Consider the following 55714-nt stretch of genomic DNA (forward strand, 5'->3'; position numbering starts at 1 on the left):
CTGATCCCGACCGCCTCGTCGAGCAGCCCGCCGGGGTTCGACCGCAGGTCGAGAATCCAGCCGCGCGGCTTTTTGCCCAGCGACTTTTCGACTGCGAGCATCGCCGCCTTGAGGTCGGTCGTCGCGTCGGCGGAGAAGCTGGCGACGGTCAATACGCCGACGTCGCCCTTCACCTCCCATTTGACGGGTTTCAGGTCGATGATCTCGCGCGTCAGCGAGAGTTCCATCGGCTTGTCCCGGCCTTCGCGCACGACGGTGATGTCGATCTTGGTGCCCGGGCGTCCCTTCATCTGTTCGACCGCTTCGTCGAGCGTCATGCCGAAAATCAGCTGGCCGCCGATATGGGTGATATAATCGCCGGCCTTGATCCCGGCGCGGTCCGCCGGGGTGTCGGCCATCGGCGCGATCACCTTGACCACGCCGTCCTCCATCGTCACCGACAGGCCCAGCCCGCCATATTCGCCCTCGGTCTGGGTGCGCAGCGAGGAATAGCCGCGCGCGTCGAGATAGCCCGAATGCGGATCGAGGCTGGCGAGCATGCCGTTGATCGCGCCTTCGATCAGCTTGTCGTCGCTGACCGGTTCGACATAATTGGCCTTCACTTCGAGATAGACGTCCATGAAGCGCGCGATTTCCGCCTGCGTCGACGCATCGACGCTGGCCATCGCGCCCGTCGCGAGGGGGACCAGCGCGAGCGTGCTGAGCGCGGCAGCGCCCTGCCACAGCGCGAAGCGGCGCCTGGGACTGGCAGAAATCTTGGTCGTTTCGGTCATGATCGTCTTTCGGACAAGCGGAATGCCCCGCCTTATAAACCCCGGAGCGCCATCCTCCAATGCATTTACGCGAGGGTCAAGCGCCGCATCCCGATACGGAGCAATTGCCGAACGGCGGCTTAATCGCGCGCTTCATCCCAGCATCGCGACGATGTCGACCGGCCGCCCGCCACGGCGCAGTTCGACGGTGATCCGGCTGTCGTCGGATCCCGCCCGGCCGATCGGCGCGCCGGCATCGACCGAATCGCCGACCGCCACCGACAGGCCGATCATCCCGGTCAGCAGCGTCGTCCAGCCGCCGCCATGGTCGATGATGACGATCTTGCCATAACCGCGATAGTCGCCGGCGTAGCTGACATGGCCGGGGGCGGGCGCCACCACTTGTCCGCCGGGCTGCGCCGCGACGGTGACTCCGCGCGATCGCACGCCACTTTCATTGACCTCGCCAAGGCCCTCGACGATGCGGCCAACGACGGGCAGGCGATAGGCGCCGCGCGTCAGTTCGGCTTCGGTGGCGACCGGCGGGGCGGCACTCGGTGCGGCGCTGGCAGGGTCGCGCGGGCGCGGGACCGGACCTGCCAGTTCGGCCAGCTCGGCGCGCACCGCGCCATCCTCTTCGAGCGCGTCCATCAGTTCGACGATATCGCGCGCCTTTTCGCCGAGCCCCAGCGCGCGGTCGGCTTCGAGCCGGGCGCTGCTCATCAGCTCGCGCGAGCGGAGCCGGCCTTCATTTTCGAGCCGGGTCAGCGCGTCGCGCCGCCCGGCCAGCTCAGCCTTGCTCGCGGAAAGCGCCGCGAGTGCCACCGCCTGCTGCTGGCGGACGGTGCGCAGCGCGGCGAGTTCGCGGCGTACCCCGGCGGTACGGCGGTCAATCACCGGCATGACCGCGTCGAGCACGGCGCGGGCGTGAACCATGTCGGTGAGCGATCCTGGCTGGGCGAGCACGCTCACCGGCGGCTGGCGGCTGAGTTGCTGGAGCGAGGCGGTGAGTTCGAGCAGGGGTTGCTGCTGCTCGGCCAGCCGCGTTTCCTGCGCCGCGAGGCGGCGACGGACGAGCGACACGCGCGCTTCGCCGGCGCTGATATCGGCCTCGGCCGACTGGATGCGCGCGGCCAGCGCAGCGCTGCGCTTCTTCAGCCGGTCGGCCTGGTTCGACGCGGCCGCGGCCTGGGTTTCCAGCGTCGCGCTGCGCGCCATCGCTTCGATCGATTGCTGTTTGGCGGCGAGCAACTGCTCGCGCTCGCGCGCCGCGATGACGCCGGGATCGAATACATCGCTCTGCGCCACCGCCAATGCGCCGCCGGCGAGGAGTGCGCCGAGCGCCAGTGTCGCAAAGCTGCGCCTCATTGCCGGCCCTCGCGGTGATAGGGGTGCCCCGCGACGATGCTCGTCGCGCGCCACAATTGCTCGGCCAGCATCGCCCGCGCCATCAGGTGCGGCCAGGTCGCGCGGCCGAAGGCGATGACCTTGTCGGCGCCTTCGCGCTCCTCGGGCGTAAAGCCGTCGGCGGCGCCGAGGCAGAAACGCGCCTCGCGCACCCCGCCGTCGCGCCATTTTTCAAGGAGTTTGGCGAATTCGAGCGACGACATCTGATCGCCGCCTTCGTCGAGCAGGATGGTGCGGCTGTTATCGGCGGCGGCAGGCAGGCGCCCGCCCGTGTCGGGAAGCTCCGAAATCTTCTGCGCCCAGGTTACGCGCTTCATATAGCGCTCGACCAGTTCAGCCTCGGGCCCGCGCCCGATGCGCCCCCGCGCGATGATGTGCAATAACATGAACGTCCGCCTAGCTGGTAGGCGGGGCGGACGTCAATTTGCGGCGACGACCGGCGGCGCGTCGCCGAACGACCACATGCGTTCGAGGTTGTAGAAGCTACGCACCTCGGGACGGAACAGGTGGACGATGACGTCGCCGGCGTCGATCAACACCCAATCGGCGTTGGGCAAGCCTTCGACGCGGACGCTGCGGCCTGCTTCCTGCTTGATCCGCTGCGCCAGCTTGTCGGCGATCGCCGAGACATGGCGCGTCGACCGGCCGCTCGCGATCACCATATGATCGGCGATGCTGCTTTTGCCGGCAAGCGGGATGGAGATGGTTTCCTGGGCCTGGTCCTCATCCAGCTGGTGGAGAATCAGGGCGTGGAGCAATTCCACGCTGGCGTCCGAAGACTTGGGGGCGGGTGCGGCGCCGGGCGCGGCACCCTTGTCGGCGGAGATCAAATGCGTCCTTTCCTGGTCGGTCCCACCAGCCACGAACGCGTCAGCGGGTCGCGCATCGCGCGGCCTTCATAGCGTTCGAACCAGCGGGGGTTGGCCTGCCGTATCGCAGTTGCGGATCGCACATCGGGCGAAAATCGCAGGAACACGAGGGCAGGCGGTCTCCAGTTCGTCCAATGGGTTTTCTGGTCTGCGGGCCGGACAAATCGCCGCAGCCATCCCATCGCACGTCTTGCATGGGCGCGATCATTATAGCCCGGACGCGCGACAACCGCAATCGGCATCAATCGGGCAATCTCCCGCCAGTCGCGCCATTGGGGCAGCTGGACCAGATTGTCGGCGCCCATGATCCAGATGAAGCGGCGATCGGGGTAGCGGCGGACGAGCTTTTTGAGCGTATCGACCGTGTAGCGCGTCCCGAGCTCGGCCTCGATCGCGGTGGCGCGGATCGGCGCGCGCCGCGCCATGCGCTGGGCCGAACCGAGGCGGGCGGGGAGCGGGGCCATGCCGGATTTCGGCTTCAAGGGATTGCCGGGAGAGACGAGCCACCACAGTTCGTCGAGCCCGAGCGCGTCGATCGCACCCAGGCTGATCGCACGATGCCCGCCATGCGCGGGATTGAAGCTGCCGCCGAGGAGGCCGGTGGGGATCATGGCAGGGTTTGCCAGTCGCTCTGGAGATGGACAGTGCGAAGAATGAGAACGCGCTTCGCATCGACATTATAAAGCAACGCGAAAGGCAATTTTCCCAGACGCCATTTGCGGCGACCCGGTGCGAACGGTGTTCCCGCCCGAGGAGATGTTGCGAGGAAGATCGTCGCGCGCGCGGCTTCTTCAAGAAGAGCCTCCGCGATTTCGAAATCGGTCTCTATTTGTCGGTTCACAAAGGCGTTCAGATCTTCGCGCGAAAGCTGCGTCCAGCGAACGGGAGTCACGCAGCGTCTTTATTGCGCTTGGCTCGAATCTCTTCGCGTTTGGCAGCGATCCAGTCCAGCATTTCATCCGCAGAGATGAGCGGTTCTTCGCGCGCAGACCGTTCGCCTTCCTCGATGAACGCGAGCATTTCCGCTTCGCGCTCCGCATATTCGCGTACCGCCTGGGCCACGAGCCAGGCTCTGCTGCGCCCCTGTGCCGCCGCAATATTATCGACAAGCGCCATCGTGTCGGCATCGACGCGCGCGGAAATGACGGAATGCTTGGTCATGAATGCAATGTATCATTTGTATACAAATGATTCAAGGCCGCGTCTGGCCGCTCCCGCGCACCAGCCATTTATAGGTGGTGAGCCCTTCGAGCGCGACCGGGCCGCGCGCGTGCAGCCGCCCCGTTGCGATGCCGATTTCGGCGCCGAGGCCGAATTCTCCGCCATCCGCAAATTGCGTCGAGGCATTATGCATGACGATCGCGCTGTCGACTTCGGCGAGGAAGCGGTCGGCCGCGGCGCTGTCTTCGGTAACGATCGCGTCGGTGTGGCGGCTCGAGTGGGCGTCGATATGCGCGAGCGCGCCATCGATGCCGTCGACGATGGCGATCGAGACGATCGCATCGAGATATTCGCAGTCCCAGTCGCCCGCCGACGCGGGATCGACGTGCGGGCTCAGCGCTGCGACCGCCTTGTCGCCGCGCACTTCGCATCCCGCGACGACCAGCGCGTCGACGATCGCCAGCGGCGCGGCGTAAGCACGGTCGATCAATATCGTCTCGGTCGCGCCGCAGATGCCGGTGCGGCGCATCTTGGCGTTGACCGCCAATGCGACCGCCTTGGCCGGATCGGCGGCGGCGTCGATATAGAGATGATTGATCCCGTCGAGATGCGCGAGCACCGGCACGCGCGCTTCGTCCTGGACGCGCGCGACCAGGCCCTTGCCGCCGCGCGGGATGATGATGTCGATCAGCCCTTGCGCGCGCAGCAGCGCGCCGACCGCGGCGCGATCCTGCGTGGGCACCAGTTGTATGGCGTCGAAGGGCAGGCCCGTTTCCTCCAGCCCCGCCGCGAGCGCGGCATGGATCGCGCGGTTCGAATGGACCGCCTCACTGCCGCCGCGCAGGATCACGGCATTGCCCGACATCAGTCCGAGCGCCGCGGCGTCGGCGGTGACGTTCGGGCGGCTTTCATAGATGATGCCGACGACGCCGAGCGGAACGCGGACGCGCACCAGTTCGATGCCGTTCGGGCGCGTGCTGCGGTCGATTTCGGCGCCGACGGGGTCGGGCAATTGACCGACCGCTTCGACCGCGTCGGCGATGTCGGCCAGCCGGCCTTCGTCGAGCCGCAGCCGGTCGAGCATCGCGGCGGTGAGGCCGGCCGCCTTTCCGGCCGCCATGTCGCGGGCATTGGCGTCCAATATGGCCGCGGCGCCGGCACGCAAATGCCGGGCCGCGGCCGCCAGGGCGGCCGCCTTTCCGTTCGTCGGCGCTACGGCAAGCTTCTTCGCTGCGGCGCGCGCGCGCGCGCCCATTTCGGCGATCAGCGTGTCGGCATCGGCAAGCGGGCTCAAGATCAGGGCTTCGGCGTTCATGGCGCCGCCCTATCACGCTTTGGCGCGGCGGTGAAAGTCCCGTTGCGCCTTCGGCATCGGCTGCTACCTAGGGGCGATGAGCGGGGATATTGAAGCGATCGGGGCGGCAGTGACGGCGGGCCTCGCGGGGCATGCGGTCGAGCCGCGGCATGGTGGCGGAGGTGCGCATGCCGGCGCGCGCTGCCTCAATTGCGGCACCGGTCTCGCCGGCCCGCATTGCCATCATTGCGGGCAGAAGGCCGATGTGCACCGCAGCTTCGGCGCGATCGGCCACGACCTTGTCCATGCGATCTTCCATTTCGAGGGCAAGATCTGGAACACGCTGCCGTTGCTTGCCTGGCGGCCGGGCGATCTGACGCGGCGCTATATTCATGGCGAGCGGGCGCGCTTCATCTCGCCGCTCGCGCTGTTCCTGTTCGCGGTCTTCCTGACCTATGCGGTGCTAGCGATGGTCGGCAGCGGCGGCGGGGTCGGCGAGGGGATCGCCAAGGTCGCCGCAGAACAGACGCGCGCCAATGCGCTGAAGGAGAGTTTCGAGCAGGAGGTCGATCGCGTCGATGCCGCACTGTTGCGGAAGGATTTGCCGCGCGAAGAGCATCAGCGGCTGCAGGACGAACGCGCGGCGCTCCAGAAGAGCGCCGACTATCTGGGCGTCGCGCGCGAACTGAGCCAGGCCGAGCGCGACCGTGGGCCGCCGGTGCTCGATGACCCCCGCGATCAGGTGATGACCAGCGTCGAATTCCTGTCGCGGACCAGAATCGATACCGGGGTCGCATTCATCGATCATGGCATGGAAAAGGCGATCGCGAACCCGGCGCTCGTCCTCTATAAATTACAGGCCAATGCGTATAAATTCGCCTGGGCGCTGATCCCGCTGTCGCTGCCCTTCATGTGGCTGCTGTTTCCGTTCAGCCGCCGTTTCCATACCTATGATCATTTCGTCTTCGTCACCTATTCGATCAGCTTCATGCTGCTGCTCTTCGTTGTCGTGCGCTTGCTCAACCTGACAATCCTCGGTGACCTCGCGATCTTCGCGGCGATATTTTACGTGCCCTTCCATATGTATCGCCAATTGCGCGACGCCTATCGCTCGTCGCGCCTGGGCGCATTGGTGCGCACGGCCTTGCTGCTGTTCTTCAGCCTCTATGCGGTCATCACCTTCATGCTGCTGCTGCTCGCGCTGGGGGTGATGGGGTAACGAAAAGGCGTAACAAAAACCGGGCAAGCAACCGGCGGCCGCGACAAAGGAGGATTGCGATGCACGAGTTGTGGGGCGAAATCGACCGGCGTCTGCTGATCAAGCTTGGCACCGCGGGTCTCGCGGCGCTGGGCTTGCCGGGCGCGGCGTCGGCGACGGCGGCGCAGGGCTTCACCCATGGCGTCGCGAGCGGCGAGCCGGGGGCCAATTCGGTGCTGCTGTGGACGCGCTATGCCGCGGCGAACGATAGCGTGCTGACGGCGGAACTGTCCGAAAGCCCCGATTTCGCCCGGATCGCAGGCGGCGGCAGCGTCACGGCGCTGGGAGAGCATGATCACACGGCGAAGCTGATGGTCGACGGGCTCGAACCCGGGCGCTGGTATTTCTATCGCTTCGTCGCGCCCGACGGCACCAAAACGGTCACCGGGCGCACGCGGACGCTGCCTGCGGGGCCGACGAGCGCCTTTACCATCGCGCTCTTTTCCTGCGCGAACCTGCCGTTCGGCTGGTTCAACGCCTATGGACATGCCGCGGCGCGCGGCGACATCGACCTCGCCCTGCACGTCGGCGATTATCTCTATGAATATCCGGCCGGCGATTATCCGTCGCTGAAGGAGGCGGTGCCGGGGCGCGAGGTGCAGCCGGCGCACGAACTGATCGCGCTGGCCGACTATCGCCTTCGCTATGCCGCCTATCGTGCCGATCCCGACCTGCAGCGGCTGCACCAGCTGTTGCCGATGATCGCGCAGTGGGACGATCATGAATTCGCCAACGATAGCTGGAAGGGCGGCGCCGAAAACCATAATGACGGCGAGGGCGAATGGCGCGCGCGCGAAGCCGCCGCCGAGCGCGCCTACCGCGAATGGATGCCCGTCGCCGACACGCGCTGGCGCCATTATCAGGTCGGCGACCTGGCGACGATCTTCCTTCCCGAAACGCGGATCACCGCGCGCGACCGACAGTTCGAGGTCGAAGAGATCATCGCGGGCGGCGGCGATGCGGCGGCGAAGCTCAAGCGCTTTGCCGAAACCGCATACCGCGATCCCGCGCGCCAGCTGCTCGGCGGCGATCAGGAGAAATGGCTGTTCGACGGTTTCGCGGCGTCGACCAAGGCGGGGACGCGCTGGCAGGTCTGCGCGCAGCAGATCGTGATGGGCAGCCTGTTCACGCCGCCCGAATCGGCGGGATGGTTCGGCGCCAATCCGTCCGCGGCCGTCCGCCGCCGCGTCGGGGCGGCGCAACTCGCGGCGAAGGCGGGGCTGCCGCTCAACATGGATGCGTGGGACGGCTATCCGGCGGCGCGCGACCGGTTGCTCGCTGCGGCGCAGGCGGCCGATGCCGATCTGGTGACGCTGGCGGGCGACAGCCATAATGCCTGGGCGTTCGACCTGGCGTACGACGGCCGGCCGGCGGGGATCGAGGTCGGCGGCCACAGCGTCACCTCGCCGGGGTTCGAGGCCTATACGCCCGGCATAGCGGACGATGTCCGCGTCAAGGCGCTGCGCGCATCGTCGCCGCAGCTCCAGTGGGCGAACACCAAGGACCGCGGTTATGTCAGCGTCGCACTGACGCGCGATCGGGTGACCGCGAACTGGCACAATGTCGAAGGCGTGCGCACGCGCGCCCCGGCGCTCTCGGGGACGCACAGCATGACGGCGGCGCACGGCAGGCGGAAATACGACCCCGCTTGACACATCCATAACTCAATGGTTATGAGAATTCATAGCCAGTGAGTTATATATTATGCCTGCTTCTCCCGACCTTCTTTTCAGGGCGCTTGCCGATCCGACCCGGCGTACGCTGTTCGAGCGGCTTTGCCTCGATGGCGAGCAGACGGTAGGGGGGCTGACTTCGGGCGCCGGCATTTCGCAGCCTGCGGTGTCGAAGCATCTCGCGGTGCTCAAGCAAGCGGGACTGGTGCTCGACCGGCATGAGGGGCGGCAGACGCATTATCGCGCGCAGCAGCGCGCGCTCGCCCCGCTCGTCGACTGGACCGGCCGCATGGCGCCCTTCTGGGAGGCGCGCTTCGACGACCTCGAAGATTTGCTCAAAAGGATGGATCAATGACCGATACCGGCGTGCGTAGCGTGACCGTCGAGCGCGAAATGCCGTACCCGCCCGCAAAGCTGTGGCGCGCGCTGACGCAGCCGCACCTGATCGAGGAATGGCTGATGAAGAACGACTTTGGCCTCGATCCCGGCCACCGCTTCCAGTTGCGTGGCGACTGGGGCCATGTCGATTGCGAGATCCTCGACGTCGATCCGGGGCGGACGCTTTCCTACAGCTGGAACCATGCGCATGACGATCCTGCCTATCGCCTGGAGAGTGTCGTCACCTTCACGCTGGTTCCGACTGGCGCGGGGACGCTGCTCCGCATGGAACAAGTCGGTTTCCGCCCCGATCAGAAGCAGGCGTTCGGCGGCGCCAAGAGCGGTTGGCGCATCCATCTCGAAAATCTCGAGAAGGCCGTCGCGCGGCTCGATTGAACGGACAAGAAGGAATTTTCGATGAACTGGAATCTGTGGATCCGGCAGTTTCACCGCTGGATATCGATCCTCTTCACCGCGATCGTCGTCGCTATCTTTGCGACGCTCGGCACGGGAAATGAGCCGGTGCAGTGGGTCTATTACCTGCCGCTCGCGCCGCTTTTCCTGCTGACGGTCACCGGGCTTTACCTGTTTGCGCTGCCCTATATCGTCCGGCGCCGCAAAGGCGTGCAGGAGTAGATTCATGACGCAGAAGGCACCGAAGCTGCTGTCGGGCGGCAATCCGCAAATCGCGAAGGGTTATGGCGATGCGCCGGTGCAGGCCTATATCGCGGCGATGCCGGGATGGAAGCGCGCGACCGGCGAGCGGATCGATGCGTTGATCGCGGCGGCGGTTCCGGGCGTCCGGAAAGCGGTCAAGTGGAACACGCCCTTTTATGGCCTGGACAAGGACATCTGGTTCGCGGCGTTTCATTGCTTCGACAAATATATCAAGGTGACCTTCTTTCGCGGTCAGTCGCTGGATCCGGTCCCGCCGGTCGCGTCGAAGGTCGCCGACACGCGCTATTATCATATTCACGAGAAGGAATTCGACGAAGCGCTTTTCACCGACTGGGTGAAGCAGGCGAGCCGGCTGCCGGGAGAGAAAATGTGAGCGACGATGAAAATCCTTCCGACCTGATCGACGCGCGGATTGCCAGGCTGGACGACTGGCGCGGTGCGGCGCTGGCGCGGATGCGCGCGCTGATCGGGGAGGCCGAGCCCGAGGTGGTCGAAGCGGTGAAGTGGCGCAAGCCGTCGAACCCGATGGGCGTGCCGGTATGGGAATATCGCGGCATCCTGTGCACCGGCGAGACGTATAAGGACAAGGTCAAGCTGACCTTTGCGAACGGCGCCGCGCTGGACGATCCCGCCCGGCTGTTCAACTCGAGCCTTGACGGGAACATGCGGCGCGCGATCGATATCGGCGAGGGTGACGCGGTCGATGAAAAGGCGTTCAAGGCGTTGGTGAAGGAGGCGGTGGCGCTTAATGCATCGAAGAAGCCGGCGAAATAGGGAGCTTTCGGCGGTTTGCGGCCGGGAGTTGCCGTCCCGTCCATCGTCACCCCGGACTTGATCCGGGGTCCCGCTTGACCTCGAAAACCGCTGGCGCCCTAAAAAAGCGGGATCCCGGGTCAAGCCCGGGATGACGAGGAGCGGAGGAACGGCAGGAATCGGCCGGTTTTCGCCATTCCAGTGATTGCCAGAGCGTACTGTTATCGGACGGTCATTGGATCGCGGCACCGACTTGCCTTGGTTTTTTCCGGATGCGCCCGAGGCGGTCTAAAACTTGGAGACGCTTCAATGGAACGCCTCGATACTCGGTTGTAGAGCTACGACCGCTCTGGTCGGTTACCAAAAGTAACACTCGCTGCCCAAGTGGGGTTGTATCAAAGGTCGCAGACAAGACCTTGAAGTCTGCCGCCTGTGCCCCGTTACTCTCACAAAATTCGGGCAGAGCCTCCGCGAAGAGAGCGACAGCAACTTCGAGGCTGCCTGACGGTTTTCCACGCACAACGCGACCGTTGAGAAAATCGACTTCTATCAATGCTTCTGGAGATGACGCCGCTTCGCCAAATACATCCATGGGGTAGTGGCCAATCACGAACCCCAAGCCACTGGCCATCGAATCTGCGAGGTTATGCCCTATGGCGCAAAGGCGATCATGCTTCATACACAGACTTTGCCAGCATTTGCGTCCGGTTTCTACATATGCTCGCACCGAAGCAGACAGTCACCTTCCTACCCCAAAGCCGACACTCGCCTGACAGCTAGCAGACCCGTCAATGTCCCTGTGGTGTAATCACCCGTAAGGCGGCGCGTCCTCGAATTCGCCGAACGACGGATAGTCGTTCGCGACGCTCGCGGTGAAATTCGGCGGGCGCTTTTCGAGGAAGCTTGTGACCCCCTCCGCAGCGTCGGGGCTGCGGCCGCGCGAGAAGATCACCCGGCTGTCCCAGCGATGGGCGCTCATCGGGTGCGGCGCGCCGAGCATCCGCCACATCATGTGGCGCGTCAAAGCGACCGACACGGGGGCGCTGTCGGACGTGAATTCGCGTGCCTTGGCAATTGCGGCGTCGATGAGATCGCCCGGCGCGTGGACCGACTGGACAAGGCCTTTTTCCCGCGCTTCCTGCGCACCGATCAACCGCCCCGAATAGCACCAGTCGACGGCATTCTGGATGCCGACCAGCCGCGGCAGGAACCAGCTCGACGCCGCTTCGGGCACGATCCCGCGCCGCGCGAAGACGAAGCCGTAGCGCGCGGTGTCGCTGGCGAGGCGGACATCCATCGGCAGCGTCATCGTCGCGCCGATGCCGACCGCGGCGCCATTGATCGCGCCGAGCACGGGTTTTTTGCTTTCGAAGATGCGCATCGACACGCGTCCGCCGGCATCGCGGATCAGCGGGTGCGACCAGTCGATCGTGCCGTCTTCGGCAACCGGGCTCGCCGGGGTCCCGTCCGGGAGCAGTGCCTGCCGGTCGTTGCGCTTGTCATAATCGAAGGTTGCTCCGCCGGCGCCGAGGTCCGCTCCGGCGCAATAGGCCCTGTCGCCCGATCCGGTGAAAATCACGGCGCGCACGCCATCGTCGGCGTCGCAATCGTCGAGCGCGGCGATGATCTCCAGCATCATCTCGCCGGTGAACGCGTTCATCCGGTCGGGCCGGTACAGCGTCAACAGCGCGATGCCCTCGTGCTTGTCGAGGCGAATCTGGTCGTAGCTCATCTCTCTCTCCTTGCTTTGCGGGCAAGGTCGCAAGGGATGGCAGCGAGCGCAAGCTCTAGTTGACGTAAACGTAAGTTGGTCGGCACGATGCCGGGGATGACGCGCGCGACCTTTGTCGCTATAGGCCCCCGAACTGCCCCGGCACCGCGCCTCGCTGAGTCGCTTTCGCCGGGGTCATTCATTTGGTTCCGACAGAAAGTTTGCGCCCATGTCCCGTCGCCGCCAGATTTACGAAGGCAAGGCCAAGATCCTGTACGAAGGCCCCGAACCGGGCACGCTGATCCAGTATTTCAAGGACGACGCGACTGCGTTCAACGCGCAGAAAAAGGGCACGATCAGTGGCAAGGGGGTGCTGAACAACCGGATTTCGGAGCATGTGTTCACACTGCTCGGCAATATCGGCGTGCCGCATCACTTCATCCGGCGCCTCAACATGCGCGAGCAGTTGATCCGGCAGGTCGAGATCGTGCCGATCGAGGTGATCGTGCGCAACGTCGCGGCGGGTACGCTGTCGAAGCGGCTTGGCATCGAGGAAGGCACGCAGCTTCCCCGCACGCTGATCGAATATTGCTACAAGGACGATGCGCTTGGCGATCCGCTGGTCGCCGAGGAGCATATCGCCTGCTTCAACTGGTGCAGTCAGGAAGAGCTTCATGACATCCAGGATATGGCAATCCGCATCAACGACTTCATGTCGGGCATGTTCGCCGCGGTCGGCATTCGCCTCGTCGACTTCAAGCTGGAGTTCGGACGCCTTTACGAAGGCGATTTCAGCCGCATTATCCTGGCCGACGAAATCAGCCCCGACGGCTGCCGTCTGTGGGACATGACGACGAACGAAAAGCTCGACAAGGACCGCTTTCGCCGCGACCTCGGCGGCGAGGTCGAAGCCTATCAGGAAGTCGCGCGCCGGCTGGGCCTGTTGCCCGAGGGCAGCGAGAATGCGGTGCTCGACCTGGAAAGCCACCGGAAGAAAAAGGGCAGCTAACCGGTTTGCGGCCCCCACGGGGCGACGGGCCGTTTCACATTCCCCGCTGCGATCCGTGTCTCGGCATCGGCTGTCTGGACATGGTTAATATGCCGCAAGCAGCGCGCCGCGGGAACACTGCCAAATGAAGGAAAAGCCGCCGCTTCCTTCCTTAACCGATGTTTTACTCCTGACACGCTATCCCCCCGTCATGACGGGGGTCTATCAGAGGGTGCAGCGGCGGTTCTTCCCGCCGATTCCGGAGGCGATCCGGGATGATGTCGCGTTGCTGCGTGCCTATCGCGTCGAAACGCTGACCCCGATGCTGTTCCTGATGCTCGCGGCGACGACGCCGACCGCCATCTATGCCGGCGTCGCGACCGTCCATCCGTTCATCCGGATCGGTTTCCCGGTTATCCTGGCGGTCGTCTGCCTGCTCGGCTTCGGCGTATTGATGCACAATCGCGGGCGCAAGATGAGCCCGCGCCGCGCGCGCCGGGTGGTCAAGGAATCGACCTGGCTGTCGGGATCGATGGGAGCGATGTGCAGCATCTGGACGGTGATCAACTGGCTCGCCGCGCCGCCTGAAGCACATGCCTATTATGCGATGATCATGGCGATGGGATCGCTCGCGACCGCCTATTGCCTGTCGTCGATCCGTCTTGCGACCTTCGTCAACCTGTCGATCGGGCTGGTGCCGATCTCGCTGCTCATGCTGTTTTCCGGGCACCCGCCCGAGATTGCCGCGGGCACCAGTCTGGTCGTCGCGACATTGTTCCTGCTGCGCATGATGATCCAGCAGCACGGCCAGCTGATCGACCTGCTCCAGCTCCAGCGCCAGATGCGCGAGCTGGCGCATACCGACCCGCTGACCGGCCTGTCGAACCGCCGCGAATTCGACATGCGGCTGGACGAGGAAATCGCCGCGGCCGACGGCGACGGCCTGTTTGCCATCGCCTTGCTCGATCTCGACGGGTTCAAGCCGGTGAACGACCGGCACGGCCACGCCGTTGGCGACCTCCTGCTCTGCGAAGTCGCCGAGCGCCTGTGCCGCGCGTGCGGCGGCCATGCGACGGTGGCGCGGCAGGGCGGAGACGAATTCGCGATCCTTGTTCCGGCGGGATCGCTGCTCTTGAATACCTCGATCGCCGACCATATCCTGTCGGCCCTCGCCGCGCCCTATCATATCGAGGGGCAGGTGATCCGCGTCGGGGCCAGCATCGGCGTCGCGATCTGGCCCGACGGCGGCACGACCGCGAAGAAATTGTTCGAGCTTGCCGACCGCGCGCTCTACGCCGCAAAGGCGAGCCAGCGCGATCCCATGTCGTCTGTCGAAAGCGTTCAGCACATCGCCTGACGGCGGCTTGACCGTCCGCTGCCGGATGGCCACCATCGGTGCATGACATCATCCCTTGTCCGGCGCGCCTCGACCGCCCTGTCGCCCCTGATCCTCCTCGCCGTTTGCACACCCGCCGCGCTGGCGTGGCAGGCGTCGCCGCCCGCGTCGGCAAATGTTGCGGTCAATCCGCAGACCGATGCCGCCAAGGCGTGGAATTTCGCCGCGAGCGACGTGCCGGTCGATCCGAACATCGTCTTTGGCGTGCTGCCGAACGGGATGAAATATGCGCTGCTGAAGAACAGCACGCCCAAGGACAGTGTCGTGCTGCGCATGCGCTTCGACGTCGGCAGCTTCGCCGAGGCTGATGACCAGCGCGGGCTGGCCCATTTCCTCGAGCATATGGTGTTCAACGGATCGACCAATGTTCCCGAGGGCGAGATGGTCAAGCTGCTCGAGCGCAAGGGGCTGGCCTTTGGTGCCGACACCAATGCCGTCACCGGGTTCGACGACACCGTGTACAAGCTCGACCTGCCCAATGCATCGGACGACCTGATCGACACCGGGCTGATGTTGATGCGCGAAACCGCGAGCGAGGTGACGATCGACCCGGCGGCGGTCGACCGCGAGCGCGGGATCATCCTGTCCGAACGGCGCGCGCGCGATACCTATCAATTGCGCAGCCTGATCGACCAGCTCGGTTTCCAGATGGACGGCATGCGCGTCGCGAGCCGCATCCCGGTCGGCACCGAAGAGGTAATCAGGACCGCCCCCGCGGCACGTATCCGCGATATCTATGATCGCTATTATCGCCCCGAACGCGCGACGCTGGTCATGGTCGGCGATTTCGACCCGGCGGCGGTCGAGGCGAAGATCAAGGCGCGCTTTGCTGACTGGAAAGGACGCGGGCCCGCGGGCCCCGACCCCGATATCGGGACGATCGATTACAAGCGGCCGTCGGCCGCCGACGATTTCGTCGATCCTGCGATTCAGGACGCGGTGACCGTCACCGCGTTCAAGCCTTGGGTCGAGGAGGCCGACACCAAGGCAAAGCGCGCGAAGAACCTTGCCGAAGAGGTTGGCGAGGCGATCGTCAGCCGCCGTCTCGCAAAGATCGCGCTGCGCGAGGATTCGCCGATCCTGGCCGGCTATTTCAGCGAAGCGGCGGGGTGGAAGGTCTTCGACCAGGTCACCGTCGGCGCGGTCGCCAAGGAAGGGGCGTGGAAGGAAGCGATCGCGCTCGTCGAACAGGAACTGCGCCGCGCAGAAGAGTATGGCTTTACCCAGGCAGAGGTAGACGAGCAGATCGCCAATCGCCGCACGTCGCTCAAAAATGCCGTCGCCGGGGTGACGACGCGGCGCAGCGAGACGATGGCCGATGTGCTGATCTCTGCCGCCGAGGGCGATTTTGTCGTCGTCCGTCCCGAAACGACGCAGGCGTTGTTCGATGCGACCGCGCCGACGCTGAACGCCGAAACGGTCAGCGCGGCGTTCCGCAACCGCGTCGCGGGGTTGAGCGCGCCGCTGGCGCATGTGACGTCGAAAACGCCCGTCGAGGGCGGCACCGCGGCGATCCTCGCCGAACTTCGCGCGGCGCAGCAGGTCGCCGTCGCCGCGCCTGCCGAGGCCGCGAGCAGCGCCTTCGCCTATGATGATTTCGGCACCCCCGGAAAGGTGGTCGCCGACGACCGGATCGACGACCTTGGCATCCGCCGCGTCCGGTTCGCGAACAATGTGATGCTCAACATCAAGAAGACCGATTTCCAGAAGGACAAAATCTATCTGTCGATGCGCGTCGACGGCGGCGAACTGCTCGCGACGCGCGACGATCCGACGAAGGTCGCGCTTGCCGGGTCGATCAGCCTCGGCGGGCTAGAGGCGCACAGCCTCGACGAACTGCGCACCATTCTTGCGGGCAAGACGGTGAGTCCGTCCTTCGGCAGCGACACCGATGCCTTCGGCGGCAGCGCGCTGACCTCGCCCGACGATTTCGCGCTGCAGGCGAAGCTGATGGCCGCCTATCTGGTCCACCCCGGCTATCGCGCCGACGGGCTGGCGCTGATCCGCCGCTATCTGCCGCAGCAATATGCCGCGAATGACGCGACGCCGTCGGCGGTGATCGCGCGCGATGCGGGCGGAATCCTGGCCAACGACGATCCGCGCGAAATGACCCCGCCGCTCGCCAAGGTGATGGCGCTCGACTGGGCCGGGCTGAAGGCGGCGGTCGGCGACAGCTTCGCGCATGGCGCGATCGAGATCGGCGTCGTCGGCGATATCGACGAACAGGCGGCGATCGATGCGATCGCCGCGACCTTCGGCGCGCTTCCCGAACGCCGCGCCGCCTTCGACCCGCGCACCGACGCGCGGGTGCGTCAATATCCCGCCGATCTGAAAGAGCGCACGCTGATCCACAAGGGGCCGGCCGAGCAGGCTGAACTGCGCGTCTATTGGCCGGCGCGCGACGATAGCGACCTCGCCGAGGCGATGCAGCTCAACCTGCTGTCGCGCGTCATGCAGCTGATGCTGACCGAGGAGTTGCGCGAGAAGCTCGGCGAAAGCTACAGCCCCGGCGCAGCGGCGAGCCTGTCGAGCGACTATCCGGGCTATGGCTTCCTCTTCGCGGCGAGCAATATCGATTACAAGGATCTGGCGACGACGCGCGCGGCGATCTTCGGCATCGCGAAGGAACTGCGCGACACGCCGATCGACGCCGACCTGCTCGGCCGCGCGTGCCAGCCGCTGGTCGAGGCGATGACCAAGGCGCGGCGCGAGAATGGCTATTGGCTGCCCTATGTCACCGAAGCGGCGACCCACGCCGCCCGGCTCGACCGCAGCCGTAACGGTATTTCCGAGGTCGAGAAGACGACGCCGGCGCAGCTGCAAGCGCTCGCGCGGCGCTATCTGGTCGACGACAAGGCGCTGGTGATCAAGGCGGTGAGCGACAAGGCGGGGAAGTAGTGGAGGGCTGCTTACGGCCGGAAGCGGCCGTTCCCGGGGTACGCAGGGAAGGACCGAACGTCCGCTCCTCATCCCTAAGCGGTCATCGATTCCGCGAACCTGAATTCCCGCCTACAGCCCGCCGACGCGGCCCGGTGCCCGGGCGCGGATGAAGTTTTCGAGGGCGACGAAGAGCATTTCGCGTGCGTCGCCGCCCAGCATTTCGGCGGTCAGCCAATCGAAGTGGACGCGGTCGCCGCGCGAGGCAGCGCCGACCATCGCAGCGAGCAGCGCCTCGTCGAAGCTGACGCGCGGGCAGCAGGGCGGGGCGACGGCAAAGGGTTCGGGCCAGATATGGCCGATCGCCTCGACCACCAGCCGGTAACGCCGCGCCGCGAGGATATTGCCCCAGCGCCGTTCGAGTTCGGGCATCGGATCGCGTTCGCTGCGCCGGCAGAGAATGCAGTAACGCAGCGCGAGCACCGCCTGCGCCGCTTCGACCGTGAGATCGCGGACCAGGGGCTGCTGGGTCAACTGGCGGACGAGTTCGCTGCTTTCCATGATGCCTCCCGCGGCCGCCCGGTCTTGTTGATGCAGTCCGGTCCGGGGCGGAAAAAGATGCCGGCCGCTGCGCGAAGCAGCGGCCGGCAGGAGGGGACTGCCCGACTGTGCTATTGAGAATTATTCGCAAATACAAGCAAAAAAAGAGGCGCTCGAAAACGCCCCTGAAAACCGCGGTTTTTCCGGCTCCGTCATCCCGCCTTCGCCGGGATGACGGCGTCCGAATCAGTCGTCGCTCACCGGCTTCGACTGCAACTGGATATAATTTTCGATTCCCATGCGTTCGATCATCTCGAACTGCTTTTCGAGTTCGTCGACATGATGCTCCTCGCTTTCGAGGATGTCGGCGAACAGGTCGCGGCTGACATAGTCGCGCACGCTTTCGCAATGCGCTATGGCGTCCTTGAGCAGCGGGATCGCTTCTTCCTCGACCGCAAGATCGGCGCGCAGGATTTCTTCCACCGTTTCGCCGACGCGGAGGCGGCCGAGCAGCTGGAAGTTGGGGAGGCCGCCGAGGAAGAGGACGCGATCTGCCAGCTTGTCGGCATGCTTCATTTCGTCGATCGACTCTTCGCGTTCGAACGCGGCGAGGCGGGCAACGCCCCAATTGTCGAGCATGCGATAATGCAGCCAATATTGGTTGATCGCGGTCAGCTCGTTCTTGAGCGCCTCGTTCAGAAAATCGATGACCTTTTCGTCGCCCTTCATGGTGTCAGTCCTGTCATTTTGTCTCGGGAATGGGGTGAGCGCATTATAGGCGCCCCGGCCCCATCAGGCCAAGGTCAAAAATGGCGGAAAACCAAGAAAAATCAGGCGGTCGCGGCGACGTCGCTGATGATATTGCGAGCGAATGACAGGCATTGTCCGCACTTGGGTTTGCGACCCAATTGCGCATAAGCCTCCTTGGCGCACCGCAACTGGCCACTCCGCGCGACGTCGCGCAGCTGGCTTTCCCTTATTGCGTTGCAGACACAGACGACCATATGCGAATCCCTCTCAACAAAGCCGATGTAGGGATAGTGCGACGGATTCGCAACAAGAAAGATGCGACTGGTTCGCAATCCGAAAAGGCGCATTTTCGAAGGAGCGGGGCCCGTTCCCGTCCTCCGTTCCTGCCCTTGCCCTTTGGGTGATTCGCGGGCATAGGCGCGCCCATCTTCTCCGCCCCCGACGATAAAGGTGCGATCCCATGAAAGTTCAGGTTTATGTGACGCTCAAGCCCGGGGTGCTCGACCCGCAGGGCAAGGCGATCCATCATGCGCTCGAAGGTCTCGGCTTCGGCGGCGTCAGCGACGTGCGGGCCGGCCGCTTTATCGAACTCGAGGTGGCCGACGACGTCAGCGATGCCGATCTCGATGCGATGTGCGCGAAGCTGCTCGCCAACACGGTGATCGAAAACTACCGCATCGAACGCGCCTGACCCCCGGCCCGAGGAGCAAGTCCATGAAGACCGCCGTCATCGTTTTTCCCGGATCCAACTGCGATCGCGATATGGCGGTCGCGCTCGAAAAAGTGACCGGCCGCGCCCCGGCGATGGTCTGGCACCGCGAGACGGAATTGCCCGACGGCATCGACTTCATCGCGCTGCCCGGAGGTTTTTCCTATGGCGACTATCTCCGTTCGGGCGCGATGGCGGCGCGGTCGCCGATCCTGCGCAGCGTCGCCGACGCGGCGGGCCGCGGCGTCCCCGTGCTTGGCGTATGCAATGGCTTTCAGGTGCTGGCCGAGGCGCAGTTGCTGCCGGGGGCATTGATGCGCAACGCGGGGCTCAACTTCGTCTGCCGCACCGTGGCGCTGAAGGTCGAGAACAGCCAGTCGCTGTTCACCGCCACCTATGACGCCGGCGAGACGCTCAACATCCCCGTCGCGCACCATGACGGCAATTATTTCGCCGACGCCGCAACGCTCGACCGGGTCGAGGGCGAGGGGCGCGTTGCGTTCCGCTATACCGATGCGGTCAACGGCTCGGCGCGCGACATCGCCGGCGTGCTCAATGATGCGGGCAATGTGCTGGGCATGATGCCGCATCCCGAACGCGCGATCGACCGCGCGCACGGCGGCACCGACGGGCTACGGCTGTTCGAGGCGGCGCTCGGCGTTCTCGCCTGAGCTTGTCGCCGGCATAGCGTCCGTCGCGGCGGGCGAAGGCGGCGGGGCTTTGGGCGCGGGCTGCAGCCAGCGCCCGACCAGCATCAGCAATGTCGGCCAGAAGGCGGTATTCCAGATGTCGTGCCAATGCGCGGCGTCGGGCTGGATCGCCGCCCGGTTCGCCTCCGCCGCGATGTCGAGATATTCGCCGCCGCAGGCCATGGCGACGACCGCGAGCCATGCGATCACCCATCCGCCGCGCCAGCGCCACAGCAGGCGGACCAGGATGAACAGGGTCATCCCGAAATAGATGTGCAGCGCATCCTTGCTGAGCCCGCTGTCGGTGACAAGCCACCGCTTTTGTTCCTCGAACAGCGAGGCGAGCTGGATCAACGCCATCGACATCAAACCTTGGCGGCGAACGGATTGAAGTCGGTGCCTTCGTCGAACACATCGACTCCTTCGCGCCGCTTCAGCGTTCCCACCACCGCATAGGTGAACGGGGTCAGTGCGGCTTCCCACGCCGTCTTGATGAGCCATTGCGACAGCACGACCTGCATCAGCTGTTCGGGGGGCCAGCCGGCAAGGCCATAAAAGGCGAGCGGGTAGAAGATCAGGCTGTCCAGTCCCTGGCCGACGACCGTCGACCCGATCGTGCGCGCCCACAGCATGCGCCCGCCGGTCCACAGCTTCATCCGCGCGAGGACGTAGCTGTTGGCGAATTCGCCGACGCAGAAGGCGGTCATCGACGCGATGACGATGCGCCAGCTGTTGCCGAACACGAATTCATAGCTTGCCTGCCCTGGCCAGCCTTCGGCCGGCGGCAGCGCGACGACGACCCACGCCATGAAGGCCATGAAGGCCAGCGCGGCAAAGCCGGTCCAGATCACGCGCCGGGCGCGGGCATAACCATAGACCTCGGTCAGCACGTCGCCGATGATATAGCTGATCGGGAAGAACAGGACCCCGGCGCCGAACGCCCACTGGCTGCCATCGGGGAGCGAAACATAGCTTGGTTTCGATGCGCCGATGATGTTCGACAGCAGCAGGATGGACACGAAGGCCGCCATGATCAGATCATAATAGCGGAAATGCCGCACATTCGCGGCGCTGACGGCGACGGGCTGCGCCGGCGGAAGTTCGGACTCGGTCATCGAAGCGCTGCTTAACCTGCTTTGCAGCCCGCGCAAACCGCGCTATTCGCGCGAGCCACGCGAACCAGCGTTGCGCGCCCGTAGCTCAGCTGGATAGAGCACCCGCCTTCTAAGCGGGTGGTCGCAGGTTCGAATCCTGCCGGGCGCGCCATTTCCGAAGAAAATGGTCGCCCTGTAAATATCACCGGGCCGATCGTCGCCGGCGACAATGATCGCCGGCGACGGGGAAGGCATCGACCGATGGGCCGGGCGCGCCGGGTCAGGGCAAGGCGGCAATCACGATTACCTCGACCTTGTAATCGGGCGTGGCGAGACGAACTTCGCCGGTGGCGCGGGTCGGGGCGTTCGTGCCGCCGATCCAGTCTTCCCACACCGCGTTCATCGCCGCGAAGTCGGCCATGTCGGCAAGCCATATCGTCGCCTGGAGCAGCCGCGAGCGATCGGTGCCCGCTTCGGCGAGCAACGCGTCGATCGAGGCCAGAACGGCGCGTGTCTGGGCCGCGGCATCATCCCCCGGGGCGCCGACCTGGCCGGCGAGATAGACCAGCCCGTTGTGAATCACGGCCTGGCTCATGCGCGGGCCCGAATGGAGGCGTTCGATCGTCATTTCTATCTCCTGTCTAGGGTTTGGAGGCTTGGCTCCGGACGGCGCCTCATAGCGGCTCGACGGCAAGTTTCACGCCGAATTGATAGCGAAGCCGCTGTAAAATTCGGGTGCTGTCCCTTTCGAGAGAGCGCCGGGATATCGGCGCTCGCCCGACCCTTCGCGCTCGCGCATCGCTTCCCCCTTTGGGGGGATATGATTTCGGGCGATTCGGTTTCAGATAGTCGCGTGGCAAATCGAGGGACGAGACATGCGCTATGTAAGAATGCCGATCGAGGTCGAATCGCCCGAGGAATATGGATATGGCAATATCCGCTACAATCTGTCCGAAAGCTCGATCGTCGACCAATCGATCGGCAGCCTTGGGCTGACGATCCCCGACCTGACGCTGCTTTATGGCGAGCATCGCGGCAGCGACCGGCTGCGCTCGTTCGTGCTCGAAGGCACGCCGGGGCTTGAAATCGACGATGTGCTGATCACCGGCGGGGCGGCGGGCGCGCTGTTCATCATCGCCACCGCGCTGCTCGGCGCCGACGATCATCTGGTCGTCGTGAAGCCCAATTACGCCACCAACCTCGAAACGCCGCGCGCGATCGGGTGCGCGATCAGCCTGATCGACCTGGAGTTCGACAACGGCTTCACGCTCGATTTCGACCGGCTCGCCGCCGCGGTGACGCCGCAGACCAGGCTGATCAGCGTTACCTGTCCGCACAATCCGACCGGCACGATGATGCGCGAGGAGGAGCTTTTGCGGCTCGTCGCCTTTGCGAAGGAGAAGGGTTGTTTGCTGCTGGTCGATGAAACCTATCGCGATTTGGCGCTGACCACCAAATTGCCGCTCGCCGCTTCGCTCGGCGACCATGTCATCGGGGTCGCCTCGCTTTCGAAGGCTTTCGGCGTGCCGGGCATCCGGGTCGGCTGGATCATCAACCGCTCGCCCGCGCTGATGGAGCAGTTCCTCGCCGCGAAGGAGCAGATCAGCATTTGCGGCAGCGTCATCAACGAATGGGTGGCCGAGGAAATCCTCGCCAAGCGCGACGCCTTCCTCGAACCGACGCTCGCCGAATGGCGGCGGCGGCTTGATCGGATCGCCGAATGGATCGAGGGCGAGCCGATGCTCGAATGGGTTCGGCCGACCGGCGGCGTCGTCTGCTTCCCGCGCATGGTCGCCGATCCGCCGGGCGGTACCGACGCCTTTTACCGCCGCCTGCTCGAAGACCATGGCACCTATGTCGGCCCCGGCCACTGGTTCGAAATGCCCGACCGCTATTTCCGCCTCGGCTATGCGTGGCCGAGCGCCGAGGAGCTCGAGCATGGGCTCGCCGGTATTTCCGCGGCGCTGAGGGGCTAGATATTGAGCGCGCGGCTTCGGTTATATGCGCGCGGGTTCCTGGCCCGGTATTTCCCGCTTCTGACATGAAGCTGACGCGCGGCGCACGCCGGGCGTCAGCTAGCCTCCGCTAAGGATTTTCGGGCCGGCGCCGATCGCCCCGAACCCAGGAGGATGAATTGAATTATCGAGCTTCGCGTGCGCTGTGCTGCATGCTGTCGCTGTCCGCACTGCTCGCCGCCGCGCCGCTGTCGGCGCAGACCGCGGGCAACGCCGGGGTCACCAGCTATGCCGCCGACTTCTTCGCACGCTCACAGCCGACGACGGCCTATGACATGGTCGTCCTGCTGCCGGGTTTCCGTCTTCAGGAAGGCAATAGCGAGGTGCGCGGCTATTCGGGATCGGGCGGCAACGTGCTGATCGACGGACAGCGGCCGGCGAGCAAGGAAGAGACGCTCGAAGCGATCCTCAAGCGCATCCCGGCGCGCTCGGTCGATCATATCGAACTGGTTCGCAGCAGCGCTGCGGGCTTCGACATGCAGGGCTATCCGGTGCTCGCCAATATCGTCCGGGCGAAGGGCGGGCGCCTGTCGGGACGCCTGGAAGGCGAATATGCGAATTTTGCGCATGGCTATTCGGCGCCGCGTGTCGCCGGGACGCTGAATTTCCAGGCGGGCGACAAGGTGATCGAATTGCAGGCGGCGCGCTATCGCGTGATCGACGACGAACATGGCTTTGGCATTCGCAACCGTTACGCCCCCGACGGCACGCCGCTGCGGCTCACCGATTATGCGCAGCCCGAAGGCACCAGCTACACCGAATTTTCGGGGAGCTACCGGCAGCCGCTGTTCGGGGGCACGCTGCGTGCCAACGGGCTGTTCAAGAGCAGCCAGATGTTCGCAGACGTACGGCACGACATCTATTATCCCGCCGATGCGCTGATCTTGGCGACCGAGCGCAACAATGAGCGCGCGACCGAAGGGCAGCTGCAATATAGCCGCGGTCTCGGGGTGCGCGGCACCGTCGAATTGCTCGCGATCCGCCGCGACCATCGTCTGCACGGCGTCGATACCTCGACCGAGGAGGATTTGCGCGAAGTCAATGCGACCGACACGACCGGCAGCGAGACGATCCTGCGCGGCGTCATTCGCCGCCAGGGCAAGTTGCTGTCGCTCGATGTCGGCGCCGAAGGCGCGCAGAACATCCTCGACAGCCATGTCGCGCTCAGCGAAAACGGCGTCGAGGTGCCCCTCCCAGCCGACGACGTGCGGATCGAGGAAAAGCGCGCCGAATTCTTCGTCACCGGCACCTGGCGGCCGGCAACCGACCTGTCGGTCGAAACGGGACTGCGCTACGAAATATCGCGCCTGACGCAGACCGGCGACAGCCAGCTCACCAAATCGCTTTCCTATTGGAAGCCGCGCCTGCTCGTCTCCTACACGCCGACGCCGAAGGACCGGTTCCGGCTGCAGATCGAGCGCGAAGTCGGACAGCTCGACTTCGAGGATTTCGTCAGTTCGCCCTCGCTGACCAGCGGCACGATCAGCGCCGGCAACAAGAATCTCGAGCCCGACAGCCTCGTCCGCTACGAAGCCGCGTGGGAGCGGCGGATCGGCGACGGATCGGTCGTGATCGCGGCGCGGCACGAGGCGGTCAGCAACCTCGTCGACCGCATTCCGATCTTCCTCGAAGACGGCAGCGCGTTCGATTCCGCGGGCAATATCGGCAGCGCGACGCGCGACGAGGTCGAACTCAACCTCAACCTGCCGCTCGACCGGATCGGGCTCACCGGGCTGACGGTGAAGGGCAATGGCCTGCTCCGCCGCAGCCGGGTGCGCGATCCGCTGACCGGCGACAAACGCCGGATTTCGGGCGATCGTCCCGTCGAAGCCGATGTTTCGCTGACCTATGACCTGCCGCAATATGGGTTGCGGACGGGGGTCAACTATATCGTCCGCAAGACCGAGACGAGCTTCAAGGTCGACGAGATCGAGGAAGATATCGACTCCGGTCGCATCGACGCCTTTGTCGAATATAAGCCGGGCTCGCGCTGGACGCTCCGCTGCTTCGCCAAGAATCTGACGAACAGCCCGACGGTGCGCCGCCGCGAGGTCTATTCGGCGCTGCGGGGAACGAGCACTATCGACTATCGTGAGGTTCGCTCGCTGCGCAGCGGCCGCTATTTCGGCGTTAACCTGCAATGGAATTTCGGGCGTTGACCGCGACGTCGAACGGCGCCTGGGAACCGTCGTTCCGCCCGACACGGCCGGAACGTGATTTAGCCAAGCTTGGCCGGATCGTCTTCGGCCAGCGACCAGCGAAGCTCGGCGGCCAGGCCGCCGAGCGGCGAGCGGCCGAGGTGGAAACGCGCTTCGGTCGCTTCGGCAAGATCGCGGACGATGGCGAGCCCCAGGCCGTGACCGCCGCCGGCTTCGTCGATGCGTACGCCGCGCTGCATCGCGCGTTCGATCGCGCTCTGGTCCATTCCGGCGCCATCGTCGGCGACGTGCAGCACCAGATCCCGCTCCTCGCGGCCGCCGCCGATCTCGACGAGGCGGCGGGCGTGGCGCGCGCCATTTTCAATCAGCGCCCCCAGCATTTCCGCTAGATCGGTGGCGTCGACCGGAATCCGTAAGGCCGGGTCGACATCGACCGCGAAGACGACCGCTTCGCCGCGGTCGGTGCGCTCGATCACCGCGACGAGTCCCTCGACCACTGCCAGCGCCGGCGCATCGCCGCCCGCGCCGCGCGCCGCGGCGGCGCGCGACCGGGCGAGTTCGGCTTCGAGCGCCGCGCCCACCGCCTCGACGGCGCGGTCGATCCCGTCGGCGGCATCGGCGGCACCGGCCTCGCGGGCCCGGCGACTCTGTGCCGACACCACCGCGAGCGGGGTCTTGAGGCTGTGGGCAAGATCGGCGGCGCGGCGCCGGGCCCGTGCCAGATCGCTCTCGCGCGCCGAGGCCATCGCATTGATCGCCTCGGTGAGCGGCAATATCTCGCCCGGATGCTCATCGGACAGGCGCGCGGTCGGGCTGCGGCGCAGGGGGTCGAGATCGCGGCGCAGCCGGTCGAGCGGCCGCAGGCCAAGGCTGACCTGCACATAGGTCGCGATCGAAAGCACGAGCCACAGCAGCGCCAGCGACAGCGCCAGTTCGCGGTCGAACTCGCGCAATGCAGTGCGCATCTCCGCATCGTCCGAGGCGACCCGCACGACCACCCGGACCGGCCGCGTGTCGGGCTGGATCAGGCGGCTGACCATCGTCAATTGCTTGCCGAAGGGACCGTTCACCGTCGATCGGGTCCATGCATCGACCGACGCCGGTGCCGCGGGGAGGCTTTGATCCCACAAGGATTGCGACTGTGCCGACGCGCCGGCGACACTAGCCTGCCAATAATTTCCACTGGCAATGGCATGAAACCGGGGGTCGGCGGGCGGCGGTTCGACGACCGGGCGTCCGTCCGCGCCCAGCGTCAGGCCCGCGGCGACCTGTTCGGCGAGTTTGGTCAGCTCGGCCGCCTCGCGCCGCTCGACATGCTGGTGGAACAGCCATGAAATTCCGCCCCACGCAAGCGCCATCGCCAGGAAAATCGCGACGGCCGCCCCGATCAGCAGCCGCAATCGCAGCGAGCTCTGCCTCATCCCGTCAGTCCGGTGAGCCGATAACCCAACCCGCGGCGCGTCTCGATCACCGCGCCGCCGAACTTGCGGCGAATCCGGGTGACGATCGCCTCGATCGCATTGGTGTCGCTGCCGTCGCTTGCCCCATAAAGATGTTCGGCAATCTCGCCCGCCGGGACGATGTGATCCTGCCGGTGCGCCAGATAATTGAGCAGGCGAAATTCGAGCTGTGACAGCGGCGTCTGCCGGCCGTCGACCGTCGCCGCCATCCGCGCAGTGTCGATCGCCATCCGGCCGACGGTCAGCACCGTGCTGGCATGGCCCGACGCGCGGCGGACCAGCGCCCGGACGCGCGCGACGAGTTCGCCGACGGCAAAGGGTTTCGCCATATAATCGTCAGCGCCGGCATCGATGCCTTCGACCTTTTCGGTCCAGTCGCCGCGCGCGGTCAGGATCAGCACCGGCATCGTGCGCGACGCGCTCCGCCACCGGCGCAGCACGCTGAGCCCGTCGAGCCGCGGCAGGCCGAGGTCGAGGATGGCAACGGCATAATCCTCGACATCGCCCTGAAACCAGGCATCCTCGCCGTCGCCGCAGCGATCGACGACAAAGCCCGCCGCACCGAGCGCGCGCGCGACATCGTCCGCCAGGTCGGGATCATCCTCGACCAGCAGCGCCCGCATCAATCATCCTCGATCTTGATGAGGCTGCCGGTGCGGGCGTTGATCTCGACCTCGCGCACCCGGCCCGATGCGGTCAGGATCTTCACCTCATATTTGATATAGGTCGGTTCATAGTCGAGTTCGACCTTGACCACGTCGCCGGGCACCTTGGCCTGGGCGATGGCCAGAACGCGCGGCAGCGGCAGCAGTTCGCCGCGCTGGACGGCGCTGCGGATCGCATCCTGTTCGGCGCGCTTGCGTTCTTCCTTGGACTGGCTTTTTTCAAACCCGTGCGCAGCGGGCAGGCTGGCCGCATAGCCGAGGGGCGCCGCGACGGCCGCGAGCAGAGCGAAGGGGGCAGTGATACGCATCGTGATGGTCCTTATCCAATTGATGCCCCACTTTACGAGTCCCATGCTGATGCCAGTCTGACAAAATCGGCGCCGATGTGGCGCGGCTGTTCGCCAACGGCCCCGCGGCGTCGAGTAAGTCGAATTCCGATTGAGATCGCGAAGTCCCGCGCGGGCTCAGGAAGGCGCCGTGGCGGTCCCGCTTCCTCCGAGCGCCTGATACAGCGCGACATAGGCTGTCAGCCGGTCGCTGTGCAGCTGGATCAACGCGAGGTCGACCGCGAGCAGCGCGCGCTGGGCGTCGATCTGTTCGAGATAGGGCGAATAGCCGGCGCGGTAGCGGTTGGTCGCATGGCGCAGCGCGTCGGCGACCGCGGCGCGCTGCGCGAGCAGCGCCTGTTCCTGCGCGCCGAGCCGGTCGATCACCGCCAGCTGGTCTTCGACCTCGCGAAACGCGGTCAGCACGGCGCGCCGATAGGCGAAAGCCGCCTGATCGCGCTGTGCGGTCGCGGCGTCGAACTGACCCTGCAATCGCCCGCCCTGGAACAGCGGCGCCAAAATGCTGCCGCCGATCGACCAGATGCTGACCGGATCGGGCAGGGCGGAGGAGATGACGGCGCCCGCCGATGCCGACAGCCGGACCTGCGGCAGAAATTGCGCGCGGGCGACGCGCAGATTGGCGTCGGTGGCGGCGAGCGCATATTCGGCCTGCGCGATGTCGGGACGGCGGCGGACGAGGTCGGACGGCAGCACATCGGGCACTGCCGGGCGCGTCAGCGCAGCGAAATCGCGCCCGCGTGCGATGGCGTGCGGCGTGTCGCCGACCAGCTGCGACAGGGCGTTCTCCTGCCGCGCGATCGCCGCCTCGATGGCCGGGATCTGCTGCTCGGCCGCGCGATATTCGGCTTCGGCCTGCCGCAGCTCGAGCTGCGACGTATAGCCCGCTTCGGCCCGGTCGCGCGCGATGCGCAGCGCCTCGGCGCGCGATGCCAGCGTCTGGCGCAGCAGCTCGTGCCGCTCATCGAGCGCGAGCAGGGTGATATAGCCGCTCGCGGTCGCGGCGCTGACCGACAGCACCGCCGCCTCGCGCGCCGCCGCGACGGCCGCGGCATTGGCGCCCGCCGCGTCGACCTGCGCGGCGTTGCGGCCGAACAGGTCGACCTCGTAAGCCGCCTGGAAAGCGGGTTGCGCGGCGAAGCTTTCGGTCGCCACACCGAACGGATTGAGGCTGCGCGATTCGGCGCCCGGGGCATTGACGCTCAGGGTCGGCATCAGCAGCGATCGCGCGACATGCTCCTGCGCCCGCGCTTCGGCGATGCGCGCGGCGGCGATCGCCAGGTCGGCATTGTTCGCGCGCGCCTGTTCGACCAGCGCCGCCAGCTGCGTATCGCCGAAGCCCGACCACCAGTCGCGCTCGCTTGTCGCCGTCGCCGGCATCGCGGTACGCCATCCGGCGGGAGGTGCGATGTTGCTCGCCTCGGGCCGCGGTGTCAGCGTGGGCATGCAGCCCGCGAGCAACAACGGCAGGAGCAGGACGGAGCGTGGGATACCCATCACTCGTCCCCGGTGTGCACGGTCGCGATCACCGACATGCCGGGGCCGAGGCGCGCGGCGAGCTTCTGGTCCTTGTCGATGCTGATGCGGACAGCGATGCGCTGCGGCACCTTGACGAAATTGCCCGATCCGGTGTCGGGCTTGATCACGCTGAATTCGCTGCCGGCCGCCGGCGCGACGCTTTCGACATGGCCCGAAAGCTTCGTGCCGCCCAGCGCGTCGACGCGCATCGTCGCGCGCTGTCCGACGCGAATCCTGGCGGTCTGCGCTTCCTTGAAGTTGGCGACGATCCAGTGGCGCTCGGGGACCAGATACATGAGCTGCGTGCCCGGGCTGACGAGCTGTCCGACGCGCACCGTCACTTCGCTGAGCTTGCCGTCGCGCGGGGCGCGGATCACGGTGTTTTCGAGGTCGATATCGGCCAGCCCGCGTGCTGCCTTCGCATTCTCGACCCCCGCCAGCAGTCCGCCGCGCCCAACTCCGACCGAGCGCAATTGTTCGAGCGCGATCTGGCGCTGCGCTTGGGCCTGGCGCACCGCGGCTTCGGCCTGGCGGAGCGCGGCGAGCGTCTGGTCGCGCTCGCGCAGCGACACCGACCCCGCGTCGACCAGTTCGCTGACCCGGCGCATGTCGGCCTGCGCGCGGGCAAGCTGCGCGCGGGCATTGGCGACTGATGCGTCCTGCAACTGGATCTGTGCCTCGGCCGAGCGGCGGCTCTGCTCGCTGTTGTCGAGCGACGCCGATTGCGCGGCGATGTTCGCGGCACCCTGCGCGACGCGCTGGCGATAGATGCGGTCGTCGATCCGCGCGAGCACCTCGCCCGCTTTCACACGCTGGAAATCCTGGACGAGCACCGCGGTGACATAGCCGCCGACCTGCGGCGCGATGATTGTCGTCTGGCCGCGGACATAGGCGTTGTCGGTCGTCTGGCTCGACGGTTTGAACGGCGGCAGCCCCCATGCATAGAGGATAGCGAGCGCACCGATCAGGATCAGCGCGCCGAACAGCATGATGCGGCCGCGCGAGCGGGGCGGCTTCCACCCTTCTTCGGTCGCGGCGGGTTCGGTCCCGGCCGGCGCGTCCACGGCCTCGACGGGCGGCGCGGGCGCGGGCGTTGCCGCCGCAGGGGCGGGCTTCGCAGCTTTGGCTGCCGCGGGTTCGCCACTCTTGTCTGGGTCTTCGTTCATTGGTTTCCCGCCCTCATTTTCTGAAGCGCTTCCAGTTCGGCCGCGAGTGGATTGAAGCCCCGCCGGCGATCATAGAGCCAGCGCACGAACATGACGGCAAAGGCGAGCGCCGACAATGCGCCGATCACGAAGAAGGTGTCGTTAAAGGCAAGGATCGTTGCCTCGCGCGCGGCTTCGCGCACGACCTGCGCACCCGCGCTCGCGCTTCGCAGCGCGGGATCGGTCATCGTGCCGGTCATCCCGGCCGCGAGACCCGCTATGCCTTGTGCGACATCGGGGTTGCCCGTCGACAGGCTCTGGCCGAGCGTCATCAGGTGCGCCTTGGTGCGCAATGTGTGGAACGCCGACAGCGCCGCGACCCCGGCGAGCCCGCCGAGCGTTTGCGACAGGCCGAAGACCGCGACGAAGCTGACGAGATAGGAAGGACCTTTGGTCAGCGCACGGAGCAGCCCCTCCATCAGCATCGGCCCCATGAAATAGACCGCGGCGAAGGCGATGGCGGCCTGCGAGAAATAGAGGTTCATCGGGCCGGTGCGCAGCCCCGAATGGGTGTCGAGGAAGGCGCCGATCGCGATGATCGCCAGCGAGACCAATGTCTGGCGGCGCAGATCGGTGGGGTTGAGCGTGACGATCGACAGCAGCGCCCCGGCGAACGTCGCGGCCGCCAGCACCGCATAATAGGGAACGAGCTGGTCGTTCACGAGGCCGATCGACGAGAGCAGCCCCGTCGCGCCGAAATTCTGTTCGGAGGTGAGGACGCGCACCAGCGCCCCGGTAGCCGCGAATTTCACAAGGTCGCGGCTGCCCATCCAGCGCGTCTGGAGCATTGGGTTCTTCCGGTTATGCTCGATCAGGAAGGCGGTCCCGATCAGTACGACCGACGCCGCGAGCGCACCGCCGAGCCACGGTGTCGACCACCATTGGATGCGCCCCTGCACCAGAAAGGCGCAAAGCAGCCCGACGCCCGTCGCGAGCATCGGAAAGGTCAGCAGGTCGAGCCTTTCGAACGAGCGGATCGTCTCGCCGGGCGGCAGGTGGAGGATGTTGACGAGCCCGAAGGCGACGAGCGACATCGCGAACTGCAGCACGAACAGGTTGGCGATGTCGCCATCGGCGAGCAGCAGCGGCGAGATCGCCCGCGCCAGCGGCACCGCGACCTGCGTCAAGCCGATCGCGAGCAGGAAGCCCGCGATGCGCTTTTCCTGCGGCAAGCCCTGCATCAGATAGAAGGCGGCGAGGGTGGTGAGGCCGCTCGCCGCGATCCCCGACACGCCGCGGGCGATCAGCTCCATCCGGTAGCCGGCGTCGAACAATTGCAGGAAATTGGCGAGCAGCAGCGCGAGCATCATCGCGCGGACGAAGCGCTGGATGCCGAATTGCTGGCGCGACTTGTAGAGCAGGATGCTCATGCACGCGTTGGTCATATTATAGGCGACGGTCACCCAGCCCGCGTCGACCGGGGTCAGGTCGAGATGCCCCTGCAAGGCGGTGAGATTGGCGATGAGCATCCCGTTCTGGAAACCACCGACGATCGCGAGGAACACGCCGATCAGGAAATAGGCGATCTTGCGCCGGACCGGATGGTCGGGCGAGGCGGGCGAACCCGGCATGAAGGGGCGTTCGTGCGGTTTGAACACATAGTCGCCGCCCTGAGCGGGAGAGGACGAGCGCGACTCAGTCATGACGATAGCGATAGACCCTCATCGCGCTGGTTTCGACCCGATTCGGTCGCGTCCGCCCAAGGTCAGGACCCGAGCCGCTCGGCGAGGAAGTCGATAAAGACGCGGACGCGCGCAGGCAGGGTCGAACCGCCGAGGAACAGGGCGTGAAAGGGCTCGATGTCGCCGGGGTTATGATCGGCGAGCAGTTCGACGAGCCGGCCGTCAGCGAGCGCGTCGGCGACGTTGAAGCGGCCGACGCGGGCGATGCCGACACCGTCGAGCGCAAGCTGAACGACGGTGTCGCCATTGTTCGCCTCGACTACCGGCTTGATCGGCAGGTCGAAGGCCTCGCCGGCGCGGATGAACGGCCACCAGGGCTGGCGTCGGCGGAAATTGAAGCCGATGCAGCGATGGGCGAGCAAATCCTCGGGCTTGGCGGGGATGCCGTGGCGCGCCAGATAGGTGGGCGAGGCGACGACGGTGCGGTCGCTTTCGCCCAGTCGCCGCGCGATCAGCGGGCTGTCGGGCAGCGGCCCGATGCGGATCGCGACGTCGGCGCGCTCCTCGATCAGGTCGATCACCGTGTCGGTCAGGCTGATATCGACGAGAATAGCGGGATAAAGATCGAGAAACTCGCCGAGCAGCGGGACGATGCGGGTGCGGCCGTAAGAGAGCGTGGTGCTGACGCGCAGCCGCCCGCGCGGCGCCGCCTGCTCGCCGATCGCCTGCTCGACTTCGGCCATGTCGGCGAGGATGCGGTGCGCGGCGTGATAATAGGCCTCGCCATCGGCGGTCATCGCGAGGGCGCGGGTCGAGCGGAGCAGCAGCCGGGCGCCGAGCCGCGCCTCGATGCGGTCGATCGTCCGGCTGACCGCCGATGGTGTCAGGCCGAGCAGGCGGCCGGCCGCCGAAAAGCTGCCCTTGTCGATCACCGCGGCAAAGACCTCCATGGCGCGGGCGCGGTCGCCGCCTTCGTCCATCTTTGCGTTCAAATCAAAAATCCTTCGCTTGAATTTCCTCTAATCGCGATGATGCTCCCGATCCATTTATGCGTTCAATTCGTAACCGAAAGGGTCGACGCATGAAACTCAATTTCCCGCTGCTGGCGCTCGCGACCGGTGCGTTCGGCATCGGTATCACCGAATTCGCCCCGATGGGGCTGCTGCCCGATATGGCCGACGGGCTGGGAGTTTCGATCCCCGCCGCCGGACTGCTCGTCTCGGCCTATGCGCTCGGGGTGATGCTCGGCGCGCCGCTGATGACGCTCACTACCGCGAAGATGAGGCGCCGTACCCTGCTCATCGCGTTGATGGGCATCTTCACGATCGGCAATTTCCTGTCGGCGATCGCGGGCGATTATGCGATGCTGATGGTGGCGCGGGTGATCACATCGCTCAACCACGGGGCGTTCTTCGGCGTCGGTTCGGTCGTCGCGGCGAGCATCGTCGCGCCCGAGAAGCGCGCGAGCGCGGTCGCGGCGATGTTCATGGGGCTGACGCTCGCCAATGTGATCGGCGTCCCGCTCGCGCCATGGATCGGCGAAAGCTTCGGCTGGCGCACCGCGTTCGGGGGGATCGCCGTCTGGGGGCTCGTCACCATGGCGGCGCTGTGGTTCGCGCTGCCCGACACACCGCAGGAAGAAGGCGGTAACATGCGCGCCGAACTCGGCGTATTCAAACGCCGCGCGGTGTTGGTCGCGCTGGCGCTGACCGCGATCGGTTCGGCGGCGATGTTCACTGTCTTCACCTATATCGCGCCGATCCTGAAGGACGCGACGGGCCTCGGCACGCTTCATATCACCGCAATGCTCGTCATCTATGGTCTCGGCCTGACGCTTGGCAACTGGCTCGGCGGAATCTTCGCCGACCGGTCGATCGACCGGACGCTGATCGTCTCGCTCGCCGCGCTCGCTGCGACGCTGCTGATCTTCGCTGGTGCGATGTTCCAGCCGCTTGCCGCCGCGATCACCATCTTGGCCTGGGGCGTCGCGACCTTTGCCATCGTCCCGCCGCTGCAGATGCGCGTGATGGAAGCGGCTTCGGACGCGCCGAATCTTGCCTCGGCGGTCAATATCGGTGCGTTCAACCTCGGCAATGCGATCGGCGCCGCGGTCGGCGGCGGGGTGATCGGGCTCGGCCTCGGCTTCCCTGCCGTATCGATGGCGGGCGCGCTGATGGCCGTTTCCGGGCTTGCCATCGTTTTGACATCTCGAAGGAAAATGAATGATGGCGCGGCGGTTGCGGTTTGAAGCGAGAGGCCGCGCGCCTCTCCCTTCAATCGAAAAAATCGATCAGAGGGCGAAGTATTTTCACTTTTCGCAATGCAGCATAAATGGCTAGAGGAGAGCTCCACACCAATCAGGAGCTCTCCATGTCCGTACTGAATACGACCATCAAGCCTTTCAACGCGACCGCCTATAAGGACGGCAAGTTCATAGACGTGAGCGACGAGAGCGTGAAGGGCAAATGGGCGGTTTTCTTCTTCTACCCGGCCGACTTCACTTTCGTCTGCCCGACCGAGCTCGAAGACCTCGCCGACATCTATCCGACGCTGCAGAAGATGGACGTCGAAGTCTATGCGGTGTCGACCGACACGCATTTCAGCCACAAGGCCTGGCACGACACCTCGCCGGCGATCGGCAAGATCAACTATTATATGGTCGGTGACCAGAACCATAGCATCTCGAACAATTTCGAGGTTCTGCGTCCGGGCGTCGGCCTCGCCGATCGCGGCACTTTCGTCCTCGACCCGCAGGGTGAAATCCAGCTGCTCGAAATCACCCCCGAGGGTGTGGGCCGCAACGCCGCCGAACTGCTCCGCAAGATCAAGGCGCTGCAGTACTGGGTCAGCCACCCGGGCGAAGTCTGCCCCGCGAAATGGGAAGAGGGCGCCGAAACGCTCGCTCCGTCGCTCGACCTCGTCGGCAAGATCTAAGTCATCATAATAAAAACCCGTTCGTCCTGAGGAGCCATTGAGCTCGTCGAAATGGCGTCTCGAAGGGCCTCGCGCCGCGCTGGCGTCCTTCGAGACAGCCCTTCGACAGGCTCAGGGCTTCCTCAGGACAAACGGTGACAAAATATCCCCTCCCGCAGGAGCTCTCCCCATGCTCGACGCCAATCTGAAGCAGCAGCTTCAAGGCCTCCTCACGAACCTTCGTGAACCGATCGAACTTATCTCGTCGCTCGGCGACGATGCCAAGTCGGACGAGCTGGCGGCGCTCCTCGACGACATCGCCGCGCTGTCGGACAAGGTCAGCGTGACCCGCGCCGACGACGACGCGCGCCGCCCGAGCTTCCTGATCCGCCGCGCCAGCGACGCCGACGTCGCCGTCCGCTTCGCCGGCATCCCGATGGGGCATGAATTCACTTCGCTCGTCCTTGCGCTGCTGCAGGTCGGCGGTCATCCGCCGAAGGTCGCGCCCGAGGTGCTCGAACAAGTGGCAGCGCTCGACGGCGACTATCATTTCGAAACCTATTTCTCGCTGTCGTGCCAGAATTGCCCTGACATCGTGCAGGCATTGAACCTGATGAGCGTCGTCAACCCGCGCATCACCCATAGCGCGATCGACGGCGGGCTGTTCCAGGCCGAGGTCGAGGAGCGCAAGATCATGGCGGTGCCGACGATCTTCCTCAATGGCGAGAATTTCGGCCAGGGCCGCATGGAGCTCGAACAGATCCTCGCGAAGCTCGACACCGGCGCCGAAGCCAAGGCGGCAGAGAAGATCGCCGCGAAGGATGCGTTCGACGTGCTCGTCGTCGGCGGCGGCCCTGCGGGCGCCGCGGCGGCCATCTATGCCGCGCGCAAGGGCATCCGCACCGGCATCGCCGCCGAACGCTTCGGCGGGCAGGTGCTCGACACCATGGGAATCGAGAATTTCATCTCGGTCCAGCACACCGAAGGCCCGAAGCTCGTCGCGCAGCTCGAGAGCCATGTGAAGGAATATGACGTCGACGTCATGAACCTCCAGCGCGCCGAAAAGCTGATCCCCGCGAAGGCAGAGGGCGGCCTGCACGAAGTGAAGCTGGCGAGCGGCGCGTCGGTGAAGGCGCGCACCGTCATCCTCTCGACCGGCGCCCGCTGGCGCCAGCTCGGCGTGCCGGGCGAGGATGCGTATCGCAACAAGGGCGTGGCCTATTGCCCGCATTGCGACGGCCCGCTCTACAAGGGCAAGCGGGTCGCGGTGGTCGGCGGCGGCAACAGCGGCGTCGAGGCGGCGATCGACCTTGCGGGCCTCGTCGCGCATGTGACCCTGATCGAATATGATAGCGAATTGCGCGCCGATGCGGTGCTGCAACGCAAGCTGGCCAGCCTGCCGAACGTCCGGATCATCACCTCGGCGCTGACCACCGAAATCCTCGGCGATGGCGAGAAGGTGACGGGCCTTGCCTATAAGGACCGTAACAAGGACGCGCCGCATCAGGTCGAACTCGAAGGCGTGTTCGTCCAGATCGGCCTCGTCCCCAACACCGAATGGCTGAAGGACAGCGTCACTTTGTCGCGCCACGGCGAGATCGAGGTCGACCATCGCGGCGAGACGAGCCAGGCGGGTATCTTCGCCGCAGGCGACTGCACGACCGTCCCCTACAAGCAGATCGTCATCGCGATGGGCGAAGGGTCGAAGGCGGCGCTGTCGGCGTTCGACTATATGATCCGCCTGCCGGCGGAAGCGGAGGCCGTCGCGGCCTGACGGACGTTTAAGCCGGCAGCGCCTGCCCGATCGCATCCAGGCAGGTTTGCAACCGCTCGACCTCTGCGGCGGTGAAGTGCAGCCCCAGCTTGCTGCGCCGCCACAGGATATCCTCGGTATGGTGCGCCCATTCGCGCGTCACCATCCAGCGCACCTCGGCGACCGACAGGCCATGCGCGATCTCGCCGCCGAGTGCGTCCCAATTGTCCGCCTCGCCGAGCCAGTGGCGTGCATCGGTGCCATAGGCCTTGACGATGCGGTCGACCGTCGCGGCGGTCAGGAAGGGGTGGGCGAGCCTGTAATCCGCCTTCAGCGCCGCGGCGCCGTCGGTCGGGAAATCGCCGCCGGGCAGCGGCGCCCTTGCCGTCCAGCGCTTTCCATTGAGGGCCGAGACATGCCCTGCAAGTTCGTCGACCGCATGTTCGGCGACATGGCGATAGCTGGTGATCTTGCCGCCATAAATGGTGAGCAAAGGCGCCCCCTCCGCCATGTCGAGGTCGATGCGATAGCCGCGCGTCGCCGCCTCGGGGCGCCCCGACCCGTCCTCGATCAGTGGCCGCACGCCCGAATAGGTCCAGACGACGTCGGCGGGGGTGACGGGCTCGCGAAAATACAAGCTCGCGCCTTCGCAGAGATAGGCGATCTCGTCGGCGCTCGCATGTACGCCGTCGAGCGGGCCTTCATGGTCGAGGTCGGTCGTCCCGATCAGCGTGAAGTCGCGTTCATAGGGGATGGCGAAAAAGATGCGGCCGTCGGGGAGCTGGAAGAAATAGGCGAACGCATGCTCGAACTGCTTGCCCACGACGATATGCGACCCGCGCACCAGCCGCATCTTATAGTCGGGCGGTGCCGAGGCGCGCGCGAGCAGGTCGAGCACCGCGGGGCCCGCAGCGTTGACGAGGCTTTTGCCGGTAAAGCGATAGTTGTGGCCGTGATCGTCGCGCGCCTCGACCACCCATAGGCCATCCTCGACGCGCATCATCTCGGCGCGCGTGTGTGTCCGGACGCGCGCGCCCTTGTCGGCGGCGTCGCGCGCGTTGAGCAGCACGAGCCGCGCATCGTCGACCCATCCGTCCGAATATTCGAATGCGTGTCGATATTGCGGCTGGAGCGGCGCCCCGGCTTCATGGCGTTTCAGGTCGATCGATCGCGTCGCGGGCAGCTTTTTGCGGCCGCCGATATGATCGTAGAGGAAGAGGCCGAGCCGCAGCAGCCAGCGGGGGCGGAGGCCCTTGCGATAGGGCAGGACGAACCGCAGCGGCCGGATGATGTGCGGCGCGATGCCCCACAGCACTTCGCGTTCCTTCAGCGCTTCGCGGACGAGACCGAATTCATAATGTTCGAGATAGCGCAGCCCGCCGTGGATCAGCTTGGTCGATGCCGAACTGGTGCCCCGCGCGAGGTCGCCCGCTTCGAGCAGCAGCACGCGCGCCCCGCGCCCCGCCGCATCGCGCGCGACGCCGGCGCCGTTGACGCCGCCGCCGACGACGATGACATCATAGGGGAGGGGGCTGTCAGCCATCATTCATTCCTATGGCAGCGTTGTCGGATTTGCCAAGGGCCGACATCGTATGCGGCTTACGTATGCGCGTTGCATTCGTTTCGGCTATCCCCCAATTCTCTGGCCTGATCCGAAGGGAATATCTGTGAGCGTGAAAGTCGAAACATTGGTGCTGTTCGGCGCGACCGGCGACCTCGCGCAGCGCATGCTATTTCCCTCACTCTATAATCTCCACCTCGACGGACTGCTTGCCGATGCGCTGACGATCATCGGGTCGGGGCGGTCGCGGATGGACCGCGCCGCCTTTCATGCGCAGGTCCGCGAAGCGCTGGCCGAACATCTGCCCGCCGACCGCATCGACGAAGCGGCGGTCGCCGCCTTCCTGGACCGGATCGACTATTGTCCGGTCGATGCCGGTGCCGGCACCGGATATGACGATCTCGCCGCGCTGCTCGGCGACCGGATGGGGCGGGCGATCGGCGTCTATCTTTCCACCCCGCCATCGATGTTCGGACCGATTGCCCAGGGGCTGAACGCGGCGGGCATCGCCTGCGCTGATTGCCGGATCGCGATGGAAAAGCCGATCGGCCACGACCTTGCCTCGTCGCGCGAGGTCAACGAACAGGTCGGCAGCGCCTTTGCCGAGGACCGCGTATTCCGCATCGACCATTATCTCGGCAAGGAAACGGTGCAGAATCTGCTCGCGCTGCGCTTTGCCAATATGTTGTTCGAACCGCTGTGGAATGCGCAGGCGATCGACCATATCCAGATCACCGTCGCCGAAACGGTCGGCCTCGAAGGCCGGGTTTCCTATTATGACGGCGTCGGCGCATTGAAGGATATGGTCCAGAATCATATGCTTCAGCTGCTTGCGATCATCGCGATGGAGCCGCCCGCGAGCGTCTCGTCGACCGCGGTTCGCGACGAAAAGGTCAAGCTGCTCCGCTCGCTGCGCAAGATGGATGCCGCCGACGTCAAGGCGCACAGCGTCAAGGGTCAGTATAGCAGCGGCGCGGTAAACGGCGAGGCGGTAGCCGGCTATGCCGATGAGCTCGGCCAACCGTCGAACACCGAAACCTTCGTTGCGATCAAGGCATTCATCGACAATTGGCGTTGGAAAGGCGTGCCTTTCTACCTGCGCACCGGCAAGCGGATGCCGCAGCGCCAGTCGGAGGTGCTGATCCAGTTCAAGCCGGTGCCGCACAATATTTTCGCGGGTGTCGGTGCGGGCCAGCTCGACGCGAACAGCATGATCATCAATTTGCAGCCCGAAGAGAATATCCGGGTCAAGGTGATGGCGAAGCAGCCAGGGCTCGACCGCGACGGCGTGAAGCTGAAAGAAGTGACGATGGACGTCTCGCTCTCGCACAGCTTTGCCGGCGAACGGCGGCGGATCGCCTATGAGCGGCTGTTGCTCGATTTCATCGAGGGCGATCAGACGCTGTTCGTCCGCCGCGACGAGGTCGAGGCGCAATGGCAGTGGATCGATTCGATCCGCGACGCATGGGCGGCGGTCGATATGGCGCCGCAAACCTACACAGCGGGCAGCTGGGGGCCGTCGAGCGCGATCGCGCTGATCGAACGCGACGGGGCGAGCTGGCATGATTAGAATAAATGCACGTCGCCCCCGCGAAGGAGTGAAGGGTCGGTTTGTCCCCCGGACAACCCTGGACATGCCGGGGGCATGTCCACCCTTAACTGGTCGTAGCCGGCCTTGCACAATGCTGCCAGCGGCCCCCGCCTTCGCGGGGGCGACGGGAAATATTGATGACTGATCTCCACCCCACCATCGCCGCGGTCACCGACCGCATCGTCGCGCGCAGCGCGCCGCGCCGCGCCGCCTATCTCGACCTGATGGAACGCCAGCGCGACGCCGGCACCAACCGCGGGAACCTGTCGTGCGGCAACCTCGCGCACGGTTTCGCGGCGTCGGGCGACGACAAACCGGTGATCCGCACCGGCGCGGCGATGAACATCGGCATTGTCACCAGCTACAACGACATGCTGTCGGCGCATCAGCCCTATGGCCGCTATCCCGAACAGATCAAACTTTTCGCGCGCGAGGTCGGGGCGACGGCGCAGGTCGCCGGCGGCGTTCCCGCGATGTGCGATGGCGTGACGCAGGGCCAGGCCGGCATGGACCTGTCCTTGTTCAGCCGCGACAATATCGCGCAGGGCACCGCGATCGCGCTCAGCCACGCGATGTTCGAAGGCGTGGCTCTGCTCGGCATCTGCGACAAGATCGTCCCCGGCCTGTTGATCGGGGCACTGCGTTTCGGCCATCTGCCGCAGATCCTTGTCCCCGCCGGACCGATGCCCTCGGGCCTCGCGAACAAGGAAAAGCAGCGCGTCCGCCAGCTTTACGCCGAGGGCAAGGTCGGGCGCGACGAACTGCTCGAGGCCGAGGCGGCGAGCTATCATGGCGCGGGCACCTGTACCTTCTATGGCACCGCGAACAGCAACCAGATGATGATGGAGCTGATGGGGCTGCATATCCCCGGCAGCGCCTTCGTTAACCCGGGTACCAAGTTGCGGCAGGAACTGACGCGCGCCGCGACGCACCGGCTGACGCGCATCGGCTGGGACGGCGACGATTACCGCCCGTTGGCGCGCTGCATCGACGAAAAGGCGATCGTCAACGCGGCGATCGGCCTGCTCGCGACCGGCGGCTCGACCAACCACGCGATCCATCTGCCCGCGATCGCGCGCGCGGCGGGGATCGTCATCGACTGGCAGGACTTCGACGAGCTCAGCCATGCGGTGCCGCTGCTCGCGCGCGTCTATCCGAACGGCGCGGGCGACGTGAACAATTTCCACGCCGCGGGCGGGATCGGCTTTGTGGTGCGCGAGTTGCTCGACGCGGGGCTGCTGCATGGCGACCTGCTGACCGTCGGCGGGACGATGGCCGATTATGCCGGCGAAGCCGTGCTGGTCGACGACGAGCTCCACTGGCAGGCCGCGCCCGCGACAAGCCGCGACGACAATATGCTGCGCCCGGTCGCGGCGCCCTTTTCGCCCGACGGCGGCATGCGCCTGCTCGCAGGCAACCTCGGCCGCGCGATCATCAAGACCAGCGCGGTCGCCGAGGATCGCTGGACGATCGAGGCGCCGTGCCGGATCTTTGACGACCAGAATCAGGTGCTGACCGCATTCAAGGCGGGCGAGCTCGAGCGTGACGTCGTCGTCGTCGTCCGCTTTCAGGGACCGCGCGCGAACGGCATGCCCGAATTGCACAAGCTGACGCCGGCCTTGGGCGTGCTGCAGGACAAGGGCTATCGCGTCGCGCTGCTCACCGATGGGCGCATGTCGGGCGCGAGCGGCAAGGTGCCCGCGGTGATCCATTTGTCGCCCGAAGCCTTGCCCGGCCCCGAAGGGGTCAGCGGTCCGCTTGCCTACCTCAAGGACGGCGACCTCGTCCGCGTGTGCGCGGTGAAGGGGGAGGTCATGGCGCTCGTCGAAGAAGCCGAATGGTCCGCGCGGACGCCAGCTATCGCACCGCCCCCGGCGCTCGGTGTCGGGCGCGAGCTGTTCGCGCTGTTCCGTCATCACGCCGACGAAGCCGAAAAGGGCGGGTCGGCGATGCTGGCGGCGATGGAAGCGGTCATCTGATTTCCGTCATCCCGGCGAAGGCCGGATCTCGACGGCAGTGCAAAACGCAAACGATGAGATCCCGGCCTTCGCCGGGATGACGAGAAAGAGAAGCGAGTAATGAGCGACCATAGCATCGACCGGATCATGCGCCTCGCGCCCGTCATCCCGGTGATCGTCATCGACCGCGTCGAAGATGCGGTGCCGATGGCCGGGGCGCTCGTCGCGGGCGGGCTCAAGGTGCTTGAGGTGACCATGCGTACCCCAGCTGCGCTCGATGCGATCAGGGCGATGAAGGCGGTACCGGGCGCGGTCGTGGGTGCGGGGACGGTGCTCAACCCCGTCATGCTGAATGCAGCGATCGACGCGGGTGCCGAATTCATCGTCTCGCCGGGTCTCACCGACAGCCTTGGCGAAGCGGCGGTGGCGAGTGGTATCCCCTTCCTTCCCGGCATCGCCAATGCGGGCGATATCATGCGGGGATTGGACCTCGGCCTTGAACGCTTCAAATTCTTCCCGGCGGCGACGAGCGGCGGCATCCCCGCACTGAAGGCGCTCGCGGGCCCCTTCGGCCGGGCGCGCTTCTGCCCCACCGGCGGGATCAGCGCCGCGACCGCACCCGAATGGCTCGCGCTCGAAGCGGTACTCTGTGTCGGCGGCAGCTGGGTCGTCCCGGCGGGGCCGCTCGATCCGGTGCGGATCGAGGCTTTGGCCCGCGAAGCGTCTGCGCTTTCGGGCCATTGATAAACCCCATCTTTACTGCCATCGTGCACGGGAAAGGCGGTAATATAGCCGCTGGTGGGGAGGGTGCGCGTGCCGAGGCCGCAACCGCATTTGGAAGAAGTGCTCGCGTCCGAACCCGGACCGCATATCGCCGCGCTGTTCGATTTCGACGGGACGATCATCTCGGGCTATTCGGCGACCGCGATGCTGCGCGAGAAATTCCAGCGCCGCGAAATGTCGGTCGAGGAAATCGCCGAGACCGCGCAGGTCGTCGCGCAGCATAGCCTTGGCCAGCTCGGCTTTTCGGGGCTGATGTCGGCCGCCGCCAAATTCATGAAGGGCGTCGAGGAGGAAAGCTTCATCGCGTTCGGCGAGGAACTCTACAAGAAGCATATCGCGCGGAAAATCTATCCCGAGACGCGCGCGATCATCGAGGCGCATCAGGCGAAGGGGCACCGCGTCGCGATCATCTCGTCGGCGACGATCTACCAGATCGAACCGACCGCGCGCGACCTTGGCATCACCGACATCAAATGCTCGGCCTATGAGATCGAGGACGGCGTCTTTACCGGTGACATCATCCGGCCGCTGTGTTTCGGCGAGGGCAAGGTACTCGCCGCCGAGGAACTGGCCGCGGAGTACGGCCTCGATCTCGACCAGAGCTTTTTCTATTCGGACAGCGACGACGATATCGAATTGCTCGAACGCGTCGGCAAACCGCGCCCGCTCAATCCGAATATGAAGCTGAAAGGCATTGCCGACGAGCGCAACTGGCCGGTGCAGCGTTTCGCGAGCCGCGGCACGCCGTCGTGGATCGACTATACGCGCACCATCTATGCCACCGGCTCGCTGGTCGGCGCCTTCGCGGCAGGGCTGCCGATCTGGGCGCTGACCCGCTCGCAGCGCGAGGCGGCTAATTTCTCGATCGGGCTGTTCGGCGACTTCGCGACCGCGATCACCGGGGTCGAACTGGAGGTCGAGGACGAGCGCCACCTGTGGTCGTCGCGCCCCTGCGTCTTCATCTTCAATCATCAGAGCAAGGCGGATGTGATGATCCTCGCCAAGCTCATCCGCCGCGACATGGGCGGGGTGGGGAAGAAGGAAATCCGCGACATCCCCATCCTCGGCAAGCTGATGGAATGGGGCGGCACCGTCTTCGTCGACCGCGCCGACGGCAAGAGCGCAATCAAGGCGATGGAGCCGCTGGTCGACGCGATCCGCGAAGAAGGCAAGTCGATCTGCATCTCGCCCGAGGGCACGCGCAGCCTGACCCCCAAGCTCGAACCCTTCAAGAAGGGCGCCTTCCACCTTGCGATGCAGGCGGGCGTCCCGATCGTCCCGATCGTCATTCACAACGCGACCGACGTCGCGCCGAAGAACGAGTTCGTGATGCGCCCGGCAACGGTACGCGTTACCGTGCTGCCGCCGGTCGACACCTCGAAATGGAGCGTCCGGACGATGAACAGTCACGTCCGCGACGTCCGCAACATGTTCCTGCGTACGCTCGGGCAAGCGGAGGAAAGCGCCGCGGAATCGGTGGCGACCGAAGCCGCTCCGCCTCAAAATGGCGGCGAAAAGCCGGCGCCAAAGAAGGCCAGCGCGAAGAAGCCGCCGGCAAAAAAGAAACCGCCTGCAAAGAAGGTTGCGACCCGCAAGGGAAGGGCTGGCTAGCCGGTGGCCGACGGAACGCCCCGCACTTCGATCATGGCGGAGGATGCGGCCGACCGGCTCTATATCATCGACGCGCGCAACCGGGTCGAGCGGCGCATTTTGCTCGACTGGATCCACGCCACCTCGGGTGACCGCGAGCCCGAATGGGCCAGCCTGTCGATCGCCGATGGCGACCATGCGCTCCATCTCGACACGCTGAAGGCGCGGCTCGCTGGCGCGTCCGGCCGGCAGGTCGTGCCGCTGCGCGTCGCGTGGCGCATCCCCAATTTCGAACGCGACCGCGCGCTTAAATTCCGTCACCTGATCTTCGGCGACCCACGCCAGCCGGGACCGCTACGCTCGCAGTTCATTCTGTGGCGCGACCGCCGCCGGGCGCAGATTCTCGTCGGCGAGGCGGCGACGCAATCGGTGCTCAAGACGCGCTTTCTGGCGCAGACGGGCGGCGGCGACGGCAGCGAGGACGGCGGCGCCGAATATGCGGGTTTCGTCGCGCGGCAGGCGGGGCTCGCGCTCGACGTCGCCGAACGCGGCATCAGGGGCAGCCGCTACAAGGTGCCGCGCTTCGTCGCCGATGGCCTGCGCACCAGCCCGAAATTCCGCGCCGCGCTCGCCGAGCTTTCCGAAGCGGTCGGCCGCCCGGTCGGCGATCTGTACCGCGAGGCGCGGCCGCTGATGAAGGAGGTCATCGCGCGGCCGAGTGCGCTCTTCCTCGATCTTCGCGCCAAGCTCGACCGTATGATGTTCGGCGGCTACGCGCCCGAAATGGAGGCCGATGCCGCCGAGATCGCGAAGCTTCGGTCGGTCCTGCGCGAGCATCCGACGTGCATCCTCTTCACCCACAAGACCTATATCGACGGCGCGACCCCCAGCCGGCTGACTTATGACAACGACATGCCGATGCTGCACCTTTTCGGCGGCGCCAATCTCGATTTCGCGGTGATGGGCGAGTTTTTCCGCCGCTCGGGCATGATCTTCGTCCGCCGCAGCTTCCAGGACCAGCCGGTCTACAAGATCGTGCTGCGTCATTATATCGCCTGGCTGCTCGCGAAGCGTTTCCCGCTGTCGTGGGCGTTCGAGGGGACGCGCTCGCGGCTGGGCAAGCTGATGCCGCCCAAATACGGTCTGATGAAATATGTCCTCGATGCGGCGCATGCGACGGGTACGCAGGGCGTCCATTTCGTCCCCTTCGTCACCAGTTTCGACCTGATCCGCGATGTCGAGGAATATGCAGCCGAACAGACGGGACGGTCGAAGAAGCCCGAGAGCCTGAGCTGGTTCCTCGGCTATATGAAGAGCCTGCGCGAACCCTCGGGTCGCATCCGCCTCGATATCGGCGAGCCCGTGGTGATCGACGAAGCGCCCGGCCCCGACGACAAGCGCGCGCTCGAAAAAATCGCCTTCGCTGTCGCGGTCGAGGCGAACCGCGTGACCCCGCTCACCGTCACCTCGGTGATGTGCCTGATCCTGCTCGGCACCGCGCCGCGCGGGGTCACCGCGACCGAATTGCTCGCGACGATCGCCGCGGTCACCGACTGGGCGCGGGCACGCGGCATCCGCCTCAGCAAGGAACTCGAAAGCAGCGACGATGCCGCGCTGTCGGCGACGGTCGACACGCTCGTCGCGAGCGGGCTGCTCACCCGCTACGAAGCGGGCAGCGAGACTATCTATTCGATCGACCCCGCCAAGCATCCGATGGCGAGCTATTACCGCAATATCATCGTCCATCATTTCCTCGATCGTGCGATGATCGAAATTGCATTGTTCGAACTCCGCGATGCCGACAGCAAGGATGCGACCGCGGCCTTCTGGGCGAAGATCGACCGCCTGCGTGACCTGTTCAAATTCGAATTTTTCTACCCGCCGCGGGGCGAGCATATGGCCGCGCTGCAGGCCGAGCTCGAACGGATCGATCCGGTGTGGGACCGCCGCCTCGCGAGCGGCGATCGCGGCGTTGCCCAGCTCATCCGCCGCTGCCAGCCGCTCGTCGGCCACGCGATCCTGCTGCCCTTCGCCGAGGCCTATTCGGTCGTCGCCGACCTTGCGGCACGCGCGCGTCCCGGAGACGAAATTGACGAAAAAGCGCTGGAGGCGGCGGCACTCGTCGAGGGCAAACAGGCCTACCTCCTCCGCCGGATCAGCAGCGAGGCGGCGATCGGCAAATTGCTGTTCGCCAACGGCTTGTCGCTGATGCGGCATATGGGGATGGCGGGGACCGCGACCCCCGACAGCCTGAACGCTCGCCGCGCCTTGCTCGTGGAACTGCGCGGGCTCGCCAACGTCATGGAATCGATGCGCCTCGCCACGCTGGCGCTCGCCGACCGGTTGCCGCCATCAGGAGGATAGGATGCTCAAACAGCTCAGCGCGCAGGACGCCCAGTTCCTCTACACCCAGACCGCGAACAACCTGACGCACATCATGGGGGTCTATATCTATGACCCCTCGACCGCGCCCGGCGGCTTCGTGCGCTTCAAGGATATCATCCGCCACGTCGAAGGCCGCGTCGACACCTCGCCGTTGTTCAAGCGCCGTCTCCACCGCCTGCCGTTCGACGTCGATCATCCCTATTGGGTCGAGGACGAGCATTTCGATATCGAAGCGCATATGAGCCATGCGCGGTTGCCCGAACCCGGCGACTGGCGGCAGTTCACAATCGCGGTCGCGCGCTATTTCTCGAAGCCGATGGATATGAACCGGCCGCTCTGGGACATTTATATCATCGAGGGGCTCGACCGGATCGAGGGCATCCCCAAGGGCAGCTTCGCGATGCTCCACCGCGTCCATCATGCCGCGGTCGACGGCGCGTCGGGCGCACATGCCTTCATCGCGATGAGCGACATCGACGCGAAGGGTACGCCGGCGATTCCCGAACCGCCGCCGCTCGAAAATCTCGGTAAGGCGCCGTCGAGCGCCGAGGTCGTCACCCGCGCCTGGTCGGCGTCGATGCAGTCGCCGGTCAAGTTCATGAATGCGCTTCTGAAAATGTCGCCCGCGCTCGTCTCCGCGGCGCGCAAGACGATGATAACCGAGGGCGGGATGACCGCGGGCGTTCCCGAAACGCGCTTCAACGTGCCCGTCGGGCCGCACAAGATGTTCGACGCCACCACCGTCGCGCTCGCCGATGTCGCGGAGATCCGCAAGAAGGTGCCCGGCGCGACGGTCAACGATGTGGTGATCACCACGGTCGGCGGCGCGCTGCGCAAATATCTCGCGAAGCATAAGGAGTTGCCGAAGGAGAGCCTCGTCGCGGTCGCGCCGATCAATTTGCGCGGCAAGGGCGGGAAAGCCGCAACCCCTGGCAATCAGGTGTCGGCGATGAGCGTCCCGGTGCGCAGCGATATCGCCGATCCGCTCGAACGGCTCGCTGCGATCCGCGACTATACGGTCGAGGCGAAGGAGGCGAAGGCTGGGGTCAGCGCGCGGATCATGACCGACCTGTCGCAGCATATCCCCGGCGCGACGATGGCGGCCGTGGCGCGGATCGTCACCAGCGAGCGTTTCGCGGTGCGCGGCACCAACCTGTTTATCTCGAACGTCCCCGGCGCGCAGGTGCCGCTCTATCTGGCGGGCGCGCAACTGGTGCAGCAGCACGGGATGGCGCCGCTCGCGAACAATATGGGGCTGTTCGTCGCGACGCCCAGCTACAACGGCCGCATCGCCTTTTCGATCATCTCCGAACGCGCGGTGATGCCCGACATCGCCTTTTTCCGTACCTGCATCGAAGAAAGTTTCGCCGACCTGATGGCGGCGGTCCCGAAGGCCGCTGCCAAGCCCAAGGTCAAGCCGAAAGCGGCGGCGAAGGGAAAGAAACGGCCCCCTTCTTCGTCACCCCGGACTTGATCCGGGGTCCCGCTCAGCACCGTCGATCAGCGGGACCCCGGATCAAGTCCGGGGTGACGACAGTGGGGGAAGCGATGTCAAAACAGTTGCCAAAGGCAACGCAACCCGCAAGACTCGAAAAAAATAAACCATATCGCAGGATGACCGAATGATTTTTGCCCCGACGCTGAGCGCCGATGCCGAGCTAGCCCGAGCGTCCGACTATGCGGCATGGTCGAAGGCGGCACTCGCGGCAGACAAAAGATCGGGCGCGCAGGCGTGGCGCGACGCCGATGAAAGCAAGCATTTCGATTATAAGGCGATCCGCGGCCGGCTCGAAAAGCTGTGGGGGCTGTCGGCGGCGGGGGACGTCAAAGGGCTGCTCTTCGTGCTCAACGAGGGTATCCACGGCAATATCGACGGCATAGGGCACGAGCGGCTCTACCAGAAGGCGCGTTTCGGCACGAAAAAGCTGATCGAAGCCTATGTCGTCGAGGTCGTCGCGGCGCTCGACAAGATTGCGGCGGCGCGCAGCATCCCGCGTGAGGAAAAGCGCGATTTCTTCCGCCGTGCCCAGCATTGCTACGGCCGCTCGGCGCTCTTGCTCTCGGGCTCGGGCAGCTTCCTGTTTTTCCACATCGGTGTCGTCAAGGCGCTGTGGTCGGAGGGGGTGTTGCCGAACATCCTCGCGGGATCGAGCGGCGGGTCGATCGTCGCCGCGACCGTCTGCACCCGCAAGAATGCCGACATTGGCGCTTTTCTCGAAAGCGACCGTCTCGCCAATCCCGATCGCGATCCCGAACAAAAGCGACTGGCGCCGGACGAAGTGCGCGACCGCCTCGCCGAACTGATCCCCGACCTGACCTTTCAGGAGGCTTATGAGATTAGCGGCCGCCACCTCAACGTCTCGGTCGCGCCCGCCGAAAAGCATCAGAACGGCCGGCTGCTCAACGCGATCACCGCGCCCAATGTACTGATCCGCGAGGCGGTACTCGCCTCGTGCGCGGTGCCCGGCGTCTTCCCGCCGGTGATGCTGATGGCGCGCGACGAAAGCGGCAAGCGCGTGCCGTACCAGCCCGACCGGCGCTGGGTCGACGGGTCGGTCACGCACGACATCCCGACCAAGCGGCTCGAGCGCCTCTATGGCGTCAACCATCATATCGTCAGCCAGGCGAACCCGCTGGCGCTGCCGTTCGCGACCGACACGCGCAAGCAGATGGCGCCGATCGAGGCCATTCAACATGCGTCGATGGCGACCTTCAAGGCGTGGCTCAACGCGAACATGGTGATCTTCCAGAAGCCGCTCGAAATGGTGCCGCCGCTCAACAGCCTCGCCAATCTCGCGCGCTCGGTGATCAATCAGGAATATACCGGCGACATCAACATCATCCGCCCGCCCAAATTCTGGTCGCCGACGAAGATCCTCTCGGACCTGTCGCGCGAGGATATCGACGAGTTGATCGACAGCGGGATGCGCACCGCCTGGCCGAAGATCGAGATGGTGCGCACGCAAACCGCGATCAGCCGCGCGCTCGATGCGATCCTTGCGAAGATCGACAAGGCGGGCGACGACGGCCCGGGCCATCGCAGCGCGGCGCTGAAGAAGGCGGTTCGCTGATATGTCTGCGGTGATCCTGCCCGCGGGATCGGCCGGTGCGGGCGCCAAGCTCCATGTCACCCGCTGGCTTCCTGAAGGACCGCCGCGTGCCATCATGCTGCTCGCGCATGGCTATGCCGAACATGCCGGGCGTTACGGCCATGTCGCGAAGCGGCTGACCGATGCGGGTTATGCCGTCTATGCGATCGACCATTGGGGCCATGGCCGGTCCGACGGCATCCCGGGTTTCGTCCCGCGCTTTTCGGTCTTTACCGACGGGATGGCCGAACTGCTCGCGCTGGTCGAGGTCAACCACCCCGGCGCACCGCGCCTGCTCCTCGGGCACAGCATGGGGGGGCTGATCGGGACCCTGTTCCTGATCGAGCGGCAACAGGCGTTCGTCGCGGCGGCGCTCTCGGGCCCCGCGATCGTCCCAGGCGCGCCGCCGTCGCGTTTCACTATCTGGATCAGTCGCTTTCTCTCGCGCTTCTTCCCGCGCCTTGGCGTGCTGGCGCTCGATGCCAATGGTGTCAGCCGCGACCCTGCCGTAGTTGCCGCCTATCTCGCCGATCCGCTCGTCTATACCGGCAAGGTCGGCGCGCGGCTGGGCAAGGAATTCATGGACGCGATGGCGGCGGCGCAGGCCGGTGCGCCGAAGATCGCGCTACCGATCCTGCTCCAGCACGGCGAAGGGGACAGCCTCGCCTCGGTCGAGGGGTCGCAATATCTGTTCGACCATGTGTCGTCGGCGGACAAGCTGCTCAAAATCTATCCCGGCCTGTTCCACGAAATCTATAACGAGCCCGAACAGGGCGCGGTGCTGGGCGACCTGGTCGGCTGGTTCGATGCGCATGTGAAGCCGGAGGCCGCGACATGAGAATCCTCCTCATCCTTATCGCTGCGCCGCTGATCACGCTGACGCTGCTCTATTTCATCTTCCCCGGCCGCCTGCTCGCGATCGGCCGCTGGTTGCTGCGCAAGCGCGGCGGGACGGTGCAGAAAAGCGTGACGGTCGGCGGCCGCGCCTGGCCCTATCTGGAGGGCGGCGATCGCTCGAAACCGCTGCTTCTGCTCGTCCACGGCTTTTCGGGCGACAAGGACAATTGGTCGATGATCGCGCCGTACCTGACGCGCGATTATCATGTCATCGCGCCCGACCTGCCCGGCTTCGGCGAGAATGAGCGCAATCCGGCGCTCGCATATGATATCGAGGCGCAGACGCGGCGGCTCAAGGAATTTTCCGACGCGCTCGGCCTCGACCGCCCGCATATCGCGGGCAACAGCATGGGCGGCTGGATCGCGCTTCGCTATGCGCTCGACTATCCGGGCGCTCTCGCCAGCCTGATCCTGATCGACAATGCCGGGGTGCTCGGCGCGGACGAAAGCGACCTCCAGAAGCAGGCGGTCGACGGCGAACAGAGTCCGCTCGTCCTCGCCAGCCTCGAGGACGCCGACCGGCTGGTGGCGATGGTCGTCCACAAGCCGCCCTTCATCCCGCAGCGGCTCAAACCCGCGCTCTATGCCGACGGGCTGCGCTATCGCGACCAGCTCGACACGATTTTCTGGGTTATCGCCAACGAGGCACGCGACCATCCGCTCAACGACCGGCTCGGCGAGGTGAAGGTGCCGACGCTGATCCTCTGGGGCCGTCACGACCGTATCATCGACGTGAGCTGCGTTGCCGCGCTCGAAACGGGCATCGCGGGCAGCAGCTCGCATATCATGGAGCATGTCGGTCATGTCCCGATGGTCGAAGACCCGAAGGGCACCGCCGACGTGATGAAGGGCTTCCTTGCCAAGCTGTGATAACCGCGCCACTCTCGTCTGAAAACTGGGGAGAGTTTCATGCGGTTGAAGGTCGGCCTGCTCGGTGGGGGCAGCTGGGGGACGACGGTGGCATCGGTGGTGTCGCGCAACGCACCGATCACGCTGTGGGCGCGCGACGCGGAGACCGTCGACGGCATTAATCGCGACAATGAAAACCGCAAATATCTGCCCGGCATCAAGTTGCCGTCGATATTGAGCGCGACCGCCGACCTGGCCCAAGTCGTCGCTGGTTCCGACGTGCTCGTAATGGGCGTCCCCTCGCACAGCTTTCGCAGCGTATTGGAAGAGGCGAAGCTGCATCTGCGCCCATGGGTGCCGGTGATCAGCCTGACCAAGGGGCTCGAACTGGCGTCGGGCAAACGAATGACCGAACTGATCGAGGAAGTGCTGTCCGGCCATCCCGTCGGCGTGCTTACGGGTCCCAATCTCGCGCGCGAGATCATGACCGGGCAGGCGGCCGCGAGCGTCTTGTCGATGGAAGACGAGATCGTCGTCCGCGCGCTCCAGCCGGTGTTCCATTCAGGGCTGTTCCGCGTCTACACCAACACCGATCTGCTCGGCTGCGAACTGGGCGGGGTGCTCAAGAATATCATCGCGATCGCGGTGGGTATGGGTGACGGGCAGGGGGCGGGCGACAATACCCGCTCGGCGCTGATGACGCGCGGGCTGGCAGAGATCACGCGCCTCGGTGTCGCAATGGGCGGGCGGCCGGAGACCTTCGCGGGGCTGACCGGCATGGGCGACCTCATCGCCACCTGCACCAGCCCGCTGTCGCGCAACCGCCATGTCGGCGTCGAACTCGGCAAGGGGCGCCGCATCGACGATATCATCGCGGGGATGAACATGGTTGCCGAGGGCGTGAAGAGCGCGCCGACCGTCATCGCGCTGGCCGAAAAGCACGGAATTGCGATGCCGATCGCGCGCGACGTCTTTGATGTGACGCAGGGAAAGCGCACCGCGCAGGATGTGTTTCGCGGCTTGCTCCGCTCGGCGGTCGGTGACGAAGCGCACCCCGGCTAAGCGGATTTCAGGCGATTCCGCCGCGGCCCGTTTCTTTTTGCCGACGAACCGGGAAGAAAAGGCGCCTCTGTTTCGTTCTTTCTCCTGACCCCCGCAGCGCGGGGGGCGTCAATCAGGAGATGGACAATGAAAAAGTGGACCACCCTTGCCGTTCTCATGGCTCTTCCCGCCAGCGTTGCCGTCGCCGCGGTGCCCTACAGGTCGATGCCGCCGGGTTTCGAGGCGCCGCACATCCGTACCGCGCCGATCGCGGGCGTCGTCAACCAATATTGGTATAATTACAAGGCCGATATCCTGGAGGCGGAGAAGGAACTGAGCAGCGACCTTCGCCACGCCACCGACCGCGAGGATCGTTGGGACGCGTGGGACGAATGGGAGACCGAGGTGGTCGATGCCGACAAGGATTATGTGAAGGAAATGCGCAAGAAAGGCTATCGCAGCGGCCGCGTGACGGTCGGCGGATAAGCAGCCTTGACGGTTACCCGGACCTTGCTCCGGGTCGCAGGGAAGGGCGGGCGTGATCGGGCGCCCGCCCTTCTTTCTGGTCGATATCAGGGGCGGAGCTGGGCGACGGCGTCGATTTCGACCAGTGCGCCATCCAGAACCAGGTCGCTGATGACGGTCGATCGGGCCGGGTAGGGAGCCGTGAAACGGGCGGCATAGGTCGTATTGAAACCCGCGAAATTCGCCTTCGACGTGATCCAGACATTGGTCTTGACGACGTCGCTGAAATCGAGGCCCACGCTGGTGAGTTGAACCGCAAGGCCGTCAAGCGCGCGATCGGTCTGGGCGACGATATCGTCGCCGACGATCTTGCCGCCTTCGAGCGAAAGCTGTCCGGAAATGAAGACGAGGTCGCCGGCCTGGCGGACCATCGATAGCGGCAGGGTCGATATGCTGTTCATATAATGATCCTTGGTTGTCGCCCGCAAAGCCGGGGCGAAGTCGGTGCGGCTTCAGGGCCGATTTTTGGACAAAGATGTCCCACAGGGCTCAGCGGCGATGCGCTGATCCTTCAGGTGCAGGCTGGACTTGGGCTTTTTTGATGGCGCGCGCGCGATCCGGATGTCAGGGACCGGTTTTCCCGATGCGGTGATGCGCAACGGGGACGAGGGCGGACAGGTCTTCGTCGGCGCTCGACATGATGCCGATCGTCAACGTCTCGCCCGACGTCTGGCCGCAAATATAGGCATGGCCCATTCCCGAATCGATATAGATGGACTCGCCCGGTTTGAGTTCGATCGGGTCATAGAATTCGGTGTGAACGATCAACCGTCCTTCGACAACATAGATGAATTCCTCGCCCGAATGGCGGACGAGTTCGCCGAACGCCTCGATCGATTTGGCGTGGATCCGCGTAACGACCGGCACCATGCGCTTGTTGCGCAGTTCGGTACAAAGATAATTATACTCGTAATTGGGCGTCTCGACGCGAACCGCATTTTCGAGCGTGCCGATGCTGCGCCGGCCCATGACGGTCGCCGCGGCCGGCTCTTCGGAAAACAGATCCGCCATGCTGATGTTCAGCCGCTCGCTGACCTGTTGCAGCTTGTCGTAAGTCAGCGACAGCCGGTCATGCTCGACCTTCGACAGCGTCGACATCGGGATGCCGCTCTGCTGGCTCATTTCCTTGAGCGTCCAGCCGTTGCGCGTGCGAAGGCCCGACATCACCGCCCCCAATGTCCGTCGATCGCCTGCCACCGATACCTGCTCCTTCTATTCCAGCCAGACACTTATATCCTAATCAGGATAAATTGAAGTCATTCGCCGCGGATGTCCTGTTCTTTTCGGGTTTCCGATCGGATCGTCTGCACGATCGATCGCGCCGCCGCCCGATGGAAAAATCAACGGCATGGCGAATATGGCGATGGGTCGAGATCGGGTTTGACACCCGACATCAGGTCGACGAGCAGCCGCGCCGAACCCGCGGCGAGGGTCCAGCCGAGGTGACCGTGACCGCAGTTGACCCATGATCCGCGAACCCGGCCTGGACCGATATAGGGTCGCCCGTCCGCCGCGACCGGCCGCAGTCCCGCCCAGGGCTTACCGGTCGCCAGCGTCGCGTCGTCGGCGATCGCGGGATAGGTCGCCTTGACGAGTTGCCCCAGATTATCGACCCGCTTCGGGTCGAGCTCCAGATCATCGCCGGCAAATTCGGCCGTCCCGGCGACGCGCAGTCGCGGGCCAAGCGGTGTGATCGCCGCATGATAGCCATCGTCGATGACCGGGAGGCGGGGCATGGGCGCCGCAGGGTCGGGGGTATAGGTCATCGAATAGCCCTTCACCGGCTTGATCGCGAGGCGCAGCCCCAGCTTCGCGGCGAGCGCCGGGCTGGCGACCCCTGCGGCGACGATTATCCGGTCGGTCGCGATGATCTCGTTCACCAGACGCGCGCCGATCACGCGGCCGCCCCGGACCTCGATCCGCTCCACCGTCTCGCCATAGCGGAACCGGCCGCCGAGATCGGCGATGGTCCGGGCTGCCGCGCGGCAGAACAGATGGGCATCGCCCGACGCGTCGCCGGGATAATGGATGGCGCCGACGATCGCGTCCTGCACCGGCGCGAGGCAGGGTTCGACCGCTACCGCCCCCGCAGGGTCGAGCGTCCGGGCATCGATGCCGTGCTGGCGGATCAGGTCGGTGATGGCGAGCGCGGCGTCGAACGCCGCGCCGGTGCGGAAGAATTTGAGTGCGCCGTCATCTGACGCGTCGAAAGCGAAGCCATGTCGCGTGCGGATGTCCTGCATCTCGGCGAGCGAATAGGTCGCAAGTTCAAGGTTGGCGAGCGTCGCGGTCCGATGCGGCGCGGCGCGCGAATTGAGCAGGAACTGCGGGCCCCAGCGGATCAGCGAGGGGAGTGCGCCGAGCCGGATCTTGAGCGGCGCCGACGAGCTGACGAGATATTCGAGCAGGTGACGATGGACCCCCGGCGCGTTCCACGGATCAGACATCGAGGGCGTCAGTAGCCCGCCATTGGCAAAGCTGGTGCCGAGGCCCGCATGGTCGGCCGAGTCCACCAGCGTGACGCGTTCGCCGCGCCGGAGAAGCTCGAGCGCCGTGGTCAGCCCGACGACTCCGCAGCCGATGACGAGATTGTCGGTCACTCCATCTTTCCCTTCATCGCCGATCCGTTCGGCGGTGCGATTGCCTGCTTTCTGCTGGCATGGCCCGGCCTAGCCGATGCGCCAAAAGTGGACAATACAGAAATGTATGGTCGAGGCGGAAAATTATGTCCCGATCACGCTATTTTACGGGCCGGCCCGTCGGGAACCCGCGACGGCGGCGGCTGCGGATCCCCCGCCGGATATTATGGTCGAT

55 protein-coding genes and 1 tRNA gene (1 of these 56 cut by a window edge) are annotated in these 55714 nt (G+C 65.4%); 29 read left to right on the forward strand and 27 right to left on the reverse strand.

Translation table 11 applies throughout. From position 1 onward, the window contains the following. The 8 genes from FHR22_RS13865 to FHR22_RS13900 form a co-directional block, all read right to left on the reverse strand. Positions 1-773, reverse strand: the 5' portion of a protein-coding gene (locus FHR22_RS13865; protein WP_166943775.1) for a S41 family peptidase. Its footprint begins 616 nt before the window's first position; the window shows 773 of its 1389 coding nt (coding positions 1-773); the start codon lies at positions 771-773; the stop codon falls past the left edge of the window. Between the two features lie 132 nt (positions 774-905). Further along, the gene (locus FHR22_RS13870) at positions 906-2120 is read right to left on the reverse strand and encodes a murein hydrolase activator EnvC family protein (protein ID WP_166943776.1); all 1215 of its coding nucleotides are present in this window, start codon (positions 2118-2120) and stop codon (positions 906-908) included. Beyond that, positions 2117-2545 carry a 23S rRNA (pseudouridine(1915)-N(3))-methyltransferase RlmH gene (locus FHR22_RS13875; protein ID WP_166943777.1) on the reverse strand — a complete coding sequence of 143 codons (429 nt, stop codon included), beginning with the start codon at positions 2543-2545 and terminating at the stop codon, positions 2117-2119. The genes FHR22_RS13870 and FHR22_RS13875 overlap by 4 nt, the downstream gene beginning before the upstream one ends. A gap of 33 nt (positions 2546-2578) precedes the next feature. Continuing rightward, complete coding sequence (gene rsfS, locus FHR22_RS13880) at positions 2579-2989, reverse strand: ribosome silencing factor (RefSeq protein ID WP_208417697.1); 411 nt, start codon at positions 2987-2989, stop codon at positions 2579-2581. Continuing rightward, positions 2986-3639 (reverse strand): nicotinate-nucleotide adenylyltransferase, encoded by a 654-nt coding sequence (locus FHR22_RS13885; RefSeq protein ID WP_166943778.1) that lies wholly within the window; start codon positions 3637-3639, stop codon positions 2986-2988. The genes rsfS and FHR22_RS13885 overlap by 4 nt, the downstream gene beginning before the upstream one ends. Then, positions 3636-3920 (reverse strand): type II toxin-antitoxin system RelE/ParE family toxin, encoded by a 285-nt coding sequence (locus tag FHR22_RS13890; RefSeq protein ID WP_166943779.1) that lies wholly within the window; start codon positions 3918-3920, stop codon positions 3636-3638. Before FHR22_RS13890 ends, FHR22_RS13885 begins: the two co-directional genes overlap by 4 nt. Beyond that, entirely contained in the window at positions 3917-4189 is a 273-nt protein-coding gene (locus FHR22_RS13895) for a CopG family ribbon-helix-helix protein (protein ID WP_166943780.1), read from the reverse strand. The genes FHR22_RS13890 and FHR22_RS13895 overlap by 4 nt, the downstream gene beginning before the upstream one ends. Before the next feature lie 31 nt (positions 4190-4220). Then, complete coding sequence (locus tag FHR22_RS13900; protein WP_166943781.1) at positions 4221-5504, reverse strand: glutamate-5-semialdehyde dehydrogenase; 1284 nt, start codon at positions 5502-5504, stop codon at positions 4221-4223. Positions 5505-5580: 76 nt separating this feature from the next. Between FHR22_RS13900 and FHR22_RS13905 the strand changes: the two genes are divergently transcribed. Genes FHR22_RS13905 through FHR22_RS22125 form a run of 7 tightly spaced genes read left to right on the forward strand, consistent with a single transcriptional unit; the run spans position 5581 to position 10244 of the window. Then, positions 5581-6702, forward strand: coding sequence for a DUF3667 domain-containing protein (locus FHR22_RS13905; protein WP_166943782.1), 1122 nt, complete (start codon positions 5581-5583; stop codon positions 6700-6702). A gap of 59 nt (positions 6703-6761) precedes the next feature. Beyond that, entirely contained in the window at positions 6762-8393 is a 1632-nt protein-coding gene (locus FHR22_RS13910) for an alkaline phosphatase D family protein (RefSeq protein WP_208417698.1), read from the forward strand. A 52-nt stretch (positions 8394-8445) separates the two neighbouring features. Continuing rightward, positions 8446-8769 (forward strand): ArsR/SmtB family transcription factor, encoded by a 324-nt coding sequence (locus tag FHR22_RS13915; protein ID WP_166943784.1) that lies wholly within the window; start codon positions 8446-8448, stop codon positions 8767-8769. Next, on the forward strand, positions 8766-9188 hold the full coding sequence (locus FHR22_RS13920; protein ID WP_166943786.1) for an SRPBCC family protein: 423 nt from the start codon (positions 8766-8768) through the stop codon (positions 9186-9188). The genes FHR22_RS13915 and FHR22_RS13920 overlap by 4 nt, the downstream gene beginning before the upstream one ends. A 21-nt stretch (positions 9189-9209) precedes the next feature. Next, on the forward strand, positions 9210-9428 hold the full coding sequence (locus FHR22_RS13925) for a hypothetical protein (protein WP_166943788.1): 219 nt from the start codon (positions 9210-9212) through the stop codon (positions 9426-9428). A gap of 4 nt (positions 9429-9432) precedes the next feature. Further along, complete coding sequence (locus FHR22_RS22120; protein ID WP_208417699.1) at positions 9433-9843, forward strand: DUF1801 domain-containing protein; 411 nt, start codon at positions 9433-9435, stop codon at positions 9841-9843. Further along, entirely contained in the window at positions 9840-10244 is a 405-nt protein-coding gene (locus FHR22_RS22125; protein WP_341786624.1) for a DUF1801 domain-containing protein, read from the forward strand. The genes FHR22_RS22120 and FHR22_RS22125 overlap by 4 nt, the downstream gene beginning before the upstream one ends. 211 nt (positions 10245-10455) lie before the next feature. On the opposite strand, the gene FHR22_RS13935 is transcribed toward FHR22_RS22125, so the two are convergent. Then, entirely contained in the window at positions 10456-10854 is a 399-nt protein-coding gene (locus tag FHR22_RS13935) for a hypothetical protein (RefSeq protein ID WP_166943792.1), read from the reverse strand. A 177-nt stretch (positions 10855-11031) separates the two neighbouring features. After that, complete coding sequence (locus FHR22_RS13940) at positions 11032-11955, reverse strand: crotonase/enoyl-CoA hydratase family protein (RefSeq protein WP_166943794.1); 924 nt, start codon at positions 11953-11955, stop codon at positions 11032-11034. A 208-nt stretch (positions 11956-12163) separates the two neighbouring features. Between FHR22_RS13940 and purC the strand changes: the two genes are divergently transcribed. The 3 genes from purC (at position 12164) to FHR22_RS13955 (ending at position 17216) form a co-directional block, all read left to right on the forward strand. After that, complete coding sequence (purC, locus tag FHR22_RS13945; RefSeq protein WP_166943796.1) at positions 12164-12943, forward strand: phosphoribosylaminoimidazolesuccinocarboxamide synthase; 780 nt, start codon at positions 12164-12166, stop codon at positions 12941-12943. A 190-nt stretch (positions 12944-13133) separates the two neighbouring features. Next, entirely contained in the window at positions 13134-14279 is a 1146-nt protein-coding gene (locus FHR22_RS13950; protein ID WP_208417700.1) for a GGDEF domain-containing protein, read from the forward strand. 42 nt (positions 14280-14321) lie between these two features. Then, a complete protein-coding gene (locus FHR22_RS13955) occupies positions 14322-17216 on the forward strand; it encodes a M16 family metallopeptidase (RefSeq protein WP_166943798.1) in 2895 nt (964 codons plus the stop codon). A gap of 111 nt (positions 17217-17327) precedes the next feature. Here FHR22_RS13955 and FHR22_RS13960 read toward each other — a convergent pair whose 3' ends face one another. The 3 genes from FHR22_RS13960 to FHR22_RS22350 form a co-directional block, all read right to left on the reverse strand. Beyond that, positions 17328-17756 carry an addiction module antidote protein gene (locus FHR22_RS13960; RefSeq protein ID WP_166943800.1) on the reverse strand — a complete coding sequence of 143 codons (429 nt, stop codon included), beginning with the start codon at positions 17754-17756 and terminating at the stop codon, positions 17328-17330. 225 nt (positions 17757-17981) lie between these two features. Beyond that, complete coding sequence (gene bfr / locus FHR22_RS13965) at positions 17982-18464, reverse strand: bacterioferritin (RefSeq protein WP_093509564.1); 483 nt, start codon at positions 18462-18464, stop codon at positions 17982-17984. 101 nt (positions 18465-18565) lie between these two features. Continuing rightward, positions 18566-18739: a (2Fe-2S)-binding protein gene (locus FHR22_RS22350; protein WP_166943802.1), complete on the reverse strand. Its 174-nt coding sequence runs from the start codon at positions 18737-18739 to the stop codon at positions 18566-18568. Positions 18740-18945: 206 nt separating this feature from the next. Here FHR22_RS22350 and purS point away from each other — a divergent pair, with 206 nt between their 5' ends. Together purS and purQ are read left to right on the forward strand one after the other, a co-directional pair. After that, entirely contained in the window at positions 18946-19176 is a 231-nt protein-coding gene (gene purS, locus FHR22_RS13975) for a phosphoribosylformylglycinamidine synthase subunit PurS (protein WP_054586440.1), read from the forward strand. 23 nt (positions 19177-19199) lie between these two features. Continuing rightward, on the forward strand, positions 19200-19865 hold the full coding sequence (purQ, locus tag FHR22_RS13980) for a phosphoribosylformylglycinamidine synthase subunit PurQ (protein WP_166943803.1): 666 nt from the start codon (positions 19200-19202) through the stop codon (positions 19863-19865). Here purQ and FHR22_RS13985 read toward each other — a convergent pair. Together FHR22_RS13985 and FHR22_RS13990 are read right to left on the reverse strand one after the other, a co-directional pair. Then, the gene (locus tag FHR22_RS13985) at positions 19827-20243 is read right to left on the reverse strand and encodes a hypothetical protein (protein ID WP_208417701.1); all 417 of its coding nucleotides are present in this window, start codon (positions 20241-20243) and stop codon (positions 19827-19829) included. The two genes, purQ and FHR22_RS13985, sit on opposite strands and share 39 nt — an antisense overlap. A 5-nt stretch (positions 20244-20248) precedes the next feature. Further along, positions 20249-20998 carry a queuosine precursor transporter gene (locus FHR22_RS13990; protein ID WP_166943806.1) on the reverse strand — a complete coding sequence of 250 codons (750 nt, stop codon included), beginning with the start codon at positions 20996-20998 and terminating at the stop codon, positions 20249-20251. A gap of 74 nt (positions 20999-21072) precedes the next feature. Here FHR22_RS13990 and FHR22_RS13995 point away from each other — a divergent pair. Next, positions 21073-21149 (forward strand) — tRNA-Arg (locus tag FHR22_RS13995). A 108-nt stretch (positions 21150-21257) separates the two neighbouring features. On the opposite strand, the gene FHR22_RS14000 is transcribed toward FHR22_RS13995, so the two are convergent. Then, a complete protein-coding gene (locus tag FHR22_RS14000; protein ID WP_166943808.1) occupies positions 21258-21605 on the reverse strand; it encodes a RidA family protein in 348 nt (115 codons plus the stop codon). A 247-nt stretch (positions 21606-21852) separates the two neighbouring features. Between FHR22_RS14000 and FHR22_RS14005 the strand changes: the two genes are divergently transcribed. Beyond that, positions 21853-22953, forward strand: coding sequence for an aminotransferase class I/II-fold pyridoxal phosphate-dependent enzyme (locus FHR22_RS14005; RefSeq protein WP_166943810.1), 1101 nt, complete (start codon positions 21853-21855; stop codon positions 22951-22953). Between the two features lie 158 nt (positions 22954-23111). Beyond that, positions 23112-25151 (forward strand): TonB-dependent receptor plug domain-containing protein, encoded by a 2040-nt coding sequence (locus tag FHR22_RS14010; protein ID WP_166943812.1) that lies wholly within the window; start codon positions 23112-23114, stop codon positions 25149-25151. Positions 25152-25210: 59 nt separating this feature from the next. On the opposite strand, the gene FHR22_RS14015 is transcribed toward FHR22_RS14010, so the two are convergent. From FHR22_RS14015 to FHR22_RS14045, 7 genes are all read right to left on the reverse strand, one after another. Continuing rightward, entirely contained in the window at positions 25211-26572 is a 1362-nt protein-coding gene (locus FHR22_RS14015) for an ATP-binding protein (protein ID WP_166943814.1), read from the reverse strand. Continuing rightward, positions 26569-27234: a response regulator transcription factor gene (locus FHR22_RS14020; RefSeq protein WP_166943816.1), complete on the reverse strand. Its 666-nt coding sequence runs from the start codon at positions 27232-27234 to the stop codon at positions 26569-26571. The genes FHR22_RS14015 and FHR22_RS14020 overlap by 4 nt, the downstream gene beginning before the upstream one ends. After that, positions 27234-27584, reverse strand: a complete 351-nt coding sequence (locus FHR22_RS14025; protein WP_166943818.1) for a PepSY domain-containing protein — start codon at positions 27582-27584, stop codon at positions 27234-27236. Before FHR22_RS14025 ends, FHR22_RS14020 begins: the two co-directional genes overlap by 1 nt. A gap of 156 nt (positions 27585-27740) precedes the next feature. After that, positions 27741-29117, reverse strand: coding sequence for an efflux transporter outer membrane subunit (locus FHR22_RS14030; RefSeq protein WP_208417702.1), 1377 nt, complete (start codon positions 29115-29117; stop codon positions 27741-27743). Beyond that, positions 29117-30304, reverse strand: a complete 1188-nt coding sequence (locus FHR22_RS14035; protein ID WP_166943820.1) for an HlyD family secretion protein — start codon at positions 30302-30304, stop codon at positions 29117-29119. The genes FHR22_RS14030 and FHR22_RS14035 overlap by 1 nt, the downstream gene beginning before the upstream one ends. Beyond that, positions 30301-31986, reverse strand: a complete 1686-nt coding sequence (locus FHR22_RS14040; protein WP_166943822.1) for an MFS transporter — start codon at positions 31984-31986, stop codon at positions 30301-30303. Before FHR22_RS14040 ends, FHR22_RS14035 begins: the two co-directional genes overlap by 4 nt. Positions 31987-32048: 62 nt before the next feature. After that, positions 32049-32957, reverse strand: coding sequence for a LysR family transcriptional regulator (locus FHR22_RS14045; protein WP_208417703.1), 909 nt, complete (start codon positions 32955-32957; stop codon positions 32049-32051). Positions 32958-33046: 89 nt separating this feature from the next. Between FHR22_RS14045 and FHR22_RS14050 the strand changes: the two genes are divergently transcribed. The 3 genes from FHR22_RS14050 to ahpF all read left to right on the forward strand — a co-directional run bounded on the left by FHR22_RS14050 (position 33047) and on the right by ahpF (position 36652). Beyond that, positions 33047-34213 carry an MFS transporter gene (locus FHR22_RS14050; RefSeq protein WP_166943824.1) on the forward strand — a complete coding sequence of 389 codons (1167 nt, stop codon included), beginning with the start codon at positions 33047-33049 and terminating at the stop codon, positions 34211-34213. Positions 34214-34335: 122 nt separating this feature from the next. Then, entirely contained in the window at positions 34336-34899 is a 564-nt protein-coding gene (ahpC, locus tag FHR22_RS14055) for an alkyl hydroperoxide reductase subunit C (RefSeq protein WP_166943826.1), read from the forward strand. 169 nt (positions 34900-35068) lie between these two features. After that, on the forward strand, positions 35069-36652 hold the full coding sequence (gene ahpF, locus FHR22_RS14060; protein ID WP_166943829.1) for an alkyl hydroperoxide reductase subunit F: 1584 nt from the start codon (positions 35069-35071) through the stop codon (positions 36650-36652). A gap of 7 nt (positions 36653-36659) precedes the next feature. Here ahpF and glpD read toward each other — a convergent pair whose 3' ends face one another. Next, positions 36660-38174, reverse strand: coding sequence for a glycerol-3-phosphate dehydrogenase (glpD, locus tag FHR22_RS14065; RefSeq protein WP_166943831.1), 1515 nt, complete (start codon positions 38172-38174; stop codon positions 36660-36662). A gap of 124 nt (positions 38175-38298) precedes the next feature. Between glpD and zwf the strand changes: the two genes are divergently transcribed. The 11 genes from zwf to FHR22_RS14120 all read left to right on the forward strand — a co-directional run bounded on the left by zwf (position 38299) and on the right by FHR22_RS14120 (position 52861). After that, complete coding sequence (zwf, locus tag FHR22_RS14070) at positions 38299-39762, forward strand: glucose-6-phosphate dehydrogenase (protein ID WP_166943833.1); 1464 nt, start codon at positions 38299-38301, stop codon at positions 39760-39762. 158 nt (positions 39763-39920) lie between these two features. Beyond that, on the forward strand, positions 39921-41762 hold the full coding sequence (gene edd, locus FHR22_RS14075) for a phosphogluconate dehydratase (RefSeq protein WP_166943835.1): 1842 nt from the start codon (positions 39921-39923) through the stop codon (positions 41760-41762). A 99-nt stretch (positions 41763-41861) separates the two neighbouring features. After that, positions 41862-42485, forward strand: coding sequence for a bifunctional 4-hydroxy-2-oxoglutarate aldolase/2-dehydro-3-deoxy-phosphogluconate aldolase (gene eda / locus FHR22_RS14080; protein ID WP_166943836.1), 624 nt, complete (start codon positions 41862-41864; stop codon positions 42483-42485). Positions 42486-42554: 69 nt separating this feature from the next. Beyond that, the gene (locus tag FHR22_RS14085; protein WP_341786625.1) at positions 42555-44135 is read left to right on the forward strand and encodes an HAD-IB family hydrolase; all 1581 of its coding nucleotides are present in this window, start codon (positions 42555-42557) and stop codon (positions 44133-44135) included. A gap of 3 nt (positions 44136-44138) precedes the next feature. Then, a complete protein-coding gene (locus tag FHR22_RS14090) occupies positions 44139-46478 on the forward strand; it encodes a glycerol-3-phosphate 1-O-acyltransferase (RefSeq protein WP_166943838.1) in 2340 nt (779 codons plus the stop codon). Between the two features lies 1 nt (position 46479). After that, positions 46480-47973 (forward strand): wax ester/triacylglycerol synthase family O-acyltransferase, encoded by a 1494-nt coding sequence (locus tag FHR22_RS14095; RefSeq protein WP_166943839.1) that lies wholly within the window; start codon positions 46480-46482, stop codon positions 47971-47973. 148 nt (positions 47974-48121) lie between these two features. Then, positions 48122-49570 carry a DUF3336 domain-containing protein gene (locus FHR22_RS14100; protein WP_166943840.1) on the forward strand — a complete coding sequence of 483 codons (1449 nt, stop codon included), beginning with the start codon at positions 48122-48124 and terminating at the stop codon, positions 49568-49570. A 1-nt stretch (position 49571) separates the two neighbouring features. Continuing rightward, positions 49572-50426 (forward strand): alpha/beta hydrolase, encoded by an 855-nt coding sequence (locus tag FHR22_RS14105; protein ID WP_166943841.1) that lies wholly within the window; start codon positions 49572-49574, stop codon positions 50424-50426. Further along, positions 50423-51355, forward strand: coding sequence for an alpha/beta fold hydrolase (locus FHR22_RS14110; protein WP_166943842.1), 933 nt, complete (start codon positions 50423-50425; stop codon positions 51353-51355). Before FHR22_RS14105 ends, FHR22_RS14110 begins: the two co-directional genes overlap by 4 nt. A gap of 39 nt (positions 51356-51394) precedes the next feature. Then, complete coding sequence (locus FHR22_RS14115) at positions 51395-52396, forward strand: NAD(P)H-dependent glycerol-3-phosphate dehydrogenase (RefSeq protein WP_166943843.1); 1002 nt, start codon at positions 51395-51397, stop codon at positions 52394-52396. 126 nt (positions 52397-52522) lie between these two features. Next, the gene (locus FHR22_RS14120) at positions 52523-52861 is read left to right on the forward strand and encodes a hypothetical protein (protein ID WP_166943844.1); all 339 of its coding nucleotides are present in this window, start codon (positions 52523-52525) and stop codon (positions 52859-52861) included. Between the two features lie 86 nt (positions 52862-52947). On the opposite strand, the gene FHR22_RS14125 is transcribed toward FHR22_RS14120, so the two are convergent. The 3 genes from FHR22_RS14125 to FHR22_RS14135 form a co-directional block, all read right to left on the reverse strand. Beyond that, a complete protein-coding gene (locus FHR22_RS14125) occupies positions 52948-53301 on the reverse strand; it encodes a RidA family protein (protein WP_166943845.1) in 354 nt (117 codons plus the stop codon). Between the two features lie 163 nt (positions 53302-53464). Continuing rightward, positions 53465-54097 carry a helix-turn-helix domain-containing protein gene (locus FHR22_RS14130; RefSeq protein ID WP_341786627.1) on the reverse strand — a complete coding sequence of 211 codons (633 nt, stop codon included), beginning with the start codon at positions 54095-54097 and terminating at the stop codon, positions 53465-53467. Between the two features lie 143 nt (positions 54098-54240). Then, entirely contained in the window at positions 54241-55500 is a 1260-nt protein-coding gene (locus FHR22_RS14135; RefSeq protein WP_166943847.1) for an FAD-dependent oxidoreductase, read from the reverse strand. Positions 55501-55714 lie beyond the last annotated feature (214 nt).

Origin of the sequence: Sphingopyxis panaciterrae, from assembly GCF_011762125.1 — a bacterium.
GTDB lineage: Bacteria > Pseudomonadota > Alphaproteobacteria > Sphingomonadales > Sphingomonadaceae > Sphingopyxis > Sphingopyxis panaciterrae.

What these genes read in the sequence shown, in the direction of transcription:
- FHR22_RS13955 (WP_166943798.1), top strand. Translation starts at nt 14,322, where the DNA reads ATGACATCATCCCTTGTCCGGCGCGCCTCGACCGCCCTGTCGCCCCTG.
- FHR22_RS14115 (WP_166943843.1), top strand. Translation starts at nt 51,395, where the DNA reads ATGCGGTTGAAGGTCGGCCTGCTCGGTGGGGGCAGCTGGGGGACGACG.
- eda (WP_166943836.1), top strand. Translation starts at nt 41,862, where the DNA reads ATGAGCGACCATAGCATCGACCGGATCATGCGCCTCGCGCCCGTCATC.
- FHR22_RS14020 (WP_166943816.1), bottom strand. Translation starts at nt 27,234, where the DNA reads ATGCGGGCGCTGCTGGTCGAGGATGATCCCGACCTGGCGGACGATGTC.
- FHR22_RS13885 (WP_166943778.1), bottom strand. Translation starts at nt 3,639, where the DNA reads ATGATCCCCACCGGCCTCCTCGGCGGCAGCTTCAATCCCGCGCATGGC.
- purC (WP_166943796.1), top strand. Translation starts at nt 12,164, where the DNA reads ATGTCCCGTCGCCGCCAGATTTACGAAGGCAAGGCCAAGATCCTGTAC.
- FHR22_RS14110 (WP_166943842.1), top strand. Translation starts at nt 50,423, where the DNA reads ATGAGAATCCTCCTCATCCTTATCGCTGCGCCGCTGATCACGCTGACG.
- FHR22_RS14035 (WP_166943820.1), bottom strand. Translation starts at nt 30,304, where the DNA reads ATGAACGAAGACCCAGACAAGAGTGGCGAACCCGCGGCAGCCAAAGCT.
- FHR22_RS14000 (WP_166943808.1), bottom strand. Translation starts at nt 21,605, where the DNA reads ATGACGATCGAACGCCTCCATTCGGGCCCGCGCATGAGCCAGGCCGTG.
- FHR22_RS13900 (WP_166943781.1), bottom strand. Translation starts at nt 5,504, where the DNA reads ATGAACGCCGAAGCCCTGATCTTGAGCCCGCTTGCCGATGCCGACACG.
- FHR22_RS14025 (WP_166943818.1), bottom strand. Translation starts at nt 27,584, where the DNA reads ATGCGTATCACTGCCCCCTTCGCTCTGCTCGCGGCCGTCGCGGCGCCC.
- FHR22_RS13935 (WP_166943792.1), bottom strand. Translation starts at nt 10,854, where the DNA reads ATGGCCAGTGGCTTGGGGTTCGTGATTGGCCACTACCCCATGGATGTA.
- FHR22_RS13920 (WP_166943786.1), top strand. Translation starts at nt 8,766, where the DNA reads ATGACCGATACCGGCGTGCGTAGCGTGACCGTCGAGCGCGAAATGCCG.
- glpD (WP_166943831.1), bottom strand. Translation starts at nt 38,174, where the DNA reads ATGGCTGACAGCCCCCTCCCCTATGATGTCATCGTCGTCGGCGGCGGC.
- FHR22_RS13985 (WP_208417701.1), bottom strand. Translation starts at nt 20,243, where the DNA reads ATGGCGTTGATCCAGCTCGCCTCGCTGTTCGAGGAACAAAAGCGGTGG.
- FHR22_RS13910 (WP_208417698.1), top strand. Translation starts at nt 6,762, where the DNA reads ATGCACGAGTTGTGGGGCGAAATCGACCGGCGTCTGCTGATCAAGCTT.
- purS (WP_054586440.1), top strand. Translation starts at nt 18,946, where the DNA reads ATGAAAGTTCAGGTTTATGTGACGCTCAAGCCCGGGGTGCTCGACCCG.
- FHR22_RS14125 (WP_166943845.1), bottom strand. Translation starts at nt 53,301, where the DNA reads ATGAACAGCATATCGACCCTGCCGCTATCGATGGTCCGCCAGGCCGGC.
- FHR22_RS13870 (WP_166943776.1), bottom strand. Translation starts at nt 2,120, where the DNA reads ATGAGGCGCAGCTTTGCGACACTGGCGCTCGGCGCACTCCTCGCCGGC.
- FHR22_RS13875 (WP_166943777.1), bottom strand. Translation starts at nt 2,545, where the DNA reads ATGTTATTGCACATCATCGCGCGGGGGCGCATCGGGCGCGGGCCCGAG.
- FHR22_RS14050 (WP_166943824.1), top strand. Translation starts at nt 33,047, where the DNA reads ATGAAACTCAATTTCCCGCTGCTGGCGCTCGCGACCGGTGCGTTCGGC.
- FHR22_RS13905 (WP_166943782.1), top strand. Translation starts at nt 5,581, where the DNA reads ATGAGCGGGGATATTGAAGCGATCGGGGCGGCAGTGACGGCGGGCCTC.
- FHR22_RS14030 (WP_208417702.1), bottom strand. Translation starts at nt 29,117, where the DNA reads ATGGGTATCCCACGCTCCGTCCTGCTCCTGCCGTTGTTGCTCGCGGGC.
- bfr (WP_093509564.1), bottom strand. Translation starts at nt 18,464, where the DNA reads ATGAAGGGCGACGAAAAGGTCATCGATTTTCTGAACGAGGCGCTCAAG.
- FHR22_RS22350 (WP_166943802.1), bottom strand. Translation starts at nt 18,739, where the DNA reads ATGGTCGTCTGTGTCTGCAACGCAATAAGGGAAAGCCAGCTGCGCGAC.
- FHR22_RS14120 (WP_166943844.1), top strand. Translation starts at nt 52,523, where the DNA reads ATGAAAAAGTGGACCACCCTTGCCGTTCTCATGGCTCTTCCCGCCAGC.
- ahpF (WP_166943829.1), top strand. Translation starts at nt 35,069, where the DNA reads ATGCTCGACGCCAATCTGAAGCAGCAGCTTCAAGGCCTCCTCACGAAC.
- edd (WP_166943835.1), top strand. Translation starts at nt 39,921, where the DNA reads ATGACTGATCTCCACCCCACCATCGCCGCGGTCACCGACCGCATCGTC.
- FHR22_RS14100 (WP_166943840.1), top strand. Translation starts at nt 48,122, where the DNA reads ATGATTTTTGCCCCGACGCTGAGCGCCGATGCCGAGCTAGCCCGAGCG.
- FHR22_RS14005 (WP_166943810.1), top strand. Translation starts at nt 21,853, where the DNA reads ATGCGCTATGTAAGAATGCCGATCGAGGTCGAATCGCCCGAGGAATAT.
- FHR22_RS14105 (WP_166943841.1), top strand. Translation starts at nt 49,572, where the DNA reads ATGTCTGCGGTGATCCTGCCCGCGGGATCGGCCGGTGCGGGCGCCAAG.
- FHR22_RS13950 (WP_208417700.1), top strand. Translation starts at nt 13,134, where the DNA reads ATGACGGGGGTCTATCAGAGGGTGCAGCGGCGGTTCTTCCCGCCGATT.
- FHR22_RS13940 (WP_166943794.1), bottom strand. Translation starts at nt 11,955, where the DNA reads ATGAGCTACGACCAGATTCGCCTCGACAAGCACGAGGGCATCGCGCTG.
- FHR22_RS14015 (WP_166943814.1), bottom strand. Translation starts at nt 26,572, where the DNA reads ATGAGGCAGAGCTCGCTGCGATTGCGGCTGCTGATCGGGGCGGCCGTC.
- FHR22_RS13925 (WP_166943788.1), top strand. Translation starts at nt 9,210, where the DNA reads ATGAACTGGAATCTGTGGATCCGGCAGTTTCACCGCTGGATATCGATC.
- FHR22_RS13960 (WP_166943800.1), bottom strand. Translation starts at nt 17,756, where the DNA reads ATGGAAAGCAGCGAACTCGTCCGCCAGTTGACCCAGCAGCCCCTGGTC.
- FHR22_RS14040 (WP_166943822.1), bottom strand. Translation starts at nt 31,986, where the DNA reads ATGACTGAGTCGCGCTCGTCCTCTCCCGCTCAGGGCGGCGACTATGTG.
- purQ (WP_166943803.1), top strand. Translation starts at nt 19,200, where the DNA reads ATGAAGACCGCCGTCATCGTTTTTCCCGGATCCAACTGCGATCGCGAT.
- FHR22_RS13915 (WP_166943784.1), top strand. Translation starts at nt 8,446, where the DNA reads ATGCCTGCTTCTCCCGACCTTCTTTTCAGGGCGCTTGCCGATCCGACC.
- FHR22_RS13990 (WP_166943806.1), bottom strand. Translation starts at nt 20,998, where the DNA reads ATGACCGAGTCCGAACTTCCGCCGGCGCAGCCCGTCGCCGTCAGCGCC.
- FHR22_RS13895 (WP_166943780.1), bottom strand. Translation starts at nt 4,189, where the DNA reads ATGACCAAGCATTCCGTCATTTCCGCGCGCGTCGATGCCGACACGATG.
- ahpC (WP_166943826.1), top strand. Translation starts at nt 34,336, where the DNA reads ATGTCCGTACTGAATACGACCATCAAGCCTTTCAACGCGACCGCCTAT.
- FHR22_RS14095 (WP_166943839.1), top strand. Translation starts at nt 46,480, where the DNA reads ATGCTCAAACAGCTCAGCGCGCAGGACGCCCAGTTCCTCTACACCCAG.
- FHR22_RS22120 (WP_208417699.1), top strand. Translation starts at nt 9,433, where the DNA reads ATGACGCAGAAGGCACCGAAGCTGCTGTCGGGCGGCAATCCGCAAATC.